General features: G+C 49.3%; 55 protein-coding genes (1 of these 55 cut by a window edge). 22 read left to right on the forward strand and 33 right to left on the reverse strand.

The window, feature by feature from the left end; genetic code table 11:
• Positions 1–3, forward strand: partial view of a trimeric intracellular cation channel family protein gene (locus IE055_RS16395; protein WP_189402768.1) — the end only. It extends 615 nt beyond the left edge of the window; the window shows 3 of its 618 coding nt (coding positions 616–618); the start codon falls outside the window, past its left edge; the stop codon is at positions 1–3.
• A 152-nt stretch (positions 4–155) separates the two neighbouring features.
• A complete protein-coding gene (locus IE055_RS16400) occupies positions 156–536 on the forward strand; it encodes a protein tyrosine phosphatase family protein (RefSeq protein ID WP_189402769.1) in 381 nt (126 codons plus the stop codon).
• Between the two features lie 22 nt (positions 537–558).
• Here IE055_RS16400 and IE055_RS16405 read toward each other — a convergent pair whose 3' ends face one another.
• Positions 559–2,691: a prolyl oligopeptidase family serine peptidase gene (locus IE055_RS16405; protein WP_189402770.1), complete on the reverse strand. Its 2,133-nt coding sequence runs from the start codon at positions 2,689–2,691 to the stop codon at positions 559–561.
• Positions 2,692–2,932: 241 nt separating this feature from the next.
• Between IE055_RS16405 and IE055_RS16410 the strand changes: the two genes are divergently transcribed.
• Both IE055_RS16410 and IE055_RS16415 read left to right on the forward strand, forming a co-directional pair.
• Positions 2,933–4,576 carry a LuxR C-terminal-related transcriptional regulator gene (locus tag IE055_RS16410; RefSeq protein ID WP_189402771.1) on the forward strand — a complete coding sequence of 548 codons (1,644 nt, stop codon included), beginning with the start codon at positions 2,933–2,935 and terminating at the stop codon, positions 4,574–4,576.
• A 72-nt stretch (positions 4,577–4,648) separates the two neighbouring features.
• The gene (locus IE055_RS16415; RefSeq protein WP_189402772.1) at positions 4,649–5,701 is read left to right on the forward strand and encodes a 3-deoxy-7-phosphoheptulonate synthase; all 1,053 of its coding nucleotides are present in this window, start codon (positions 4,649–4,651) and stop codon (positions 5,699–5,701) included.
• 1 nt (position 5,702) lies between these two features.
• On the opposite strand, the gene IE055_RS16420 is transcribed toward IE055_RS16415, so the two are convergent.
• Entirely contained in the window at positions 5,703–6,212 is a 510-nt protein-coding gene (locus IE055_RS16420; protein ID WP_189402773.1) for a hypothetical protein, read from the reverse strand.
• Between the two features lie 143 nt (positions 6,213–6,355).
• On the opposite strand from IE055_RS16420, the gene IE055_RS16425 reads away from it, so the two are divergent.
• Positions 6,356–7,642 (forward strand): MFS transporter, encoded by a 1,287-nt coding sequence (locus IE055_RS16425; RefSeq protein ID WP_189402774.1) that lies wholly within the window; start codon positions 6,356–6,358, stop codon positions 7,640–7,642.
• A 7-nt stretch (positions 7,643–7,649) separates the two neighbouring features.
• Here IE055_RS16425 and IE055_RS16430 read toward each other — a convergent pair whose 3' ends face one another.
• The 3 genes from IE055_RS16430 to IE055_RS16440 form a co-directional block, all read right to left on the reverse strand.
• Complete coding sequence (locus IE055_RS16430) at positions 7,650–9,050, reverse strand: hypothetical protein (protein WP_189402775.1); 1,401 nt, start codon at positions 9,048–9,050, stop codon at positions 7,650–7,652.
• 48 nt (positions 9,051–9,098) lie between these two features.
• Complete coding sequence (locus IE055_RS16435; RefSeq protein ID WP_189402776.1) at positions 9,099–10,868, reverse strand: C13 family peptidase; 1,770 nt, start codon at positions 10,866–10,868, stop codon at positions 9,099–9,101.
• A 173-nt stretch (positions 10,869–11,041) separates the two neighbouring features.
• Positions 11,042–12,361, reverse strand: a complete 1,320-nt coding sequence (locus tag IE055_RS16440; RefSeq protein ID WP_189402777.1) for an acyltransferase family protein — start codon at positions 12,359–12,361, stop codon at positions 11,042–11,044.
• Positions 12,362–12,663: 302 nt separating this feature from the next.
• Between IE055_RS16440 and IE055_RS16445 the strand changes: the two genes are divergently transcribed.
• The 9 genes from IE055_RS16445 (at position 12,664) to IE055_RS16485 (ending at position 22,449) form a co-directional block, all read left to right on the forward strand.
• On the forward strand, positions 12,664–13,326 hold the full coding sequence (locus IE055_RS16445) for a PspA/IM30 family protein (protein ID WP_189402778.1): 663 nt from the start codon (positions 12,664–12,666) through the stop codon (positions 13,324–13,326).
• Positions 13,319–14,641, forward strand: coding sequence for a hypothetical protein (locus tag IE055_RS16450; RefSeq protein WP_189402779.1), 1,323 nt, complete (start codon positions 13,319–13,321; stop codon positions 14,639–14,641). Before IE055_RS16445 ends, IE055_RS16450 begins: the two co-directional genes overlap by 8 nt.
• Positions 14,642–14,891: 250 nt before the next feature.
• Complete coding sequence (gene pulA / locus IE055_RS16455) at positions 14,892–18,236, forward strand: pullulanase-type alpha-1,6-glucosidase (RefSeq protein ID WP_189402780.1); 3,345 nt, start codon at positions 14,892–14,894, stop codon at positions 18,234–18,236.
• A gap of 134 nt (positions 18,237–18,370) precedes the next feature.
• Positions 18,371–18,901: an RNA polymerase sigma factor gene (locus IE055_RS16460; RefSeq protein ID WP_189402781.1), complete on the forward strand. Its 531-nt coding sequence runs from the start codon at positions 18,371–18,373 to the stop codon at positions 18,899–18,901.
• A gap of 4 nt (positions 18,902–18,905) precedes the next feature.
• Entirely contained in the window at positions 18,906–19,511 is a 606-nt protein-coding gene (locus IE055_RS16465) for a hypothetical protein (RefSeq protein WP_189402782.1), read from the forward strand.
• Complete coding sequence (locus IE055_RS16470; protein ID WP_189402783.1) at positions 19,508–20,389, forward strand: DUF4097 family beta strand repeat-containing protein; 882 nt, start codon at positions 19,508–19,510, stop codon at positions 20,387–20,389. The genes IE055_RS16465 and IE055_RS16470 overlap by 4 nt, the downstream gene beginning before the upstream one ends.
• Before the next feature lie 164 nt (positions 20,390–20,553).
• Complete coding sequence (locus IE055_RS16475) at positions 20,554–20,772, forward strand: (2Fe-2S)-binding protein (RefSeq protein ID WP_189402784.1); 219 nt, start codon at positions 20,554–20,556, stop codon at positions 20,770–20,772.
• 136 nt (positions 20,773–20,908) lie between these two features.
• A complete protein-coding gene (bfr, locus tag IE055_RS16480; RefSeq protein WP_189402785.1) occupies positions 20,909–21,373 on the forward strand; it encodes a bacterioferritin in 465 nt (154 codons plus the stop codon).
• A gap of 98 nt (positions 21,374–21,471) precedes the next feature.
• Entirely contained in the window at positions 21,472–22,449 is a 978-nt protein-coding gene (locus IE055_RS16485; RefSeq protein ID WP_189402786.1) for a DMT family transporter, read from the forward strand.
• Between the two features lie 6 nt (positions 22,450–22,455).
• On the opposite strand, the gene IE055_RS16490 is transcribed toward IE055_RS16485, so the two are convergent.
• Together IE055_RS16490 and IE055_RS16495 are read right to left on the reverse strand one after the other, a co-directional pair.
• The gene (locus IE055_RS16490) at positions 22,456–22,872 is read right to left on the reverse strand and encodes a hypothetical protein (RefSeq protein WP_189402787.1); all 417 of its coding nucleotides are present in this window, start codon (positions 22,870–22,872) and stop codon (positions 22,456–22,458) included.
• A gap of 229 nt (positions 22,873–23,101) precedes the next feature.
• On the reverse strand, positions 23,102–23,275 hold the full coding sequence (locus IE055_RS16495) for a hypothetical protein (protein WP_189402788.1): 174 nt from the start codon (positions 23,273–23,275) through the stop codon (positions 23,102–23,104).
• Positions 23,276–23,681: 406 nt separating this feature from the next.
• On the opposite strand from IE055_RS16495, the gene IE055_RS16500 reads away from it, so the two are divergent.
• Genes IE055_RS16500 through IE055_RS16510 form a run of 3 tightly spaced genes read left to right on the forward strand, consistent with a single transcriptional unit; the run spans position 23,682 to position 26,820 of the window.
• Complete coding sequence (locus IE055_RS16500; protein WP_189402789.1) at positions 23,682–25,400, forward strand: sensor histidine kinase; 1,719 nt, start codon at positions 23,682–23,684, stop codon at positions 25,398–25,400.
• A 6-nt stretch (positions 25,401–25,406) separates the two neighbouring features.
• The gene (locus IE055_RS16505) at positions 25,407–26,363 is read left to right on the forward strand and encodes a response regulator (RefSeq protein WP_189402790.1); all 957 of its coding nucleotides are present in this window, start codon (positions 25,407–25,409) and stop codon (positions 26,361–26,363) included.
• A gap of 10 nt (positions 26,364–26,373) precedes the next feature.
• A complete protein-coding gene (locus IE055_RS16510; RefSeq protein ID WP_189402791.1) occupies positions 26,374–26,820 on the forward strand; it encodes a YHS domain-containing (seleno)protein in 447 nt (148 codons plus the stop codon).
• A gap of 15 nt (positions 26,821–26,835) precedes the next feature.
• On the opposite strand, the gene IE055_RS16515 is transcribed toward IE055_RS16510, so the two are convergent.
• The 9 genes from IE055_RS16515 to IE055_RS16555 all read right to left on the reverse strand — a co-directional run bounded on the left by IE055_RS16515 (position 26,836) and on the right by IE055_RS16555 (position 31,623).
• Positions 26,836–27,678, reverse strand: coding sequence for a DMT family transporter (locus tag IE055_RS16515; protein ID WP_189402792.1), 843 nt, complete (start codon positions 27,676–27,678; stop codon positions 26,836–26,838).
• A 76-nt stretch (positions 27,679–27,754) separates the two neighbouring features.
• Positions 27,755–28,099 (reverse strand): hypothetical protein, encoded by a 345-nt coding sequence (locus IE055_RS16520; RefSeq protein WP_229794336.1) that lies wholly within the window; start codon positions 28,097–28,099, stop codon positions 27,755–27,757.
• A gap of 88 nt (positions 28,100–28,187) precedes the next feature.
• Complete coding sequence (locus IE055_RS16525; RefSeq protein WP_189402794.1) at positions 28,188–28,592, reverse strand: GFA family protein; 405 nt, start codon at positions 28,590–28,592, stop codon at positions 28,188–28,190.
• A 36-nt stretch (positions 28,593–28,628) separates the two neighbouring features.
• Positions 28,629–29,159, reverse strand: a complete 531-nt coding sequence (locus IE055_RS16530; RefSeq protein ID WP_189402795.1) for a GNAT family N-acetyltransferase — start codon at positions 29,157–29,159, stop codon at positions 28,629–28,631.
• Positions 29,160–29,162: 3 nt separating this feature from the next.
• Positions 29,163–29,414, reverse strand: a complete 252-nt coding sequence (locus tag IE055_RS16535; RefSeq protein WP_189402796.1) for a hypothetical protein — start codon at positions 29,412–29,414, stop codon at positions 29,163–29,165.
• A gap of 26 nt (positions 29,415–29,440) precedes the next feature.
• The gene (locus IE055_RS16540) at positions 29,441–29,842 is read right to left on the reverse strand and encodes a GFA family protein (protein WP_229794337.1); all 402 of its coding nucleotides are present in this window, start codon (positions 29,840–29,842) and stop codon (positions 29,441–29,443) included.
• Between the two features lie 41 nt (positions 29,843–29,883).
• Positions 29,884–30,531 (reverse strand): YajG family lipoprotein, encoded by a 648-nt coding sequence (locus IE055_RS16545; protein ID WP_189402797.1) that lies wholly within the window; start codon positions 30,529–30,531, stop codon positions 29,884–29,886.
• Positions 30,532–30,637: 106 nt separating this feature from the next.
• Positions 30,638–30,964 carry a hypothetical protein gene (locus IE055_RS16550; protein ID WP_189402798.1) on the reverse strand — a complete coding sequence of 109 codons (327 nt, stop codon included), beginning with the start codon at positions 30,962–30,964 and terminating at the stop codon, positions 30,638–30,640.
• Positions 30,965–30,996: 32 nt separating this feature from the next.
• Positions 30,997–31,623 (reverse strand): TetR/AcrR family transcriptional regulator, encoded by a 627-nt coding sequence (locus IE055_RS16555; protein WP_189402799.1) that lies wholly within the window; start codon positions 31,621–31,623, stop codon positions 30,997–30,999.
• Positions 31,624–31,917: 294 nt separating this feature from the next.
• Between IE055_RS16555 and IE055_RS16560 the strand changes: the two genes are divergently transcribed.
• The 3 genes from IE055_RS16560 to IE055_RS16570 all read left to right on the forward strand — a co-directional run bounded on the left by IE055_RS16560 (position 31,918) and on the right by IE055_RS16570 (position 37,831).
• Positions 31,918–33,078 carry an efflux RND transporter periplasmic adaptor subunit gene (locus IE055_RS16560; protein WP_229794338.1) on the forward strand — a complete coding sequence of 387 codons (1,161 nt, stop codon included), beginning with the start codon at positions 31,918–31,920 and terminating at the stop codon, positions 33,076–33,078.
• Between the two features lie 92 nt (positions 33,079–33,170).
• The gene (locus IE055_RS16565) at positions 33,171–36,380 is read left to right on the forward strand and encodes an efflux RND transporter permease subunit (RefSeq protein WP_189402800.1); all 3,210 of its coding nucleotides are present in this window, start codon (positions 33,171–33,173) and stop codon (positions 36,378–36,380) included.
• The gene (locus IE055_RS16570; RefSeq protein WP_189402801.1) at positions 36,380–37,831 is read left to right on the forward strand and encodes an efflux transporter outer membrane subunit; all 1,452 of its coding nucleotides are present in this window, start codon (positions 36,380–36,382) and stop codon (positions 37,829–37,831) included. The genes IE055_RS16565 and IE055_RS16570 overlap by 1 nt, the downstream gene beginning before the upstream one ends.
• A gap of 99 nt (positions 37,832–37,930) precedes the next feature.
• Here the strand turns inward: IE055_RS16570 and IE055_RS16575 are convergent, their stop codons facing one another.
• From IE055_RS16575 to IE055_RS16610, 8 genes are all read right to left on the reverse strand, one after another.
• Complete coding sequence (locus IE055_RS16575; RefSeq protein WP_189402802.1) at positions 37,931–38,296, reverse strand: cupin domain-containing protein; 366 nt, start codon at positions 38,294–38,296, stop codon at positions 37,931–37,933.
• Positions 38,297–38,351: 55 nt separating this feature from the next.
• Positions 38,352–38,741 (reverse strand): hypothetical protein, encoded by a 390-nt coding sequence (locus IE055_RS16580; RefSeq protein WP_189402803.1) that lies wholly within the window; start codon positions 38,739–38,741, stop codon positions 38,352–38,354.
• Complete coding sequence (locus IE055_RS16585; protein WP_189402804.1) at positions 38,734–39,429, reverse strand: alpha/beta hydrolase; 696 nt, start codon at positions 39,427–39,429, stop codon at positions 38,734–38,736. The genes IE055_RS16580 and IE055_RS16585 overlap by 8 nt, the downstream gene beginning before the upstream one ends.
• 19 nt (positions 39,430–39,448) lie before the next feature.
• Positions 39,449–39,772: a low molecular weight protein tyrosine phosphatase family protein gene (locus IE055_RS16590; RefSeq protein WP_189402805.1), complete on the reverse strand. Its 324-nt coding sequence runs from the start codon at positions 39,770–39,772 to the stop codon at positions 39,449–39,451.
• Between the two features lie 18 nt (positions 39,773–39,790).
• Entirely contained in the window at positions 39,791–40,108 is a 318-nt protein-coding gene (locus tag IE055_RS16595) for an antibiotic biosynthesis monooxygenase family protein (RefSeq protein WP_189402806.1), read from the reverse strand.
• Between the two features lie 37 nt (positions 40,109–40,145).
• On the reverse strand, positions 40,146–40,787 hold the full coding sequence (locus tag IE055_RS16600; protein ID WP_189402807.1) for a LysE family translocator: 642 nt from the start codon (positions 40,785–40,787) through the stop codon (positions 40,146–40,148).
• 644 nt (positions 40,788–41,431) lie between these two features.
• Positions 41,432–42,091: a YoaK family protein gene (locus IE055_RS16605; protein ID WP_189402808.1), complete on the reverse strand. Its 660-nt coding sequence runs from the start codon at positions 42,089–42,091 to the stop codon at positions 41,432–41,434.
• Between the two features lie 182 nt (positions 42,092–42,273).
• Positions 42,274–42,924 carry a putative quinol monooxygenase gene (locus IE055_RS16610; RefSeq protein ID WP_189402809.1) on the reverse strand — a complete coding sequence of 217 codons (651 nt, stop codon included), beginning with the start codon at positions 42,922–42,924 and terminating at the stop codon, positions 42,274–42,276.
• 229 nt (positions 42,925–43,153) lie between these two features.
• On the opposite strand from IE055_RS16610, the gene IE055_RS16615 reads away from it, so the two are divergent.
• On the forward strand, positions 43,154–44,149 hold the full coding sequence (locus IE055_RS16615; RefSeq protein ID WP_189402810.1) for a GlxA family transcriptional regulator: 996 nt from the start codon (positions 43,154–43,156) through the stop codon (positions 44,147–44,149).
• Positions 44,150–44,193: 44 nt separating this feature from the next.
• Here IE055_RS16615 and IE055_RS16620 read toward each other — a convergent pair whose 3' ends face one another.
• The 8 genes from IE055_RS16620 to IE055_RS17905 form a co-directional block, all read right to left on the reverse strand.
• Complete coding sequence (locus IE055_RS16620) at positions 44,194–44,970, reverse strand: hypothetical protein (protein WP_189402811.1); 777 nt, start codon at positions 44,968–44,970, stop codon at positions 44,194–44,196.
• A 35-nt stretch (positions 44,971–45,005) separates the two neighbouring features.
• Entirely contained in the window at positions 45,006–45,182 is a 177-nt protein-coding gene (locus IE055_RS16625; protein ID WP_189402812.1) for a hypothetical protein, read from the reverse strand.
• Between the two features lie 180 nt (positions 45,183–45,362).
• Positions 45,363–46,328 carry a hypothetical protein gene (locus tag IE055_RS16630; protein WP_189402813.1) on the reverse strand — a complete coding sequence of 322 codons (966 nt, stop codon included), beginning with the start codon at positions 46,326–46,328 and terminating at the stop codon, positions 45,363–45,365.
• Positions 46,329–47,061: 733 nt separating this feature from the next.
• Positions 47,062–47,517, reverse strand: coding sequence for a methyltransferase family protein (locus tag IE055_RS16635; protein ID WP_189402814.1), 456 nt, complete (start codon positions 47,515–47,517; stop codon positions 47,062–47,064).
• A 111-nt stretch (positions 47,518–47,628) separates the two neighbouring features.
• Positions 47,629–48,027, reverse strand: coding sequence for an MAPEG family protein (locus tag IE055_RS16640; protein WP_189402815.1), 399 nt, complete (start codon positions 48,025–48,027; stop codon positions 47,629–47,631).
• A 110-nt stretch (positions 48,028–48,137) separates the two neighbouring features.
• Positions 48,138–48,599 carry a hypothetical protein gene (locus IE055_RS16645; RefSeq protein WP_189402816.1) on the reverse strand — a complete coding sequence of 154 codons (462 nt, stop codon included), beginning with the start codon at positions 48,597–48,599 and terminating at the stop codon, positions 48,138–48,140.
• Positions 48,600–48,681: 82 nt separating this feature from the next.
• Positions 48,682–49,407 (reverse strand): GIY-YIG nuclease family protein, encoded by a 726-nt coding sequence (locus IE055_RS17900; protein WP_229794341.1) that lies wholly within the window; start codon positions 49,405–49,407, stop codon positions 48,682–48,684.
• A complete protein-coding gene (locus IE055_RS17905) occupies positions 49,374–50,366 on the reverse strand; it encodes a DUF723 domain-containing protein (RefSeq protein WP_229794339.1) in 993 nt (330 codons plus the stop codon). The genes IE055_RS17900 and IE055_RS17905 overlap by 34 nt, the downstream gene beginning before the upstream one ends.
• Before the next feature lie 812 nt (positions 50,367–51,178).
• Between IE055_RS17905 and IE055_RS16655 the strand changes: the two genes are divergently transcribed.
• Positions 51,179–51,532 carry an IS110 family transposase gene (locus tag IE055_RS16655; RefSeq protein ID WP_189402817.1) on the forward strand — a complete coding sequence of 118 codons (354 nt, stop codon included), beginning with the start codon at positions 51,179–51,181 and terminating at the stop codon, positions 51,530–51,532.
• Positions 51,533–51,774: 242 nt separating this feature from the next.
• Here the strand turns inward: IE055_RS16655 and IE055_RS16660 are convergent, their stop codons facing one another.
• Positions 51,775–52,395, reverse strand: a complete 621-nt coding sequence (locus IE055_RS16660; protein ID WP_189402818.1) for a CPBP family intramembrane glutamic endopeptidase — start codon at positions 52,393–52,395, stop codon at positions 51,775–51,777.
• Between the last annotated feature and the right edge of the window lie 437 nt (positions 52,396–52,832).

Raw genomic sequence — 52,832 nt, forward strand, 5'->3', positions numbered from 1 at the left:
TAGCCCCAACACGCCCCACCGTCCAACTGTTTCCAACGCTGTCGTTTCCCTGCGACTCTGGTATGCTGATAAAGTACTTGGTTTTGACCAAAGTGCGCGCAGTCGTCACACACGACTGAAGTCACGATTCAACGATGAGGAGGAGGATTCTACTGATGCACATAGAGCACCTGACAACCCAGGTTTCGGCTTCTGATCAACTAAGCGTAGAAGATGTTCAACAAATTGCCAACATGGGTGTGGAACTGCTGGTTTGCAATCGACCTGATGGAGAAGACGAAGGGCAGACACCGTATGCTGACATCGCTGCGGAAGCGAAACGGCTGGGCATGGAACCGGTTCTAATGCCATTTTCGTCCTATCAAATCACCGAGTCTGATCGGGATAAATTTATCACGCTCATCGAAACGCGCAAACGCATACACACCTATTGCCGATCTGGCGCTCGCTGTAAACGTTTATGGCGTCAGGCCAACTCGGTGGTCGGCGGCGAGGAAGAGTACAATCGATGCCACACCACAGAATCTAACGCCTGACGCAATCAGCAAGCTGCACGCATTACTTTAAGTGCTGCCAAAGATGGGTGTAAGCTAGGGCTATACGCTTGGCCAATTGATCGCTGGTGGCGCTACCTTTGTGCCCACCTTCGGTGTTTTCGTAATAATCCACTTCGTAACCATAGGCCATCATCTTCGCTGCCATCTTTCGCGCATGACCCGGGTGTACGCGGTCGTCCAGCGTTGAAGTGAAGAAGAACACAGGTGGATAATCCATTTTTGCGCGCAAATTTTGATATGGACTGTACGCACGTATAAATTCCCAATCCGCGGTATCTGGGTCCCCGTATTCAGCCATCCAACTCGCGCCGGCTAACAAGGTGTGATACCGCTTCATATCAAGCAGAGGCACACCGCAAATAACCGCACCATACAGATCTGGCCGACGCAGCATGGTCGCACCGACTAACAATCCACCATTGGAGCGGCCCTCAATTCCCAAGTGCTTGGCACGCGTGATGCCACGTTTGATCAAATCTTCCGCCACCGCTTCAAAATCTTCATACGAACGCAGCTTATTCTCTTGCAACGCAGCAGCATGCCAAGCCGGCCCGTATTCGCCGCCACCTCGAATATTTGCCAGCACAAACACGCCGCCGCGCTCGAGCCAAGCTTTACCGTACACTCCGTTCAGCGCTTCATACGAGCCGGAGTAGGAAGGTGTTAATGACACCCTGAAACCACCATAAGAGAACATCAACGTTGGGTTTGTACCATTGAGCTTGGTGTCTTTGCGCATCACCACAAAATAGGGCACCTTGGTACCGTCAGCCGATTCAGCGAAATACTGTGTAACCTTCATTGCCTCACTGTTGAATGTAGCGGACTGCTGTCGCACTGTGGACACCGTGAGTTTGTCGTCAATAAAGAGTAATGTTGGTGGCGTAATAAATCCTTCGTAGCGTACAAAAAACTCCCCGGAGGTTTTATCACCAGCGGCAAAGGTAATCGTACCAGAGGCTGGCAAGTCGATTTTTTGCTGGCGCCATGATGCCCCATCTCGACTAAAACGGTAAATCTGCGATTGAACATTCTGTAAGGTCGTGATCAAGATGGTTTTATCCATTACCACCACCATGTCAATCACCGTAGTCGCATCCGGTTCCATTAACACCGTGATCTTAGCTTTGGTAACCGCGCTGTCTGAACGAACACTGTGCGGCGGAACGAGCAACACTGTCCCAAGCTTATAGTGCTGGCCCGCATAGACCCAGTCCCGCTTCAGCGATACCACCAACTCACCATCAACGACTCCCTCAACGGCGGCTAAATCCGGAAGCTCGAGCGGAATTGCTTTACCGCCTTCATGCAGGTAGTAGCGACGGGACCAAAACGACAGGCTCTCTGTAATCAGCATGAGCGGGGTAGTGTCATGTTTAAAGTATTGCGCTGCCACCGAAACCGAACTCGCCGGTGTGGTGAACAATGGCATGGCGGACGTCAGAGGCGTCCCACGTTTCCATAGTTTGACCGTGCGAGGATAGCCGGATTCAGTCATCGAATCGGCGCCGAAATTTGTCGCCACAATGATCTCGTCGGCATTGACCCAACTCGCGCTCATTTTTGCCGTCGGCAAAGTAAAACCATCTTTCACAAAACGCATGGATTCGAGGTCGAACTCACGTAGTTCACTGGCATCGGTTCCGCCAGGAGACAAGCTAACCAGACAACGTTTGTTATCTGGTGCATGACAAACCATTTCCTGCAACACCCAGTTCTGGTTCTCCTTTGCTGAGAGCGCATCAATATCCAACACCGTCTGCCATTGTGGTGACCCCTGTTTGAAATCCGCTAGAGGACTACGCTGTAACACACCCCTAGGGTGTTCAGTCGACTTACTTAGATAGTAAATCCAATCACCGCGCTGTGTGATCTCCGGTAATTTGTCTGTACGCGTTAAAGCATCGAGTGCATCCGCATAGATTTGATCGTACAACGGATGCTTACCAAGCTTAACCTGAGATGTTTTGTTTTGTGCTTGAACCCAATCAAGCGCTTTATCACCCTGAATTTCTTCGAGCCACACATACGGGTCCGCCTCGTTGGCTGAAACCGAGGAGGCGGTGTAAACGACCAGTAACGCACTGGCAACAACGGCGCGCACAAGCGCGGAAATCGGTAAGGGTATGCTCATAAACTGTGCTCTATTCATTCAATCTGCTAAGTGATCCCCTGATGTCTTTCGCGGTAGACTTTTCCATTGTCATGCGGCAACAGGGCGCATTCTACTCACAACGATAACACACCTTTAAAGTGAGCATAATAGGCCACTAGTTTGCGTTCACCAAACGGAAGGCCTATGATGTTTTCATCGATAAGTCATCGCCCCATGATCGACTGACGATACTCATTCTCGGTTCACGACTCGACAACCTATGAGCAACTCAAGTTTCAGTAGCTTGATCTACCGAATCATCGGCAAACCAGAGCGTTGGCACGATGAGTATATTGTTGACATGATGCAACAGTATTTGAATGAAGCAGACGACTTCGACGACCCAGACAACATCATGGAACTCGCTGCTGGTGACCAGATACTCTCGCGCCTACAGCAAGGCAATGTTGCCCTCGCAGCGTTCAACACGCTGCTGGACAAAAGCCGTTTCAAAATGATTATTCTGGACGACGAATTACGGCCGATCTACCACAACAGTCGAGCAGACCGATTACTCAACTATCTGCAAGCCGGCAGCGAAACCCTTCGTGAAGACCTGTTGACACTGATCAACCAGCTACCGAGCCCGGGTTCTCTGGAAAACCAACTCATCGCGCTGGATTTCTTCGATCAGAACGGCGAGCAGTTGTACTTGCGGCGGATTCGAAGTCAAGTGCGTGACCACAACAGTCCAACACATTTTCATATTCTGATGGTGCTCGACAAAGAGCAGGTCAACCAACGGCTGAACCCCGAACTGGTGGCTCGTTACGGCTTGACCGAAAAAGAACAGCAGGTGTTGCTTAGATTGGTGCACGGCAGCACCATAAATCAGATCGCGGACGCCATTTTTGTGAGCGAGAATACGGTTAAATCCCACCTCAAATCCATATTTCGCAAAACCAGCAGCAATTCTCAGGCCGGCGTAGTTAGCCTAATATTAACGCACGAATCGCAAGTACTGGATTCGTACTTTGACTCTGACATCACCACCGTCAGCCCGCAAAACGATCACGCGAACGATCGAGAAGTGACACTCGCAAACGGTCAAAGAATTGCTTACTGCGAATACGGCCCAGCGGAAGGACGTCCACTGCTCGTATTCCACAGCGGCTTCGGCTCTCGGCTTGCGATTCCGCCCGACTACGAAACCATCTGCGCGCGAACCAATCGACGTGTCATCATTCCTGATCGGCCAGGTATCGGTAAAACACGCTTTATCGCCGGACACCCAGCACAGTGGAACACCCAACTCACCGAATTCATCGATCTCCTCAATATCGGCGACTATGATCTGTTAGGTAGCGTGATTGCCTGTCAAATGGCAATGAGTTTCGCGGCACAAGCTGACAATCGCTTACAGCGCGTTATACTAACGTCGCCGGTGGTACTGAATACTGCTGCGGATGCCCGGTATCTGACCGAGATTCTGGCACCTGCTGCTCGTTATGTGAAGGTATCGCCACAATTCGCCAAAGAGATCTACGAATTGTGGCTAAAGAGCGTCACTCTCAATTTGGATGCACATTATCCAAGCATGCTGCGAGCCAGCGTCGGTAGTGCCGAGCGTTCTCAATTCGAGCAACAAGGCATTATTCAGCTACTGACCGATGTGTTCAAAGAAGGTGCGCGCCATACCCTTAATGGCATATTGCATGAGATGGTGTTTTGTATGACCCCACTAAATCTCGATCCAAACCAATTCAACAAGCCCATTGAGCTTTGGTACGGCACCGAAGATAAGCGCATCACCGAAGCCGGGGTTCATGCACTTAGCAAACAATTCAATAACTGCACATTGCACGTGCGTGAAGGTTACAGCGAGCACCTGTACTATGCCTTGTTTGAAGAAATCATCCAGTAACCGATAAAATTCGCGCCCAAACCTAAAGTGGCCTGTTACACTCGCCACAGCATAACCTGACGCCCTATTGGTATGACCATCACCACTAATCGACGCATTCTGGCTATTGATCCGATCTGTTCACCCAGTGAGCTGGTCGAACGTTTTCCCTCTTCTGACGCCGTTGCCGAACTCGTCCAAGCTACGCGCAATCGTATCAGCGATATTCTGCATAAGCGTGATGACCGATTACTGGTCATCACGGGTCCCTGCTCGGTGCATGACCCTAAGTCAGCACTCGAATACGCCGAGCGACTCGCACCCCTGCGAGCCCAGTACGCGAACAGCCTTGAACTGGTGATGCGTGTGTATTTTGAGAAACCACGTACCACAATAGGTTGGAAAGGCCTGATCAATGATCCCGACCTGAATCAAAGCTACAACGTCGATAAAGGCTTGGCGGTGGCTCGAAAAGTATTGTTAGACATCAACTCACTCGGGATTCCGGCCGCGTGTGAATTTCTGGATGCCGTGACTGGCCAGTATTACGCTGATCTGGTGAGTTGGGGCGCAATTGGAGCCCGTACAACCGAAAGTCAGGTGCACCGCGAACTGGCGTCCGGCCTATCTTGCCCAATCGGTTTCAAAAACGGCACCAAAGGTGATGTGGATATTGCCGCCGATGCAGTAATCGCTGCACGTGCTCAACATATTTTCTTAAGCCCAACCGAGCTGGGAACCACGGCACAATTCACCACGGCTGGCAACGATGACGGACATATTATTCTGCGTGGCGGCAGTCAGCCAAATTACGATGAGCAGAGTGTGGCTGATGCCGTGACAATGTTGCAAGACCGTGGCATTGATACTGGCATCATGATCGACTTCAGTCATGCCAACAGCCAGAAACAATATCAAAATCAACTGCGTGTTGGGACTGATGTAGCGAACCAGATTGCGGACGGTAACACCAACATAGTGAGCTGCATGATCGAAAGCCACCTGATCGAAGGCAAACAACCCATCGCGCCGGCAGACCAACTGGTCTACGGCCAGAGTATTACTGATGCCTGCATTGGGTTTGCACAAACCGAAACGCTGCTGCAAACCTTGTCGGAAGCCGTACTCGAGCGACGCAGAAAATAGCCTACTTATCTGCGATGGTTACCAAGCGCTTGATTGCTTCGGTTTTGACGTAATCAACCGCCTTCGCCAGTTCGTCCAGCCCGCTTGCATTGGTGCCGTTTGCCACCTCTTCGAAAATCACGAGAGATCCCGTCTCATGCGCTTGAATCGAAATGGTCCACACAACATCGACCGCCCGTTCCTGCAAAGGCCCAAAGGGCGCATCCAAGCGCAACATAGTTCCGGCAGCGACATTGACTACGGTGCCGTGGATGACGGAGTTCCCCTCCCAGCGCTCGGCCCAAACACCGCCCGCGACGGGATCCAAACTCAAATTTCCTGCGTTTCCCGAGTAAGTATGCTCCGGGTGCCACCACAACTGCGGTTGAATTAACCGTTGCCAAAGCTGTGGCGGCGGTAACACAGAGCTGGCCTCTTGGCGCAAGGTGAAATGGTCTGCACTGGCTTGAATCACGTCAGCCCGCACAGAAGGACACAACATCAACAAAAGAAGTAGTCCAACGCATCGCATTTGCCGTTCTCCAGATCAGTTTCAATTCAGTAAAACATACCATAGGCTTAACAGCGTCGATTTATATTTGACACCTATCTCTAGCCTTGACCCCATTTTTACACTATCGTTTCAGTCTTCCCCTTAGCTGTATCGAACGCGCCATGCCCCAATCATCACTGCCACCGGCCACCAAAATACTCATCTTAAGCGGTTGTTTACTGCTGATGATGTCATTCGGTTTTCGCTCTTCGTTTGGACTATTTGTCAAACCGATGTCCGAGTTTCATGGCTGGGGCCGCGACACCATCGCGACCGCCCTCGCGATTCAGAATTTGAGCTGGGGCATTGTCGCTGTGTTCGCGGGCGGGTTGGCGGACCGGTTCGGTAACCTACGCATCATTTTAGCGGCAGTGGCCATGTATGCAGCTGGGATTCTATGGATGGCCTTCGCTTCTGACAGCGTCGCCCTCAATGCCTCGGCTGGTGTGTTAGTCGGCGCTGGCGTAGCTGGCACCTCGTTTGGAATCGTTATACCCGCGCTGATGCGCGCCGTGCCCAAAGAGCGGCAACCCTGGGTAGCTGGCGTGGCCACCGCCGCTGGCTCGATGGGGCAGTTTTTATTGGTTCCGTTTTCACAGACCCTAATCGATGTGTTCGGTTGGTTCTCGTCGCTGCAGATTCTCAGCGGTGTCACCTTACTCATGGTGGTGTTGGCAATTCCGCTGGCACCCTACTCAGGCTCGAATGAAGTCCACACTGGGCAAGCCGATCAACCAGTCATGGATGCCGTGCGTGAAGCATTCCAGCACAAGCATTACGTATTGCTGGTATTGGGCTTTTACGTTTGCGGGTTTCATCTGGCGTTTATCACTGTGCACTTACCGGCTTATCTGAGTGATCTTGGTTTCACAGCCAAGATTGGTGCGATGAGTCTGGCCGCCATTGGCGTGTCTAATATGATCGGCTCATATATGTCTGGAGTCTGGTCAGGTCGCTGGCCGAAGCAATCGATGCTGGCTTGGATATATCTATTGCGTGCGGTGGTGATAGCAATTTTCGTGGTCCTCCCGCCGAGCCTCGGCTCTATTCTATTTTTCAGCGTCGGCATCGGCTTGCTATGGCTGGCCACGGTTCCGCCTACCTCGGGCTTAGTGGCCGTGATGTTCGGTACGCGCTACATGGCCCTGCTGTATGGCATCGTCTTCCTGTCACATCAACTCGGCAGCTTTACCGGCGTCTATCTCGGTGGTTTCCTATATGAGCAATCCGACGCATTTGTCGCCGTCAGTGCATTTTGTGGACAATATCTCGGATTCGCAAGCTTCGGAGACGCGTCGCGCTACGATCTGGTGTGGTTGATCAACATCCTGCTCGGCGTACTGGCAGCGGTCATCCATTTACCAATTCGTGAACGCGCTGTCGGGCGCTTTGCACAGGCAAGCGCCTGATGGTCTGCTATTCATCGAGCAGAAGGTCCAGCCAAGGCATCGCCAGCAATAGCCCAAGGGTAATCTCCACCGGTTGAAGCTCTGAGCTTAACGTAAAATACCCTCCCGTGGCAGATTCACTCAATGTCAGACGCGCGGACTTACTAAAGTATCGCCGCCCTGGTTGCAAGAGTCCGCAGCCCGAGTCGCAGATAATTGCGATTGTCTGCGTATCTGCATTTGAAGGCGACTGATTCAGAACCGCTGTTGACTGATTCAATGGTTCCACGAGGACTCCGAGCGTCGTCGACGCCTGTCCGGGTGGAACCGCAAAGTCGGTGCTTGATATCAGTACTGGCTCGCTCTGCAATCCGTCTGGCACCAAGAACGATAGGTTATCTAGCTCACAGTTTTCCTGCGCACCAGTCCAAACACCATAGTTCTGATCAAGACCGCAATGCACCCTATGTTGTTCTTTGTACACCAACACTTGGCCACGCACCGGAGAGGTTAGTTTCTGAGCGGGCCCTCGCAACAAATTAAGTTGAACTTCGCGGCGTTTAACCAGAGTTAGGTTTGTCGGCAACCGAAATTCATAATTGTCTTGATCCAGGGCGACCAAACCGTTTAACGCTGTTTCCAGTATGGGGTCGGGAACAGTAAATTTATAGGCCGAACTGACTGCGGTTGTCATCTCGTAAGGAGCATTGTCATGCGCCTGTTTGACCATCCAAGCTTGTGCAGTCAGGCCGTGAGCGCGACAGGTGGCCGAGGCGCACTGATAGCCTACCATCAGAGTGTAAGTATGCCCCGACCCATATGGCGTCAAGGTTATTGGCACTCGGAACGACGCACTCGCTTGCCCACGCTCGATTTGCACCGTTTGCGTAAAGCGAGAAAGGAACCAGATATCAGAGAAGCCCCAGCGCCGGTCGACGAACACTGCGAGCTCGATCGCATCCGTAGCTTGTTGGGCCATCGGTAAAGACACTTCACCACGCAGATAAGAATACATGTGAATGAGCGTGAAGTTCGCGATGTAGGATGACCGTCGGTCATGTTCACCGAACCGCTCCTGGTTCCCATGCGCGTCTCGAAAGTGAACTGTGCCAGTACGGGCATTTCCTTGGTCACACCCGTTCATGCACCGCAGATCCAACACAAAATAACCAAGCCCCTTATCCGCATCTGTCCAAGGAACAGACACCGAGTAACTCGTGCTTGATCTGCCAGCGGGAATTGTGATCGGTACGATCCTGCTGCTCGCAGGGTTATAAGGGTCAGCAATGATCTCGAGTTCGACTGATAAAGGGTACTCTGCTGAATCGCCGGGTGCGCGATTCACCGCACCACTGAAATTCACCATTTGCGCCCAAATCGCGGGACTGATCAAGTAAACAACAACACCTAACAAGAATCGATTTTTCATTCTTCCTCGGGGCTTATTGGCCTCAAAAAAGATGTCAGTCTGACCCTGTTAGGGTCCTTCCATTTCACGCAGTTTGTCCACTATTTCTTTAGGGGCAGACAACTGGGGGTTAGACGGTTTAAGCTCCTCATCGTCCTCCCATTCTGCAATAAGTTTAGCCGCTTTTGGATAGGCATCCACCAAAGATAACGAGGCATTCTTAGCTAGCACTTCTTGGAACAAAGCACGACCAAAATAGGTCATCTCTGAATCCTCCGAACACCCAAACGATTTACTCTTGCTGTCAGCGGCCGTGATCAACATCGTTGTCTCGTTCTTTAGCACTGGCACAAAACCACCCGAATAGCAGGCGGATACCATGAGCACTCGCCATTTAATACCCGCCAGATCAAGCATCGCCTTTAACTCAGATGGCGAAAGATTCGGCAGTTTAATGCTGTCGTGATTCAGGTAAAAATCATGTTCCGAAGATCCGTGACTGGTCATATACAAGAACAGCACATCCTGCTCAACATTCATCTTTTGACCTAACGCCTTCAAGGCATCAGCGATCGACTGCCGCGTCGCGAGCGGCCAGGCTTCAGCCGTCTCATGGTGATTCACCAGTAATACGCTGTGATCTGCCGTGTCGTATCGCTGTGATAGTTGTTGTTGCACAAACTCAATCTCACGCCGGAATACGCTTTGAGAGCCATCACCAGCGATGCCAAGAAAGTAGGCCTGCGCTGTGTCAGATTCTGAATCGGGCAATCTGCTTAGCGCTTCGGATAATAATCTTTGGTGATGGGTTAGCGCCAGTTCGGCCTGTACGTGTTGACGAAAACCGGACTCGGTATCATGCACCAACTTACCGCGTGACCACCTTCCACGTTGAATTTTTGCTTGTCCTGCTTCGGGCTCAGCCAAGGTCAATGTGCCTTGACCGTGATACTCACCGAAACTGAACTCGCCTTGATAGACATCCCCATTAGCCGCTGTGTAGGTACCATTGCCATCGAACTGGTTGTAGTCGAACTCGCCGACATAAGTACTACCATCTGACCCGAACCAACGGCCTTCACCGACCATCATGCCAGACTCAAACATGCCTTCAAGCCGGTTTCCATCTTCGCTGGTCAAACTACCTTTACCTTGGGGTTGCCACGCTTCGACTTCGCCTTTGTAAATGCTGCCATCGTACATCGAGAGCTCGGCTTGTCCGGTCAGGACACCATCGACGAACGTGCCGCGATAGAACATATCGCCCTGTTTGAATTCACCGTCACCGTGATAATTTCCGCCCTGAAACTCACCACTGTAACTGCTGCCGTTTTCGTAGCTTACGCTGCCTTGACCATGATACAAGTTGGCTTTGAACCCGCCGGTATAGGATTCACCATCGGTTTTTGTATAAACACCTTCGCCTTCAAAGCTACCCATAACAAAGTCACCATTGTAGACATAGTCATCGGTTGTTAACTCACCTTTGCCGTGCATGTACCCATTTTGTAAACTGCCAACATACCGCGTAGACGTATCCTGGCTAATGACGGTGAATTCTCCGGTGGCCTGACCCTCGCGAAAATCTCCTTCCCAACGATCGCCATTAACAAACACCATCACTCCTGGACCGTGGAACACGCCATCAACAAAGCTTCCTTGGTAGTACCCGCCAGCCGAAAACACCAGTTTACCCTGCCCAGAGAAACGACCATCAACCACGTCGCCGGAATACCGACTCCCATCCGGCAAGACCGCATCAGGGCTCAAAATCAACGGCTCGCTACACGCAGATAGCAGCAATGCTGTACACAATACGCACCAAACTTTGAACGTCATATCAGTCATCTCAACTTTATTTAATCTCAGTCCAGGCATGCCTTTGCGAATTGACTGGGCTATTTAGTTCGAAAAGACTATCGCAGAACTTTTGGAATAACCACCATTTGTCAGTCAACTGGCGCAAATTTTTGTGACGATGGGCAGCCGATTTGATAATGAGGTGGTTAGAATTACTCAGCCTTTAAGGATGTACCGAACGCGGTCAGTAACAACGCCCCAACTACCGGTGCAGAAACTGCGAACCAATGGATCCCTAGCGGGCCGGAACCCGCAACCCCACCTGCGGCCAACATGGCCAATCCGCCACAAATCAACAGCGCACTCACTATCACTATCGCAATATGATTTTTGCGCTGCGTGCTGCCACCGACGGTCTTCTCTAGCCACATAAACAGTGGTAAACCAACGAACATCAGAATCAAAAACACCGCAACCCATACGGGTCTGAAAGCCCACCAATATCCTGTGCCGGGTGCAAAAACAAACACCTCAGGAATAAGCCAGAAGCACGCCCCGATCACCAACATCATAACGGTACTGTGCCATAAAAAAATCGGCATGATTAACCCGTTCACCAAGACCGTTGCAGTCCAAACTCGAGCATGACTCAGCCAGCGTCGCATCGGCGCCTCAAACGCCAACAACAGCCCTATTTGGGTCAATCCAAGCGCGATCAACGGCAACTTTGGTGGGGTTGTATTACTCATCGCTTCGCCAGGCACGCCAACCAGGCTAGTCGGATAAGGTCCAAATTGTGTCAGCAAAATAAGTGCCGTTAAACCAAATACCGCCATAGACCAAGAGCGCAGTTGGCCGCCAAGCTTGCCTTGCTGCCATGCGTAGCCCAATTGATGAACACCGCTCCACACAAAGAGATAGTTAAACCATGCCAGCGCTTGATACGGTGTATTAAAGAATACCCAGTCGCCGACCACGGCCAACAACATGGGTACCACGGCACTCCACATCCCAAAACGGTGCCAAGCGGCTCGTGTCAACGGCACCAGCATGACAATCACAAAATAGATTGCCAGAAACCAGACTGGCACCAGCGACACCTGCGAACCAATCTGTACAAAGGCTGGATGCACCTGCAGTAAATAGCCCGTAACCCCCAGCACTGCCCACAGCACAACCAATGGGATCACTGGTCCAAGTAGACGTCTCATACGCGACTCTAGCCACGCAGCGTAACTAAGCTGTTTAGCCCGAGCGCCATCCCAGGAAACACCATTTGAATAGCCACCGACAAAGAAAAACACCGGCATCACCTGAAACAACCAGGTCAACCATCGCGACCACGGCTGAATTTCCAATAGATGGTCCATGCTGGGCACACCGTTTAAGAAATAAGGCGCTGCCATAATCCAATGCCCCAGTACCACTGCCCCAATTGACAGTGCGCGCAATAGATCAACATAGCGATTTCGATCCGCAGGCGTTTGTTCCGCCATGGCGGCGGCACGTTTCCACATAGCAGTTTGCTGCATTATTTACCTCGTTGACTAGGGGGGCTTATCGGTAGTCTAGCGTGGATTCACTAGCAGAGCTTTAGATTTAAGCCTGAAGCTCTGCCTGCATACCGAGTACCGCCCGAATTTTGCAATACCCACACCTTGCTTAGCACGACGCCGCAAAACCAGCTCAATGCGAATAGTCTAATATATTTATACTTTCAGTGAAAAATACGCCACCTATGACCAAACAGTTGCCATTAACAATACCTAAACTCACGATGAACACAAGCGAGTCTCTGACTCTGATTAACGTATTGCCGAAATAGGAGGCACCCATGAAATTGATCAAACGTTTATCAACCACGCTCTCTGCGACGCTGGATTCCGCAGTGGGGCAACTCGAAAATCACGATGCGATCGTGGAAGCCACGATCAAACAAACGCGACAGTCAGTGGCCAAAACCAAAGCGCGGATCAATACGCTCAAGCAACAACTTAATGCTTACGAACAACAACTGACCGATGCACGTGAACAATATCAGCTGTGGACTGATCGAGCCGCCAAGCTAGCCGAATCAGATCAGTCGAAAGCACTACGATGTGTCGCCAGACGCAATCAATACGAAGCCGAAGTAGGGCGACTCAATCATGCGGCCTTGCAACAACGTGACCTGATTCGCGATGTTTCGCACAACCTAGAGAAACTGCAAGACAGGCTAGAGGAAATGACACACAAACACACTCTGATGCGGTCGCGACAAACCGTGGCCGATGTGAATCGCGCCGTGGCATCCATTGATCGCGATGAAAGCATCAACGATACCTTCGAACGCTGGGAGTCCATGGTGTTAGAACACGAGTTCGCCGTTAGCGACGCGTGTGCGAGAGACCCACTGGATCTGGAATTAACCCGCATCGAAGATGAGGCCGATCTCTTAGCTCAGCTTAAATTGATTCAGGCCGAACACACCCCACAACAGGAGCAGTCCCATGAATAACACACTCAACGAATCGACTTCTCCGCTACCGACAGAGGCGTCACCGAGCATGTTAGAAAAGTTCAAGCAACTTTGCACAGTGACGCAATTAATGCGCATCGGTGGCGCTTGCGCAGTCATGCTTTCAATGTCCTTGTTCATGCTCAAGGGTTGGAGTGAGGGAAATGACCTTTCTCGCTACCTTAAACTGTTGGCACAAACTGGCTTATTGACCGGCGTTGGTCTCGCACTGACTTTCATCGTTAAAGAAACCAAAGGGGCGCGCGTATTTTTTGGCTTAAGTCTATTTTCAGTCGTGGCCAACTTTACCATTTTAGGTGCGTTAACTTACTCCATGACGCAATGGGATGGCGGTTTAGTTGACTATCCATCAATGATGAAATGGGTGGTTATTGATCCGGTCACGTTCACACCGGTGTTCTTTGGCGCATTTGCCTTACTCGCCATGGTGACACGCTTTAGTTTCGCGATCTTCGCACGCCGGATCGCAGGCCCGTTAACGGTTGGCTTCTTACTGAGTTGCAGTATTTTATTGATCCCCGTGCGCAGTTCGCTCGCTGTCTGCCTGATTGCTACTGCTACCGTATTCGCTGCGTTGTGGTTGATCAAACGCTTCTCACGCGTAACAAATTTTGTACTCACACGTGAATCTAAAGCGGCATTGGGCTTGTTGTTACTTCCACCGTCCATCATGCTGATTCGCGCGCTAAGTCTGTATCAAATCGATGCCGTTATGGTGAGTTGTTTAACCGGCTTGGTGTATCTGTCACTGCGTTTATGGATTCGCCAACTGGAAGCCCCGAACACGCTTAGCAAAACCCTTCAGATTACTCAATACGTGACTAGCCTGGCCTTTACCGCCGCGCTGATAGAGCTGATTCCATACGCTGGGTTTGCACTGGAGTCGCTAGCGTTTGCGGCCGTGCTCTATTTGTTGGTCTACGACCAAATTAAGGGTTCCCACGACGCCAGTGCAAATGCCTGGATATTAAACGTCAGTGTGTTTCTGCTGGTGTTCAGCTGTTTATGGTCGGCATTAATTCATCCGAGCCTGTTACCAAAATTCACCAGTTTGTTTGCGGCGATTGGCGGTTTCGTGTTGACGCAGGCCACACGCAATTGCGTGGCAATGAATCAGATTGCTAACTTATCAGTTAGAGCCGGTTTAATCGGCAGCACGGTGTTGCTGGTGACACGCCTGCTGGCGGTAGTTAACTTGAGCAACTGGATGCTAATCGGTTTACTTGGTGTCACCTTAATCATTGCGGCATCACTGTATGAACGCTTTGGTTTGCGATTAAGTCGACACAGTTGATTCAATCGATATAAGCACGCAATTCGCGCGCGATGTCTTCGTATGACATCGCGCTTTTTTTCGGTGCAATGGGGTTAGCTGCATACGTATTCAATTCAAATTTGCCTCAAACTGGACCACAATGTTCGTGCTACGGCAATTGAGAGCGCTGCTTAACAGCGTCGCGGCCCAGCAAAGGGAGTTCCTTTAACCAGAATGATCGCTGCCAACAGAGCAATGACATTCGACCCTACTGATTGAGGATACTCTGATGGAGAGAAAACCTATACTACACCTGTGCAGAGCCTGGTGTGCAACCTTGCGCATCACCCTGCTAGGGCTGGCCTGTGGCCTAGCGCAAGCGCAAACCGACAACACACCCGCGCCCAGCACCGTCACCATCCCCGGCACCTTACAAGCATCACAGGGTTGTCCCGGCAACTGGCAACCGGAGTGTGCCGCAACGTATCTACAGTACGATGCAGCGGCCGACGTATGGAGTGCAAGCTTTGCGTTACCAGCCGGCAGTTATGAATACAAAGCCGCCCTGAATAACAGTTGGGACGAGAACTATGGCGCGAATGCCGAACGAAATGGACCCAACATCGGCCTGACGCTCGACAGCAGTCGCGACGTGCGGTTTTACTACGACCACAAAACGCACTGGGTGACCGACAATGTCACAGCCCGCATTGCTATCGCTGCCGGGAACTTTCAAGCGCACCTTGGTTGCGCTGGTGATTGGCAGCCAGACTGTCTGAATAGCTGGTTGCAAGACCCCGATGGCGACGGCATCTACAGCTTTACTACCGATGCCTTGCCTGCAGGCGACTATGAAGCCAAAGTCACGATCAATCAAAGCTGGGATGAAAACTACGGTGTCGACGGTGTTCCTGGCGGTGCGAATATCGTCTTTACCGTTCCGTCTGCTGGCACGGACATGCTGTTTCAATTTAATGCGGCCAACAACACCTTACAAATTGGTGTCGGTGACGCACCCAATGGTGACCTGCGTCAAGCGAAGGCATTTTGGCTAGATGCCAACACACTGGCTTGGAACACCGTCATCGACAGCACAGATCAACTCACCTTACACGCGAGCGCAACTGCGGAACTCGGCCTTGATCTGGATAGCGTCACAGGTGGCACAGATTACCCACTTGTCTTACTTGGCGGTCTGCCGGATCCCCTGAAGGCTCAATTTCGTCACCTGTCAGACTACACCGCGATATCATTGCCAAACCTGGATCCACAGACCAAACGCCAGCTACTCAAGACACAACTCGCGATTTCAATTCGCGATCAGGACGGCAAGCTAAAAGACGCCACGGCGATTCAAACCCCGGGCGCGATTGACGATTTGTTTGTGTTCGACGGGGAACTGGGACCGGTTTATCAAGACGACACGTTGTCGACGCACGTATGGGCACCAACAGCACAACAGGTCGATTTATTGTTGTACGAAGACAGCTCGCAAACCGAACCCAGTGCGGTCTTCCCGATGCAGGAAGACCCGGCAACCGGCGTGTGGTCGGCCAGCAATCTGGCTGACTGGGACCGCATGTACTATCGCTACCGCGTTACGGTGTACACAAAGGTCACACGGCAGGTCGAAGTTAACGAAGTAACCGACCCATACTCAGTTAGTTTGTCGATGAACAGCCGTCTGAGTCAGTTTGTCGATTTAGCGGACCGAGACCTCAAACCACGCGGCTGGGATTACCTGCGTAAACCGCGCCTGCGTGCCGCGGAAGACATCTCGATCTACGAGCTGCATGTGCGTGACTTTAGCATTCTTGATACCACGGTTCCGGAGCATGAACGTGGTACGTTCAACGCTTTCACACGCAATCATAGTCGGGGCATGCGGCACTTGCGGCGGCTATCGGCCGCAGGTTTAAGTCACATCCACTTATTGCCTGCGTTTGATATCGCATCGGTTAATGAAGACCGCAGTCAACAAGTCAGTATTGACGCCGACCTCAGCGTTCTGGCGCCGGACTCAGTGGAGCAACAAGCCGCAGTCGCAGCTGTTCAAAATCAGGATGGCTTTAACTGGGGGTACGACCCACTCCATTTCAATGTGCCGGAAGGCAGCTACAGCACCGACCCGGATGGCAGCAAGCGCGTTAGAGAATTTCGCGCGATGGTTAAAAACCTAAACCGTAACGGTCTACGCGTGGTGATGGACGTGGTCTACAATCACACCTCGTCGTTCGGTCAGTACGATCAGTCGGTACTTGATAAAATAGTGCCACAGTATTATCACCGCTATAACACCAACGGCGGTCTAGAAACCAGCACCTGTTGCGCCAATACCGCCAGCGAACATCGCATGATGGAAAAGCTCATGATCGACTCGCTATTGCTATGGGCCAAGGCGTATAAGGTAGACGGTTTTCGCTTCGATCTCATGGGCCATCATAGTAAACAAAACATACTGCGTGTACGTGAAGCATTGGATGCGCTGACATTGCGCGAGGATGGCATCGACGGAAAAAATGTCTACTTGTATGGCGAAGGCTGGAACTTTGGCGAGGTCGTCAACGACGCCCGCTTCGACCAAGCCACGCAATTGAACATGGCCGGCACCGGCGTTGGTTCGTTTGATGATCGCGGACGTGATGCGATTCGCGGTGGCAATCCATTCGGCGGCTATCGCGATCAGGGTTTTGGCACTGGGTTACACACCAATCCCAATGGCTACGGCGACGATCGATTGAGTGAACTATTGGTACTCAGTGACCGGACACGCAGCAGCCTGGCGGCAGGCCTTAAAGAATTCGCCTTTGAAACGCATACCGGTGAAATACGCAAAGCAGTCAATATTGACTACTTCGGTTTGCCTACTGGGTACACCGACGACCCTCAGGAGCAGATCGCGTACATCGCTGCGCATGATAACGAAACACTGTTGGATGGCATTCAAGCCAAGGCCCCGGACACGATGTCGATCGCCGACCGTGCACGCATGCAGAATTTCGGCAACGCGCTGGTCATGCTCGGCCAAGGAATTCCCTTTATTCACGCAGGTCAAGACTTTCTGCGCTCCAAATCCATGGACCGCGACAGTTACAACTCGGGTGACTGGTTTAATGCCATCGACTGGACGCTTCGCGAGTCAGGCTGGGGGAAAGGCTTACCGATTGCTGAGAAAAATGAAGAGAAGTGGTCGATCATCGCGCCGCTGTTGGCGAATCCTGACCTGAAGCCCGATCGCTGGCTGCAATTCAAATCCAGCTTGTACTTCCGTGAATTGCTGCGCATTCGATACAGCTCACCATTATTCCGTCTACGTGACCAACAAAGCGTCATCGATCAGGTGCATTTTTTGAATACTGGGCCTGCACAAACGCCCGGCTTGATTGTGATGCAACTCAACGGCGAGGGCCGCCATGCGAAGGACTTGGTGGTGCTGTTCAACGGCAGTAATCAGACCGTTAGCTTCGAACACGATGCGCTTGACGCGCCGCACTACTCATTGCACCCAGTACAGCGCTGGTCGATTGATCGCAGTACACGGCGGGCGTTTTACTCAAATCAACAATTCCATATCCCTGCCATGACGACGTCTGTGTTTATCGCGCATCGTGGTCATCATTCTATAAAGCGATAACTGCAACACGCAGATTCCCCTCAGTTTAAGGCGGTGTGTAACAACACCGCCTTTTTTTTGTGAATTTTGGTAGCCTGTGTAAACCTTTTTCACACCAGCCTCGTCTTACTTCTAAACAATCAGAGATTCACACAGTGCAAGCAAACGAGAACCAATTGGTTCTTCGTAGTAAGAACGGAGACCAAACAGCCTTTGAGAAGCTATACCGCGAGCACGTGGGGCGCATTTACGCCTTGTGTTTGCGGATGTGTGGACAAAAAGAACTGGCCGAAGACCTGACTCAAGAAGCTTTTGTTAGAGCTTGGCAGAAACTGGGTAGTTTTCGTGGCGACAGCGCCTTTGGCAGCTGGCTTTATCGCCTAACCAGCAACGTCGTTATCGGGCATTTACGTAAGCATGCCAAATGGCAGGAAGAACAATTTGTTGATCACACACACGAAAAGTTATTGGGTTCGCACACTGAAGAAGCACATCAGAGTGACATCAACAAAGCACTTCTGGGCTTGTCGCAGCAAGCCAGAGTGGTCCTGATTATGTACGAATATCTAGGGTATCAACACAACGAAATATCCGCGATAACGGGTATGGCCATCGGTACGTCAAAGACACACTTACACCGTGCCAAAGCCTACCTGGCGCAACGCGCCCAAGCACAAGCGAGTTAAAACTATGAATGACAAACAAAACAATCTGCACAGCAAGCAAGCGCTAGAGTCACTTGACTGGGACATCCAGCCAGAGCGCGATTTGTGGCCTGACATTCACTCACGAATCCGCTTCGCAGGCAAACCCGAATTAAGTTCAGATGACGAGACTACGATCGCCAGCACGGGCAACAACCAACGATCCGGTACCGTGGTACCGTGGACACCCATGGGGATAGCCGCGTGCTTGATGCTCGCCTTTGGTGCCTTTGTCATGTCGACCTTGTCCTACCAGCGTTCACAGGCCACCTACGAACTACAAGCCAGCTTTATTGACTATCAGAAAAGTCAGATCAGCTTGATCGAGCAGCAACACGCCCATGTTCGCGCTCAGTTTGTTGACATGCTGGCGGGCGTGCATGGCCCGGTAGATCCAGTGCTGGCCGCCGAAGTACGGTCCGTTTTGCTAACCATCGACAAAGCATCGCTGGAGCTAAAACAAGCGATTCTAGCGGAACCACTGAACAAGAATTACGCCACCATGCTGGCACGAACCTATCAAGAGGAGCTAAAACTCCTAAACCGATTCAAAACACGCGATGGCATTACATCGAATGAGGTATCACTATGAAAACGTTATTAACCCTAGTTCTGCTTGCGACGACATCCGTCGCACAAGCCGAACGAATTGATAGAACACTGGATGTGGACCCGACTGGTCTGATCCGCACCGAGATCATCGATGGCAAAGTGCTGGTTGAAGGCTGGAATAAACCGCAGATCCGTGTCACTGGCGATGTCGATAACGCACGGGACTTTGTGTTCAAAACCGATGGCGATGAAACGCTGATCGAGACCGAATCCAAAGGTGGCTTCTGGGGCGGCAATAATAGAGGAGGACATGCAAAACTGACCATCTATGTACCACGTCAGAGCGCGCTGTTACTGGAAGGTGTCTCCACCTCATTTGCCATCATCAAAGTGGATGGCCCAGTGAATACCAGTACCATGAGCGGTGATATCAGCCTCGACGGTGGCAAGGGTAAAGTCAAACTCGAATCTGTCAGCGGTGACATCGATATTGTGAACGCAACCGGCGATGTCAGTGTGTCTTCCGTCAGCGGCGATATCAAAGCACGAGTTGATGCAAGTGATTTTGAAGCACAGACTGTCAGCGGTGACATCGAAGGCGAGATTGGAAAATCTGAACATGTCGAACTTAACTCAGTGTCGGGCGATATCGAGGTGAGTTTGGCTCTGATTAACGGTGGCGAACTGGATGCCGACACAGTCAGCGGTGACATCGACATCACATTTGCCAACCAAGGCGATCTCCACGCCAGTTTTGAAATAGAAACCGGCCCTGGTGGTCAGGTCAAGAATCGCATTACAGACGACAAAACCACCAGTTTTATGTCGCTCTCAGGCTCATTGCAATTCAAACTCGGCCGCGGCGAAAGCGAAATCGATTTGGAAACCATGAGCGGCACGATCACCATCGACCGCTAACAGTATCCCCAGGCACTGAGCGCGGTACCCGTTCAGTGCCTGTTTCCCGCCAAAACCTATACTCCGTTAACATTAATAAGACTGATTCTCATTTACACTTCTACAAATTACTGCTAATCTAGCCTTGTAATTAGCAAAGTAGCTTTATTTCGAGCTTTAATCTTATGTTCGTCTGTTTATGTAAATCGGTCACCGACCACCAAATCAGAGACGCCGTCGATCAAGGTGTCACGTCATTCGACGACATGCAGTCACACTTAGAAGTGAGCACGGTTTGTGGCGCCTGTAGCTGTGAAGTAAAGCAGGTCATGGAGAAGAAACTAAAAACCGAATTACACACGCGCTCTACCGAAGTCTATCTCAGCACACCGGCGTTCAGCTAAGCGCCTATTTCCGCGAATTCAGCATTGTGGACTGCCTCGGTCCACGACAAAATTACCATTCCCTCACAACACGGTAGGCACGGTTTTGTGCTAAGCTTGGCGTCAGTATTTCCACTCAAGACAGGATCTTTTTGTCATGCAAGGCGACGCAAAAGTTATCGAATATTTAAACCGAGCCCTTAAAAATGAGTTAAGCGCGATTAACCAATATTTTCTACATGCACGCATGTACAAAAATTGGGGTCTGGAAAAACTTAACGAGAAAGAATACGAAGAGTCTATCGACGAAATGAAACACGCCGACATGTTGATTGAGCGTATTCTCATGATCGACGGCCTACCGAACCTGCAGGATATCGGCAAATTGTATATCGGTCAGAATGTACTCGAAATGCTGCAATGTGATTTGCGCCTCGAAGCGGAGGCTATTCCATTGCTAAAGGAGGCAATCGCGCATTGTGAGTCTGTGTCGGATTATGTCTCTCGCGACATTTTTTCTTCCATTCTGGAAAGCGAAGAAGAGCATTACGATTGGCTGGAAACTCAGATTGACCTGTTCAATAAAATTGGCGAGCAGAATTATCTGCAATCGATGATTTAATCTCGCGTTCACTCGCGTTAGAGTGAACTTTTATTCGACGGCGGCACCGAAGATGTTCCGCGTGCCGCTTATCTGACCGAGCTCTCGGTATACGACTTATGGCACAAAACACTCACGCTAATAAACCAGAGGGCGCCACCCTGGGTCTGGGCTTGGCTTTCGCCCTGTTTGGATTTGCCGTCTATTCAACACACGACGCGGTCGTCAAGCACCTGAAGGATTACCACGTTTTTCAGATCGTGTTTTTTGCCATGCTATTCAGTTACGTGCCATTTTCAATCGCACGGATTATTGGCGCGAAACCGCTTTCGTTGTCGCCTGCCAACCCCTTATTGCTGACTACGCGCGCGCTATTGCATGTCGGCGCTTTGTGCTTATCTTTCGTCGCCTTCTCCCTGCTCCCCATGGTGGAAGCTTATGTGCTGCTGTTTTGCACACCACTCATTATTTCTGTACTGGCAATTTTCTTCTTGGGTGAGAAAATCGCGCTGTACCGCTGGGCCGCCATTTTACTTGGGCTGATCGGCGTGATCGTTGTCCTTCGGCCTTCGCTCGACACAATTCAACTTGGACACGTTGCCGCGCTCGCTGCGGCATTTTGCAGTGCGTGCACGTCGGTCATCTCACGCAAGATTGGTGCCACAGAAAACATGGCGACAATGATCATGTTCCCATTACTGGCTACCATCATTGTATCCGGCATCGCGCTCGGATTCGTTTACAAACCAATGCCAATCACCGATCTAGGCTTGATGTTTCTGGTCGGGGCGCTCGGGTTACTTGGACAGTATGCGGTACTCACCGGCTACCGCAACGCACCCGCGGCATTCGTCGCACCCATGCAATATAGCCAAATCGTCTGGGCAATCGTGTTCGGCTACTTTTTCTTTGGCGAGACCATTGATCGCTGGGTGATTGTTGGTTCGGTCATTACCGTACTGTCTGGGATTGCGATTATTCTGCGTGAGCGCTATGTGTCGAAAGTGCAGGCAAACCTGAAAACACGCAACGGTCGAATGGTCGGTGCCCCAATGATGAAAAACAGTGAACAAAAAGAAGACGAGGACTGGCTGTAAGGTACCCTAGTTAAACTCTTCATCGTCGGCCAACTTCCACGTCATGCGCAAGCGTGGGCCACTGACTTCACGGACCTTAAATTCCGAGTTCCTGCGACGCAATTTTAATTGGACCTCTATGCGTCCATCATTGTCCAGAGAGTTCGCAACACCAAGCCAGGCTTTTTTATCTGCGTCGTAGTTCAGTGCTTCGAACATCGTGTGCCCGACCAAACCAGGTGACCAATCCGAGCGAATCACACTGGCCTCCAAACCTTGCTCAGCCTCAACAAACTGGATAAATATGGAGTCTTCGTCCAAACGCCAATAGTCGAGCAGATCCTGCACGTCAGCTTGTGCTGTCGCAACCGGTGGCAACAAAAGAATAAATAGACTGAATACGACTGCATGGTGCGCAACCGGTAGAACTCGATCATCAAACATAAAATCAACCTCGAATTTGCACATTGCGTGCGAGCAACGACTAAAATCAATACCGCAGTCCCAACACTCCTTTGTGTTTGACCCATACCCAGCGATGCGATCCACCTCTGGCTAGTGAAAACTTTGCTACCTAGCTTTGCTACTGTCAAGTCGGAGTACAAAGATCGACCTTCTAATGACGTTTTTCGGCAGCTATCACCCTATGATACAGGCTACCATCTCCACACGGTCAGTAGGTGAACCATTTAATTTCATACGAACTCTTAGTGGAATACAAACCAATATGCTGGGTATACGGTTTTAGCTCAATCTCGCCACTATCCCGGTTTGGACGCTGACCCTGAATACCATTTATCTGCGCATAAACGTGGCCACGGAGGACCGAGAGAAAACCACTATCCATCGGGTGCTCTACAAATCCCAAATTCATATACAAACGGATTGGTCGCCCCTCTCGAACCGCTTGAGTTACCTGTTCAAATACACCCGCCAGTACTTAGCCGTCAGCACTCTGATGGAACAGCAACTGCGGCGAACTGAGCGCCGCTCCGTGTGCTTGGCGCGCGCAACCTAGCAACGCTAAACATAACCATATTCTTTTCGCTCTAACCGCTCCTCGAATTTATCAACACAATGACTCTTAGACCGGTCAGCAAGCTCATCACTTACGCCCCACGTCAATTTACCACGCAAAACCGAGTCGCTCCGGAAATTAGCAATGAATTGGCACGTACTCGGGTCTTCTCAAACTAACATGTGCAATGCAGGGCTCAGCACCATATCAATTTGTCATCACACGAGAATATTCTGTGAAGTTATACGCCTCAATTTTACTACTCATGGCTCTGATCGGCATTGGCCTGACAGCATACTTGATCAATACTGAAAGCCGACTTGATCAAACCGTGTTTCAACAAACCACCAAGTCGATCCGCAATCTACAAGCCCTCGATAAGACCCTGCAACAATTGCTAACCAAGTCACAGTTTGTCGGCATCGCCGATCATCAGCAATTGGATGAACTGAACTATCAATTGTCCGAAGAATTCGACAATCTGCGCTACGATGCTTTGTTCGAAGAAATTGAGAGAAGTCCGATTCTGAGTATCGCCGTACAGGAAGCAGACCAACTGTTTAAGCGCCGAGATCAGTCTTTGAAAATCTACCTAGGTCTGAATCTAAACTTCGCGGACGCGCTCAAACAACTCCGCGACGACAACCTGCGGTTACTTCAACCAGGCGATCCAACGGCGCTGGTGGCGGACGCGCAAACACTCTATTGGATTAATTTATTATTAATGGATCTGGCCACAGGCATGCCTAATAATCTGGAATCCGTTTACCCTCAGCCTCCGACAAGCACCTTGGTTCAACATGCTCAACAGATCGCGATACTCTACCCGAAAACACAGAAGGCATTAAACGACGTGAGTCAGGTCCCAATAGCCGAACAATTAGACCGTATCGAAGAAGCATATACGGACTTTCATAACCTCGCTATCGCTAAAGCCAACCGCTTTCGAAATGCCTTGATGGTGTACGGCTTAGCCTTACTGATTGCACTGTTATTCTTTGCCGTGCAAATACGACGCAATTATTTGTACCTCGAACAACAAGTGGCGATACGCACACGAGAAATCGAACAGGCGTTTGAACAGCTCAGAGAGTCCCAAGAACAGCTGATTCAGTCTGAAAAAATGGCGTCCTTAGGCCAGATGGTGGCTGGTGTAGCACACGAAATCAACACGCCACTTGGCTATGTTAGCAGCAACTTAGACGCGCTAAAGCTGAACTTTTCTGACCTTGACTTGGTGGTCCAGCAACTTGGTTCGGTACTGACGGAAGCGCGGCGCAAGCCACAGAGCCGCCCACAGCTGACGACCGAACTCGTTAAAACCTTAAAGGCCTACGAACAAGCCGATACCGCCGCCCTGATGCAGGAAAGCACGCAACTCATGAATGATGGCGAGTATGGCCTGTCAGAGATTTCCAAACTGGTTCACAGCTTAAAAGACTTTGCGCGACTCGACCGCCAAAGCCTAGATCAGGTCTGTGTGCAAAACTGCATTGAAAGTTCGCTCACCATCGCCAGCAACCATCTGCGCGAGAATCAGGTAAAGGTCATTAAACAGTTCAGTCCAACGCCAAAAATCTCCTGCTACCCATCTAAGCTTAATCAGGTTTTTCTTAACATTATCACTAACGCTTGCCAGTCCATGGCTGAACGTGGCGGCGCGCTTACGATCACCTTAGACCAACACGACCACGGCGTGGTGGTTCGGTTTCAGGATCAGGGCACTGGCATGGATGAGCAAACCAAGCAAAAAATGTTCGACCCATTTTTTACTTCCAAACCGATTGGACAAGGCACTGGTCTGGGAATGTCCATCGCCTATAAAATTATCGCCGCTCACCAGGGTCAAATAGACGTTGGTTCTACGCTCGGTGAAGGCACTGTGATTACCATCTCACTGCCGACCCAACAAGCGACGAGCATCTCCGACACCATCATCACTGACGCCGCCTAACACCTTATGCAAGACCAAAATAGACAATATCGAGTTTTATTCGTAGACGATGAGCCGCGCGTTACCAATGCGCTCAAGGCCATGTTTCGCCGCGATTATGAGGTGTACACGGCGAATAGCGGGGATGCCGCATTGGCATTACTGGCAGATACGCGCATTGATGTACTGGTGAGCGATCAACGTATGCCTGGCATGCTCGGGAGTGAACTGCTGGCCAGCGTTAGTCAGCGCTATCCTCGCACAATGCGAATACTGCTGACCGGTTTTATGGACAAAAAGGCCATCGTTGACTCCATCAATCATGGCGAAGTGTACCGTTTCATCAACAAGCCATGGCGCAAGGAAGCCATGCAGCACGTTTTGTCCGAAGCCGCACAGGCCTCAGACCTTCCGGTTGACCTTTACGCGTCCAAAAAAGCCGCTGACGATACTCGTGGCGACGCAAGTACCCGCGCAAACACAACGGAGTCCAGACTAGGTCGCGCCTTGCTCATGATTGAACAAGATCAAACTGTAAGGCACCAGATCCGTCGGTTCTGTGCGCAACACCAGATTCAAATCTATGGCACACAAAACCCCCAACAAGCATTGGCAGCAGCGACTTCTCGCCAAAACATAGGCGTCGCTCTCATAGAACTCAGCAGTGACACAACCGCCGCCATACAAACCATTAATTTGCTGCGGCAAGCACGACCTGAACTAATCGCCATCGTTCTGACCGAGGAATACGACGCCAACACCGCAGTTGACTTAATCAATCAAGGTCAGGTTTTTAGATATCTGGCGAAACCGATTGAAGCCACCGGCTTACACTCTGCGCTGAAGAATGCCTTCCGGCGACACGCTTTTCTGCGAGAAAACACATCGTCAACAAACCGCTATCGCGTCGAAAAACCGGTCGGACTCTCAGCCAGTTTGCAGGCCTGGATCAACCGAATTGTCCAACCTAAACTTCAAAAGTAGACACACTCTCATGCGACGATATTTTTTGGTTTCACTGTTACTGGCGATCTTGCTGAGCAACCAAGTACTGGCCATAGAACCAGTCTACTCAGGCGGCCGAGAACGCGCTGCAATCCGCGGTTTCGATGCGGTCGCTTATTTCACTGAGCACAAAGCGATCAAAGGCAACAAGGCGTACGCGTTTGACTATCTTGGGGCCACTTGGTTGTTCTCCAGTCAAGAGAATCGAGATCGCTTTGCCGCCAACCCTGCGTCCTACGCGCCGCAATATGGCGGCTACTGTGCGTACGCGGTTTCACGTAACACCACGGCATCAATTAAACCAGAATACTTCACAATCTATGACGGCAAATTGTACTTGAACTACAGTCGATCGGTGATGAAAAAGTGGACCAAACACAAACAACGCTATATTGAAGAAGCGAATTTGAACTGGCCAAACTTGGCTGAAAAATAACGGGTTTACTGCACATCAAACTGTCTTTTTCTTCGCTAAGAGCACCATGCAAACGCCCCCCAGAACCAATGAAGAAGCGACGACAAGTGGCCAGGCAATGGCTTCTCCAACAAACACAACGCCACCAAAAGCAGCGATCACTGGCACCAAAAGTTGGACCACACCGGCTTGAATTGCCGTTAATGACCTAAGCGCTTGATACCAGAGCGTATACCCGAGCGCCGATGCCACTCCACCCGAGGCGACAGCAAGCAATACGCCATTGGTCGACAGCTCCGCAGAAGTGATCGTCAACACAAGAATTAGGACCGCAAAGGGAGTCGTACGGAAAAAATTAAAGCTCGTAGCACGCAGCGGATTAGATGACCCGGCGCCGACTAATGTATAAATCGCCCAGGCGATACCGGAAACCACCATCAGCACGAAACCCATTAAGGACGGCGTACTCAGCTCAGGTGAAACAAGGTAGATTAGTCCCGAAAACGCGAGCCCGAGGCCGAACCATTCGAGAACTATCGGACGATGTCCGCGTAAAAACCCCGCCAAAATCATGGTCAATTGTACTGAACCAAAGAGAACTAACGCGCCGACCCCGGTGTCCAGGGTGATGTAAGCGTATGAAAACGTAAGCGCGTAAACAAATAAGGCGGCGGCACCACACCAACTCCCACCATCCGATGAGGTAGTCTGTGATCGTGTGCCTATGAGTATAAAAGCCAATACAATAATGCCCGAGAGCAAACGAATCCAGGTAAAGCTAGCCGCATCGATTTGCCCGGCACCCAGAGCCAGCCTGCAAAGCACTGAATTACCGGCAAAAGCGATTAATGCCAATCCGGTATACACAAATGGTTTCATATCCGTCAGCGCTCCTAAAACGCAGAAAGGTCGACACTGTTCTTCAGACCGACGGCACAGTGAAAAACGCACATCATTAACTCGCAGTCATACTTGATCCGATCAACAACACCAATACAATTAACGCGATGACCAGCGCAACGCCAAACCCTATCGCCTTATTCAAGGCGCCAAAAGTGGCGCGCTGTAATCGCCGGTTTAACTGTTCAAACTCATTTTGATTGAGACCAGAAGTAACCGAATGTCGATGATTCTCCAAATAAGCCGCCGCGTCATGGACCTGCGATGCCAAAGGCGTATACAGATGCACTGTCGTATCACCCAAGCCTATGAATAATGGTTGCCCATTGCGACGCACAAACGACACAATTCGCACTGCGCTTAACGCACGTTGTGCTTGCTCGGCTTGATTTAAATCCACAAAACTCTTTATTAGATACACGGAGACCTCGACGTTTTCGATAGCCCGAATTGCTGCGTGGTGCTCACGTCAAAACAGCCAAGCAAAACTAACGATCAGCCGGGTGATTAACCCCGTCGTAAGTGGGAATCCCAACTATTTTGAGCGGGTTGATGCCATCAAGACACGCCACATTGAATCCATACTGGTTTGGATTAGATCGACGCTGATGGTGTGTGTAAATGCCGCATTTGGAACAAAAGTAATGTTTTGCTGTTCGCGTGTTAAATTGATATTCGGTTAACGATTCAGCTCCGCAAACCAGCTCAATCCCGTCTAGTGGCACTGAGGCAACAATGGCACCTCGGCGGCGACACATCGAACAATCACATCGACGCACATCGACCAACCCGTCCGGTAAACTTAAGCGCATCGCCACTGTGCCACAATGACAACGCGCCGTGTGAGACGCTTGAATTGCGACACCATCAACGTGCTTCAGGTTGATTGTCATTTGCTTGGCACCATTGATTTATTCGCACCGTCCAACTCAAACAGTGCGCTGCATAATTAAGTCGGTCTGAGGGTCGCTCCCCACCACAAAGGTGTGTGCGCCAACCTCGGCGAATCCGAATTTGGAATAAAATGCGATCGCTTTGGGGTTATTCTCCCAGACTCCGAGCCAAACGGTTTTCGTGCCTTGCGCCTGGGCCGTATCAAGGCACGCCTGCATTAACCTTGGTGCAATGCCTTTACCATGCCAAATTGCGTCTACGTAAAAGCGCTGAATTTCTATCGGAAAGTCGCGGCTGACACACACTGGGGCAGCACCGGTCCGCAACTGCGCGTACGCAATCAAGCGCCCCTGATTTTCCATCACAAAAGTGCGATAGTCATCCCGGGCAATCTCCGCACCTTGCAGCGCTTCACTGTAGTTGGCAGCGCAATGTGATGCCATGTCTTCTTCGGTGTTCTGTGCCGCAAACGCGGCGCGAAAAGTCGCTTCCGCCAACTCAGCAAGCGCATACGCGTCGTTTGGAACGGCCTCGCGCAAGAATACGCTATCTTGATCAACCGCCACTTATCAAGCACCAAAGATAATCATCCCAAGCGCCACAAGACCTATAGGAATGAGTGCCAAAAGGATAAGTTTCGCCGTACGCTGAATTGCTGCCGCTCGGTCCTGAATTTGTTCAGCTCGGTCATTAATCCGCTCCGCACGTAGAAACTGCTTTTCGCTCATGGCGAACAAGGCCTTCTGCAGCTCAAGCGCTTCCTGCTGAATCGCAAGTTGTTTACGCTGATTTTCCAGCACATCTTTGAGTTCGGTTTCCATAATCAAATCAATCCTATTAAATTGACCTACTCCCGACCTTCCGGGAATGCGGGGACACGATCGATTAACTCACACCAGTTGGCTTTGTGACGCGTGTAAATTTGCGCATCAATGACCACCGGCAGCGCGTCGTCGAATGCGGCGATAGCCAACTCTATCTGGTCCAAATCAGCCCCCTTGGATCGAAAGCCCAAACTCGAACCACAACGCACACAAAATGAGCGTACCGTACCATTGGCGGCTTCGAAATCTTGCAGTGATTCACGGCCTGTCAACCAGCTCAAGCCTTGCACCGCCACCAGTGTACCAAACGCAGCCCCATGGAATTTTCGGCACATTGAGCAATGACAATTCGCCACACGGTCACTAAACCCAGTGACCGTGAAGGTGATGGCGTTACACAAACAGGAACCTGAATACTCAGTCACGGTGCGCTCCGAATCAACAATTTTGCTCGATTGGACTCAACCTACAAACCACTTTCATCCAACAACGTATCCAAATTCTCGAGAAAGTTCTGAAATCCGCGCTTGAACGCCAGTTCCCAGTTTGCATCACTGGCAACCTGTCCCTTGTTGAGGCCGTACCCAGATACCGAGATGGCTTTCTTGCCATTCGCACTTTCAACGCTGAGGTCCGATTGCAGTTTGGATTCAAAACTCACAGACACGAAACCGGGTGAAAACCAAGCCCAGAACTCATTGATATCCACCGCCACACGAGTCTCAGCGTTGGCATCGTCAACCACCGTGTAACCTCGACTCTCCAAACCAGTTTTTAACAACGCATGCATTTTATCCTGCACCGTCACGCCAACGGGTAATGCCACATCGCCCATCGCTTTACCATAGCCATTACGCTGTCGACCAATCAAGGTGGCGCGTGTTTCAGCACTGACGCTGCTCAAATCACCCTTGACCGAGGGCGTAGATGGATCTTTTGGCTTTTGCTCGAAACCACGCTTGTCGACAATTGGGCCAATAAACACCAAGCCAGCACCACTTTTGTCACTGGTGTATTCGGGAATTTCAAGGTTCTGAAGATTGCGCGTACCGGTGACACAGGCTGTGGAAGACAACAGCGCCAAGAGCACGATGGTGAGTTTGAATGCGTTCATGAATTTTCCTATTCAATGGTGGTGGTGTCCGAAAGTGCCTTATGGCACCTCCCTGATGATACAAGATTCACTACCAGGTGACGAATCGCACGCCGTTGGCAACTCGCTATTTAAATGACAGTGCAAATCGGAGGAAGCCGATACCACCAACACATTGCAACAAAGCACTTACGAACGGCAGATACCACAACAACACGGTTTTTGCATCCGATGCGGGTTCTGCTACGAAAGCCGGAAGGTAATTCAATCCGATACCGATCAAGCCAACAAACATGAGTCCACGACCCGGGCGATTGCTGGCGGTGAGTAACACCATTACACCAACCACGATTAACAAGCTGGTCAGTCCATGTAGCAGTCCAGCACTAAAATCCAGATAGGCTGGAATATTAAACCAGGATTCAATTTCGTTGTTGACTACCTGCTCATCCATCCTTTCACCTCATGAGGTGGTTGTACTCCGATTTAGGAGGCTGCTTTTTGCCGAGAGTACCAATACTCTTTTTTGAGACCAAGCAAACGATAAAACGCTTCAGGAATGTCCTCTTGTACCTGTTTTGGACACCGATGAACCTTGGCAAAAATCAATGCGCCCTGCACCAGTTGATGCAAACTTCGAGCCGCTTTTTCAACGTCGACATCATCCTCCAGATACCCGCCATCGGCGAGCGATCGCGCTAATGCCGTGTTGTAGCAAATTCCAGTGTGTGCCATCGACTGTAAGGCATCATTAATCTGATCCATACTTTTTTCGCATTGGGTACCTGCACTCAGAAACGCACAACCCGGTATGTCATCAAGGTCTTTACCGAACTTGTTCTCCATTATAAACGCAATGGTCTGCTCCAACTGTTCCAACGGGGGATTTGTCGGTGACATGATCGCGTCCATTTGCGGCTTCATCGATGTTATGTAGTAGCTAGTTGCTTCAGCGAATAGCTCGCCCTTGGATTCGAAATGATGATAAAAGCTGCCTTTCGTTACACCGGCACGCTTACAAATCTCGTTCACCCCAACGCTGTTGTAATTGCTTTGCCAAATTAAATTCAGCGCAACGTCCAGCAAGCGCTCCCTCGTGTCTAGCACAGTCATTTATATCAATCTCCAGTCTGCTATTATTTAGATTTATACAAACCAGTCGGTATGTTCATGTTGTTTCAAAGTCAGAATAGCTTATTTCGTGTCAAAGTTAAAGCAAGCCCATTCTATAAGCCATTGATCAAGCAAAATAGGTAGCATTCAGTAGAAAAATACCGATTTGGTGGAATGCGTATCCACCAATCTCAAAATAATACCCTTGACATACATACCGACCGGTATGTATGCTCCAGCCAAGATTAACATTCGTTTACAAATTCGTACTGCTTGACCTAGGGAGCCTTAACCATGCAAGCCTTTTCAACTCGCAACGCACGCCATATTTCATTGGTCACTCTCATTGCCGCATTCATTGGTGGTGCGCTCGTGATGACCAGCAATGCTAGCGCCGACAAAACCAGCGACGCCCAGCTGCCACCACCACCTCTGGTGACGGTATCCGTTCTCCAGTCACAGGATATCCGCACCTGGGAGAGTTTTTCCGGACGTCTCGCTCCGGTCGCTAGTGTCGAACTAAGACCGCTGGTTGGCGGTACTGTACAACAAGTATTGTTTAACGACGGCGAATACGTAACCGCCAAACAACCACTGTTCGTGATTGACCCGCGGCCCCATCAAGCTGCCCAAAACCGAGCTAACGCGCAACTACAAGCCGCTCGCGCACAGGCCAAACTTCTGGAAGACGAATTCAAACGGGCGGTCCAACTTAAATCCGAAAACCTCATCTCTCAGAGCCAATTCGAAACAACCGCATCACAAAGACAAAGCGCTATCGCCTCGGTGGCCGAAGCTGACGCGTTGCTGGAACAAGCCAAACTCAATCTTGAGTACGCCAATATCACGGCACCGGTCAGCGGCCGAATCAGCCGCGCTGAAGTAACGCAAGGTAACGTTGTCGAGGCAGGCCCAAGTGCACCTGTGCTGGCCAGAATCGTGGCCAACGACAAATTCTATGTCGAGTTCAACGTAGACGAACAAACCTACATCAAGCTCTCGCGTTCGCTCAGTGATGCCGACAGCATGCCAATTGAACTAACACTAGACGGCGACGATGTCGTTTACCATGGCCTCTTCCATGCATTCGATAATCAACTGGACCCTGCAAGCGGCACGATACGTGCACGCGCTGTGGTTGAAAACACGGATCGACTCCTTACGGCAGGAATGTACACGCAAGTCCGCCTCGGGTCGCCGCAAAAAGCGTCGGTTCTGCTGGTGCCGGAAAGTGCGATCGGCACAAACCAGAGCAAGAAGTTTGTGCTGGTAGTCGATGAACAGCAAACCGCGCGCTACCGAGAAGTCACACTCGGCGCACAATGGCAGGGGCAACGCGTTATCAGTAGCGGATTAAACGAGGGCGATCGCGTCATTGTGAACGGTTTGTCTCACGTGCAACCAGATACACCGGTTGCAATCTCGGACACCGCAGCCTTGGCACTCGCGAACTAATTTATTCCCACCCCTATTGTCGGGGGCACGCCATCTGGCAATTGACGATGTCTGTTCGTCGTCAAGCCCCCCTTTTTTTTCAAAATCAGACTATGAATATATCCAAATTTTTTGTGGATCGGCCGATCTTCGCCGGCGTGATCTCACTGTTGATATTTATTGCTGGCTTATTGGCCATGTTTGAGTTGCCGGTATCCGAATATCCAGAAGTCGCGCCACCGTCAGTGGTGGTCAATGCGTCGTATCCCGGCGCCAATCCGCGAGTCATTGCTGAAACAGTCGCGACACCGTTAGAAGAGCAGTTAAGCGGCGTGGAGAACATGCTGTACATGCACTCCCAAGCGACCGCAGACGGCCGCCTCACGTTGACCGTCACGTTCGCCATTGGCACCGATGCGGATCTGGCTCAACAACAAGTACAGAACCGCATTTCGCAAGCCATGCCACGCCTGCCAGATGTCACTCGACAACTTGGTGTGACCGTCGTGAAAAGCTCACCGGACCTGACCATGGTGGTGCACTTGCAATCGCCCGACAACAGCTATGACGAGCTGTATCTGCGTAATTTCAGCCTGATGAACGTGAAGGACGAACTTGCCAAAATCACCGGCGTCGGTCAGGTACAGATTTTTGGTTCTGGTGACTACGCCATGCGGCTGTGGCTGAACCCAGAAAAAATCGCTGAACGCGGCCTTTCGGCCAGTGACGTCATCAATACCGTACGCGAACAAAACGTCCAAGTCGCGGCGGGCATTATCGGCGGCGCACCGATTAGTACCGCCGTCGAGGTACAGCTGCCAATCAACGCCAAAGGGCGATTGGAAACGCCGGAAGAATTCGGCAACATCATCATTCGTGCGGGCCAGGACGGACAAGTAACGCGCCTTAAAGACGTCGCCCGCGTTGAGCTCTCGGCGGCAGAATACAGCCTAAACTCCATGCTGGACAACAAACCTGCGGTGGCGATGGCGTTGTTCCAGGCCCCTGGTGCGAATGCGATCGACATTTCCAACAATGTTCGCAACAAGATGGCCGAGCTGTCGAAAAACTTTCCCGACGGTGTGGCATTCCAGATTGTGTACGACCCCACTATTTTCGTAAAAGGGTCGATCAAAGCCGTGATCAAGACCTTGCTCGAAGCCTTAGCCTTGGTCGTCATTGTCGTGGTTTTGTTTCTGCAAACCTGGCGTGCCTCGATCATCCCACTTCTGGCGGTGCCGGTGTCGATCATTGGCACGTTTGCGCTGATGTATGCCTTTGGCTTTTCGATCAACACCTTGTCTCTATTTGGGCTGGTGCTGTCAATCGGAATTGTGGTGGATGATGCCATCGTGGTGGTTGAGAATGTCGAGCGCAACATTCAAGACGGACTCAAGCCATTGCAGGCCACCTATGTGGCCATGCAAGAAGTGAGCGGCCCCATTATTGCGATTTCACTGACCTTGGTCGCGGTGTTTGTTCCCATTGCGTTTGTTAGCGGCCTCACCGGGCAGTTCTACAAACAGTTCGCGCTCACCATTGCGATCTCCACGGTCATCTCCGCGGTTAACTCGCTGACCCTAAGCCCAGCATTGTCAGCCTTGTTATTGAAAGATCATGCGGCGCCCAAAGATCGACTCACGCGCCTTATGGACACCTTGTTTGGACGCTTTTTTAACGGCTTTAATCGTGTGTTCCAACGTGGATCAGAACAGTATTCAGGCAGCGTCAGTCGATTGCTGGGGCGCAAAACAATCATGGTTGGCCTGTATGCCGTATTAATCGGTCTAACCGGAACAGGCCTGTTTAATTTGCCAAGTGGATTTGTTCCAGCACAGGACAAGCAGTATCTAGTTGGCTTTGCCCAGCTACCGGACGGCGCTACTTTGCAACGCACCGAATCCGTGATTAAAGAAATGGGGGCTATTGCCTTGGAGGAACCGGGTGTTGCGCACGTGGTGCAATTCCCCGGATTGTCAGTGAATGGCTTCACACGCAGCGCCAGCGCTGGGATTGTATTTGTGACGCTCGACGACTTCGATCAACGTGGCGACGATGCCTTGTCCGCACAGGCCATTGCGGAAAAACTGCAAATGAAATTTGCTGGTGTGGAAGAGGCGTTTATTGCTATTTTTCCACCACCGCCGGTGCAAGGACTTGGAACGACAGGCGGTTTCAAATTGCAAATCGAGGACCGCGCCAATCTTGGGTATGAAACCATGGCCAATGTGACTGCACAGGTCCAGCAAGCCGCATGGCAACGTCCTGAACTGGCCAATGTGTACTCCAACTACAAGATCAACGTGCCGCAACTGTACGCCGACCTCGATCGTACTAAAGCCAAGCAACTCGGCCTCAATATTCGTGATGTGTTCGACACTATGCAGATTTATCTTGGGTCTTTGTACATCAACGACTTCAACCAGTTTGGTCGCACCTATCAGGTGATCGCGCAAGCGGATGGCAAGTTTCGAGCATCGACACAAGATGCCTTAAACTTGAAGATTCGCAACAACCAGAACGAGATGGTGCCTCTGGGGTCAGTCGTACACATTTCGGAGAGTTACGGACCCGAGAGCGCCTCGCATTACAACGGCTACTTGGCAGCAGATATCAACGGCAATGCTGCGCCTGGTTATTCAAGCGGCCAAGCACAGGACGCAATCAGCGAGGTGCTCAGCGAGACGCTGCCACAAGGCATCGATTACGAATGGACTGAACTGACATATCAGCAAGTCCTTGCTGGCAATACGGCTATCTACATCTTCCCGTTGTGCCTATTACTGGTATTTCTAGTGCTTGCCGCACAGTACGAAAGTTTAGCGTTACCGCTTGCGGTCATTGCAATCGTACCGTTGTCGGTTCTGGCTGCGGTCACCGGCATCTGGTTAACCGGTGGTGACAACAATATTTTTACGCAAGTCAGTCTGTTTGTGCTCGCCGGTCTAGCCAGTAAAAACGCCATTTTAATCGTCGAGTTCGCGCGCGATTTGGAAGCGCAAGGGATGGCGACACTCAAGGCCGCCATCACCGCGTCACGCTTACGTTTGCGGCCCATTCTTATGACCTCCTTCGCGTTCATCATGGGCGTCGTGCCTTTGGTGCTGTCCAGTGGCGCGGGCGCTGAAATGCGATCCGTCATGGGTATTGCCGTGTTCTCCGGCATGCTTGGCGTCACCATTTTTGGGTTGTTTTTTACCCCCATTTTCTACGTCTTGGTGCGCAAGCTCGAGGCGCAAGACAAATACGTTAAACGTGCTTCCAACCAGAGCGAATCAACCACTCACAACTCGTTACCACCAGTGCCATTGGAGGTGAACTAATGATGAAATCTCAAATCAACCGATCCCGTGTGCTGCTCGCCGCCAGCTTGATACTGCTGCTAACAGGGTGCGCGAATTTAAAATCGACACACGACACAGAGAACGTGCTTAATTCGATTGCTGTTCCAACGTCTTACTCGACACCAGGCTTAAGCACGCTGTCGACGTTAGACGACGATCAAAACCAAGCGTTCACGCAATGGTGGACCAAGCTGAATGATCCGCAGTTGACGCAGCTCATTGAGCAAGCCCTGGCGTTGAACTACTCTCTAGCTGCGGCGCGCGCGTCACTGGAAGAAGCGTATGCCTTACTGGGTTTTGAGCGGCTCGGCCACTATCCACAAGTCCAAAGTAACGCGAGTGCAACACGCGAGAAATCCAGTCAGGATGTACGCTTAGCCGGTGCGCCAGCGATCAGCGAAACCTACAGCGCTGGCTTTGACGCGTCTTGGGAACTGGACGTGTTTGGCAGTGTACGTAACCGAGTAAAAGCCGCTAAGGCCAGCCTGGCAGAGCGTGAAGCGAATCTTCGTGCTTTACAAATCAGTATCGCGGCCGAAACCGCCAAAGCGTATATAGACTTGCGTGGCGCACAGCACCAACTCGCAGTGGGGCAGGCGAATGCCGCTAACCTGCGCGAAACGCTTGCGCTCACAAACCGCTTAATGGAAATCGGTCGCGGCGACCAGCTTGACGTAAGCCGCGCGCAGGCACAGTTGTCCTTGGTCGAGGCTAGCTTGCCTGGGCAGACAGCCAACATCACCTTGGCACTTAATCGACTCAGCGTATTAACTGGCGAGCATAACGGGGACCTACGCACGCTCTTAGCAGAACCAAAACCATTGCCGACCGTACAACCCATTCATGAGGTCGTCGCGCCAGAAACACTGATTCGTCATCGACCGGATATTCAACAAGCCGAGCAAGCCTTAGCCGCTGCGATCGCGCGTTACAATGTCCGCGTGGCCGATTTGTATCCACGCATCACGTTTAACGGGGGACTCGGCTATCTGTCTACCGAACTGGATCGCTTGGGCGAGGTGGAAACCGAAACGTATCGCTTTGGGCCATCAATCCATTGGGCTGCCCTGGATCTAGGTCGAGTACAAGCACAGATTCGCGCCGCCGATGCCAGAACGCAAGCTGAGCTAGCGAATTTCAAACGTCAGGTACTACGTGCACTGGAAGACACCGACAATGCGTTGCAACTTTTCACACAAGAAGAAATTCGTCGCACAAAACTGATTGATGCGCTCAACGCCAGTCAGCGGTCGGCAGACATCGCGCGCAAAAAGTACCAACTTGGCGCGGAAAACTTTTTAAGTGTGCTAGTGGCTGAACGCGAACGACTCAACGTGTCCGCCCAGCTCGCCGCCAGCGATACTAAAGTTTTACAAGACCTAATCGTGGTGTATAAAAACTTGAGCGGCGGTTGGATTGCTATGAATTAGCCTTTTAATTTCAGCGGGCAATCATTTTCACTTGGACGTCGAGATTCCTAGCCTGGAAATGATTGCTGCTGAATACTCAAGCCCCGTAGGTTAAATGACTTACACCCAAACATCACTTTCCGCCGTTAGCTCACCGCCGGCATCCCCGGTGTTGACCACGCCGCGCGTTTCCACAAACATAATCTGGCATTCCTCTTCCGCGTAGGGTTTATGCTCGACGCCTTTTGGCACCACGAACATTTCCCCCTGCTGGAGTTCGACGCTGCCATCTCTAAAATCGATTCGCATTGCACCGTCGATCACGATAAAAACTTCGTCAGTTTCTTGATGATCGTGCCAAACAAATTCGCCTTTGATTTTAGCGAGTTTAAACTGATAGTTGTTCATCTCCGCCACCACGCGTGGTGACCAGTGCTCTGAGAACTTAGCAAATTTTTCAGCTAGATTAATTGCGTTTCTTTGCATTCCTATCCCTCTTCATCGCCAGTACAACTGGATTCAAAATAGCTTAATTTCAGCATTACGCTTTCGATGCCCCCATAAATCCGACAGTGTACCCAGCTTCTCTCAACGCTTTAGTAGCGCGACTATTAATGCTTAATAGCACCAGAATATTGATCAGTGGCACAAACAACAGCACAAAAAGAATGATCTTGACCACAATATGACTTTGCCGCGCAGCCAACACTTTATACAAACCAACCAGCGACATAATTAGCGACACCAGCACCGGCAGTACGGCCAAGGGGCCAATGTATAAACGAAGTCCAGCGGAGACAAAATACAACAACACGGCATAGATCACGAGCTTCTGACCCGTCGCCATTTTCTCCATACGTTCATCGGTCGTCCGATTTTGAGGCGCACTTACGTCGGATTTCGGGGTTGCGTATGGGTTGGGTTCAGTCATTGATTGTGTCTCCATCTTGTGAGTTGTTTACATTGCGAGCATCACGCTTAATCCAGCTCTTAACTGGGGCGGTCCACTCGGGTAAGGGTTGATAAAACGCAGCGTGCTCTTTGCCAGTGTCGATCACCCGTTCAGAAAACTGGGTCACACCGGGACTACGGTCGACGAGAGCTTGGCACGACCCCACCAAATCGTCGGATGCTTCACGCACCGAATATACCGCACCATGCAGCTTAAGTTCAGAATTGCTATCTAGATACTTACCGCACCCGGCTAAAATCACGAAGTTTATGTCGTCTCGAGTCAACTGGTTAGAAACCAGGATCGTAATTGCACCGCCGCGTGAAAACCCGACTAAGGTGATTTTGCTCGGCGTGACGCCGGCACTCAATAGCGCATTTACATCCGACGCCAGCTTGCCAGCAAACACGTCTGGGTCCGTGTCTTTGGTGCGATGATAAGCGATCAAATGGTAATCAGAATCTGAGAGTCCAAGCACGACTTTAGGAAAGTCATACACGCCCCAGCGGGGATGTTCCGGCCTTGGATTGTCGCCCTCCACAATAAACCCATGCGAATAAAAGACGTAGCTTGCATTGGGATCAATACGCTCTGGAAAGATGGAATAGATTTCACCAGCACCACACACTGTAGTCCAAAGCGAAGCCACCAATAGATAAAAACGCATTAACATACAACCTTGTGTCTTAAAGCGGCACGTATTTAGGAACCTTAGATTTTAAAACTCTAATCAGCACCGGGTCCATAAACTCATAATTATCTGGTATCGCCAACACCGCGAGTTTTTTACCGTGCAATAAGTCTTTAAACTTATTGGTAATTTTACTTTTATGCGACTTTTCCATCACCAGAATCGCGTCTGCCCATTCGATTAAGTCCCCTGACACCGTGGTTTCTGCGTCGTGATTGGTGCCCGCACTGATGGCATTCACATTAGGGTATTCGGAGAATACGGCTTCCGCTGTTGGGCTGCGCAACCGGTTCTCGCTGCAAATAAATAGTAAGTTCATCATATTCAACTTTGATGGCTACATGCCGTAATCACGCTCGACCTTACAAATCCGGGTTTTAAACGTTGAATACCATTTCTCATGCCCCAACTTCTGTGCCTTAAGATGCTCGGCGTTCGCTTTCCAGAGTTTAATCGACTCTAGATCCGCCCAATACGACACAGTGATACCGACATCATCACGCGCTGACTCAATACCCAGAAACCCAGGTTGTTGCGCAGCCAACTCGACCATTTTATCCGCCATCTCGGCATACCCATGATCGCCATCAGTACGATGCGACGTAAAAACCACCGCGTAGTATGGCGGCGCTGGGGTCTCTGCAATATGTGACATACTCACTCCTCCAATCTTCGATCAAACCAGCCAAACTTCAGCCAAGGTCGGTGGTCGCGACTCTTACGCCTAAACCAATTAAGAGGCCACCGATCACTTTTTCGATTGCGCTTTTCCAATCATGGAATCGTTTTAACAACGCAGGTTGGCTCAAAAATATCGACACACAACTAAACCACACCAAGTGACACAGTGAAATAATGCCACCGTAAATCATCTGTACCCAAATTGGTGTGTGTGGATTCACGACTTGGGTAAAAATACTCAGAAAGAAAATAGTCGTCTTGGGGTTAAGTGCGTTGGTGATAAACCCAATCTTAAACGCGGCTAAGTTCGACAAGGCTGCATGATCAGCTTCGAGTTCAACCTCAAGGGTCGAGCTCGATCTAAACGTCTTCCACCCGATGTATATCAGGTAAGCCGCACCAAGATATTTTAGTAACGAGAATAAAACGATGGATTGCGAGATTATCAACGCTAAGCCTGCGATCGAATAGGCCACATGTATCCAAATAGCCAAACTGATTCCCAAAGATGAATACAACCCTGAAGTCCGACCAAAGAACACACTATTGCGTGTGACCATCACAAAGTCAGCGCCAGGGCTGATTGCCATAAACACAGCGACAATACTGACTGAAATCAGCTCTGGCAGAAAAGGCGAAATCTCAAAACTCATTCTGACTCCAAAAAAGGTAAGTTTTAGCAGTAAGTTTGGTGCGGCGAATCCAGCGCATGCAATAGTGCGTGATTAGGAATAATCTAATCAGTGAACGTCATTATTCACCGCAATGAAGTCGTATTGATCCGATATGACGGATTTGCTCGCACGTGAGCTGTTGCAATTCGATAATATCAGACTCTGAAAACAACTCTATCTGATCCTCACTACTCTTTACGCTAACACGATTCTTATCAAACAGATCGGGTAGTTTCTCCAGCGTTAACGCCACGTGACTTTTTTCAAGATTGACCTCCATTCGAAGCAAATTATTTGCTTACAAACCAGACCAACAGCGCCTTAACGCTCTCACTCTTCGATAACACATCTGTTAACGCCTTCACCGCCGCTACGAATGAATCATGAAACCCCGAATAAATGCTCGTTTCAACCAAACGTAGTTTTCGGTAGATAGACAATGTGGTCGAACTCTCCTTCTATATTTCAGGGTCACACAAATAATCAATATCGAAGTACTTTTCTAGATTGAGCGTCTTTCGTTCCCTAGTAAGGAATGCCTCAGCATCCGCTAAGGGTTTCCTGCGCTCGGAAGTCAGTCTCAATAATTTTGCTTCAAATTCCAACGACTTTATCAGTTATATCTAACCACGCTTACTCGTATAAAACCGATACAGCGTCGCCGTTAAGAAGCACACGCAAGCGGGCATTAGTAATGCTTTAAAATCATACATGGCGTACATTACCGCACCAGCCGTGCCGCCCAAAATGAAGCCAATGATGATAAAAAGGAACAATTTCGCTTTACGTTTATCCAATGGCTCGCGCCTAAAAACGCCGCCCAGCATTATTCCCAGATCGGTAAAGATGCCGGTAATGTGTGTGGTTCGAATGATCGCGCCACTGTAGGTTGTTGCCATCGCATTTTGCAACCCGCAGGCGGCGGAAGCAAAAAAATGTCCATAGAAAGAGCCAGAGATTAATAGCCCGGCAGAAATAAATAATAACACCGACTCAAAAAACAAAGCGGTATCGTAATGTCGGCCAAGCTTGAGCGTTGCGCCGTGCAACAGGAATCCTGAAATCGATGCGCCAAGTAGGAATGACAATAACACGCCCAACAAATGCAAACTATGTTGCGCCGTGGAATTCAGAAAGCCGGTACCGAGCAAGGTCGCGGTACCGGACATATGTGACACGGATTGATGCTCAAATCCAAGCAATCCTACGGCATTCACATAACCAGCAATCAAGGACAACACAAACGCGCCAAACTCAACCCATCGCGGTAACTGTGAGATCAATTAAGCGTGCTCCTGTTCAAGTTAACATCAATCATCTACCGTTATTCTAGCCGCTAACTCCATCGCCAACCACGAATCAGCGACTGACTTAGGCCGCGGAAGTATCGTAGTCACCCATATTAACAAATTAATCGACTTGCTCGATATACGATATTCAATCGAGCAAGTTGGATCGAAGCCGGTTATCTCGCAGCTTGCGCAATGACATCAAAATTATGGATATTGCTCAGCACGCCGTTTTCCCAACCACCCGCAATCAATACCTCTGCATTGGCGTGTAGCGCACCGGCCACTTTTCCAGCGAAGTGAGCATCTCGGCCGCGCTCATCCACAAAGGTATCAAATATTGCGAAGGTAGTTTCATTTAACTTAAGTGCAGTCCACAACAAGGTTTCCGGTTCAGTTTGGTCGATGATCTGGGCAGCGCCTGTCAACAACTTCTCGAGCGCTTGCTCTTTGCCCGCTTGCGCAGTCAGCACGATATACGTCGCCTTAGTCGCCCGTGTATCATCTGACGCTGGGACCTTAAACGACAATACCGACGGATTAACGATGTTGGCGACAATGCCAGTATCCCAGCCGTCGAGGACCAATGTGCCAGCGTTCTGATTTAGTGCGGCTGCGACCTGTCCGGCAAAATGCGCATCCCGACCTCGAGCGTTGGGAAAGAAATCGAAGATACCGAAACTCCCGTCGTCCTTCTGTAATGCATACCAATACAGTGTGTCGGGCTCGGTTTGCGCAACGAGCTTGGCACCGTCGATGAGAAACTGGGCAAGGCTTTGTTCCTGCCCTTGACTGGCCTTAAATGGAATATAGCTGGCTTCTTTCATGACAATCTCCGAAGGTGTGATATTAGTTTGAGATAGAGCAGCATTGGCAAAAGTGAATGTCCCTACGAATAGGCATGCGCAGATGCTGTAACTTGTTTTAAAAAATTTCATTTCTCGACCTGATTTAATTGAAGAGAATCCATTCTATGTGCAGACACGACTTGACCATGAGTGACAAAAATGACTATATACGTGCAATATCTGCCAATATCTCGCTGCGACCTGCGTTATGAACACAATCGTCATTCTCTGCTTAAACAATGCACTCCCATCAGGTTTGATGGGCATAAACGATTTGCTCGCTTTAAGCGGCCTCCACTTCGTGCAACAAGGTACGCGTCGCACACCCAACCAGTCCACATGGGAGCCTAAGGTAATCCTAGCTAATCAGGATGGTGACTCTGTTATTGACGGTCACGGGCGATCCTTTAGCGTTGATTCTGACCTCGATGCCATACGTCAGTGTGATGCGGTGCTGGTACCGGGATTTATTCCAAGTGCAGAAGGGTGTCCGCCATCGGCAATTACGGATTCGTTCACGCAGTCCTGGTTGGCGGCGCGTTACAAACAAGGCGCATTGATTTGCGGGTCCTGCAGTGGCGTGTTTGCTCTGGGCGAGGCGGGCATACTCAACAATAAACGTTGCACCACAACCTGGTGGTTACACGACGAGTTAAAACAGCGTTTCCCTAACGCCAATGCGGTTTGGGCAAGTGCTCTGGTTAATGACGCTAGAGTAGTTACTGCCGGTGGACCACTCTCCTGGGTGGACATCACCTTGCACATCGTGGAGAAACTCGCTGGCGCGGAGACCGCCAAAATCACTGCCGACTTTGCGGTCGTCGACACCGCACCGAAATCACAAGCCCTGTATGTACCAGAAGGATATCAAACTTCCAGGAATACATTTTTATCCAATGCAGAATACGCAATTCGTAAAGCACACTACAAACCCATGAGTGCGGGCGATTTGGCAAGCATCATGTCGGTGTCTGAACGAACGCTCAATCGCAAACTCAAAGAACTCACTGGCCAAACGCCAAAGTCCTTCATCGACGGAATACGCATACGGCACGCCTGCACGCTATTGATCACAAGCAAACAATCCGTAAAGGAAATCGCCTATTCATTAGGCTACTCTGATGACAGTGTTTTTCGCAGGCTATTTAAGCGCGAGATGAAAATGACACCATCGAACTATCAATCTCTAAAACGGGTTTCTTAACTCAATGACCCGCTTAGTTGCCAATACCCGGCGTTAGCATGCCCTCAAACTCCTATTTTTTTAAACTCTGAAATTTGTCTATAGAGTTTGGTGTCCCAAGTATTCGCAGCATCAAAATACGCGACGAACTCTGCCGAAGGTTTTTGTTTTGGGTACTTTAGCCTAAGGTAACTCAGCTTGAGTTTGCCTCTAATCAATAGTTTTGCAAGATTGCTGAAACTGGTAGACGTTCGATTACTGTGTACACTCTTGTGACTCCAGGATAACGAATGGCTTAATTCATCTAAGCCATCTTCAAGCCGACTACACACATCAAACTTAGTTAAAAGAGACGCAGCGATCTCGAATTCTGCAGCGCTTATTTTGATCGAACAATCTTTAATATCTGCCAAAACTCTGCAGTAGTAATTCGATGCCGTGAACGCTCGATTCCGAGTCGCTTCATAGTCGTATAAAGTTCGTGCCGCGGTATACCCATTGTGCAAGTCGTAATAAAAATTGGACACATACCTTTCCAGAGGCGCGCGGATGCAAGTCACTAAAACAACTCGGTTATCAGAGGCAAGATATTCGATATCGGGTGCCCCCCACTCGGTTGCCACAAACGTCACGCCTTTCTGCTCGCATAAATCAACGAAACTGGCCAATTCTTGATTCGAATATTCCCACAACTCAAGTTCGTTGCCACTATCGTCAAGCGGGTTCCCATTATTATGATTCGGCCAGAACTGTTCGCCATTCATCTTGGCCAACTCCACGATTGACGAACCGGCAGCCTTATGAAAATGTTGAAACCAAACCAGTCTATATGCAGTCGACATATCTGTAATAACCCCAGGAGACTAACGCCCCGCCTTTACCCGATGGTATTTTCGAGATGGCGCAAATGAATCCAAACAACCACCCAGAATAGTAAAAATAGCCCTATAAAGTAGCACATTGCCCCGCCCGAACCATGCGGTATAAGTACATGCTGATAGCCGTTCAACACATCGACTTTTATGGCACTGCCTGGTGCTGGTGTATTGCTCATAATAGTTTTCTATGTCGCAAAACCTAGCTCAATGTCAGTATGCCAACAAAGTCGACCAGATAACACCTCAGTGCCGACCCGAAATGACCATACGATTCGTCTCCCCATCTTGCTTTCAAATCATGTCCCCAATGGATCGGTCGCTATAGTGAACGCAATCGACATCAGGATAGTAACACGCTATTTTTCGCTGCGATTTTTATACAAGCCGAGTATTGTTCGCATGAAATCGCCGCCTAAAAAGCGGGACGCAGGGACCGCATAAAAATTGATGGCGGAGTTAATCCGATAGCTCGCGTGAATAGTGAGTTCAGTCTTATTTGTCGTGATTGGCGTCAGTGTGAATTCAGTATCGTGTAAGTCGAAGTATTTACCGCCGATGGCCACGTGGTCATCCATGGAACCTTTCGGAAACGAATTCTCATTGAACACGTATTGCCACTTAATACGTTGATACGGTTCACGTTCCAGCACGATTGCTTCAAAGTTAACGCCTTTCTCCCAAATCGAATATCGAATTTCAGCGCCGTCTGTGTGTCGGTTAATGCCTTCAAGCGGTTTCGGCACGCCAATTAAATGACTCAAGCTAACTGGCAATTCATCCGGTTTGATCTCTTTCGCTGAGACGATTTCATTCCAGATTCGCTCCGCACTTGCCTCAACAACGACCGACTCAGTGAGCTGCATTTGGTGCTCGGTTAACGGTATGCTGCCCTCAGCAAACAGGATCACGAATGGCAACAACGTCACCGATAGTAAGGGCTTGGTGTTGCGTCGACGAATATAAAGACACCCTCCCATCATTAGTCCGCCCAGACTGGCAAGAAACAAAAACAACGGAGACATGATGGCAATACAAATCGCGCCTTCCAGCAACGCGATTGCCGTACCAAGTAGCAGCAACAAGGTTGTAACCCATGGCAACACAATCATTCGCGTGACTTTCATCGCTTGGTCGCGATGCCCATATATTGTCAGCGCACCTGCTATTAACGGCGTGCCTATCAAGAACGCAGCCGACATCGGCCCTTCAACTGATGACGGGATTACATCAAAAATGAACCGTAAGAAGACACCGTAAATAGCGCCTCCGACAAACCAAGGCCATTTGAGTTTAAGTGATTGCTTTTTATCGTTGTTTGACATGACCTTTAAATAGCCTGTTGGTGTTTTCTTACGTAAGAGAAGCGGGCAATCGTCTAAGCGGATGTCCATACGTGCTGGTTGGTGGTACTTCTTATATAAACTTTAATGCGTGAGCATCGTTAGTAAGAAAAAAACTGACACGACTCCGACTGAAAGCGCCGAATGGTAGCTGTTGTTCTGGTTAATTTTTTATGACGTCTTTCGTGTTTTTCAGTCAAACATAGAGTCTGACATGAGTGCTAACGCGACACCTATCACCAAAATTCCACCCAAAATAGAGAAACCCAAAGGAAGATTGTAATACCAACAAACAACTGCGCCACCCCCAGTCCCAACAGCGAAGGCTATTACAAATTTTAAGATTGCACTTAAACCTACTTTTAAAAGTTCTTTAAAAAAATCGAGCACATTGCGCCTATTATCTAATTATCTTGATAGCGATTTAAAACAAACATGATGCCTTTTCATAAGACGTGATCTACGATCACATTTGTAGACACGCTTCCTACGCACAGCTTCTCATAGTTCACGAGGGATTGGTACCGCAACGGTGATGACCCTCTCATCAGAATTTAGCCAGTAAACTCCGAATAACAACGATGGCCAAAACAGCCGCAAACAATAATGCTCTCAAATATCCGAACGCTTCAATCACGGTAAAGCTAACGTTTTTGCAAGTGGCGCAGCGTAGCGACATCCCGCTGAACCACAGGCGTCGCCCTTTTTGGGTTTGTTAGGCTAGGCCAAGCCACCGCGGGGTTTGCTTACAGTATCGTCTGTATTCATCTCCGAATTTTTTAAGCATCTCTTTTTCCTCATATCTTATATACCAGCGATCAGTAATAAACCAAAAAATCGCCACCAAGAGGAATGAAGAAAGTGCAGCTTGATACAGAAAAGCGGCACCCAAAAGCGCTAAAACAAAACCAAGGTACATAGGATTTCTCGAATACTTAAATAGACCCGACGTTACGATCTTCGTGGGCACTCCGAAAGTCATGATATTAGCTTTTTCCTTCTTGAATAATCGGCTGTGATAAATTGATACCCCAAGCCCCATACACAAAAAGACAGCGCCAATCAAATTGTATGGTAATTGTATTGTGTGTGGTGAACCCAGCGCCCAACATACAACGGCCATTCCAATCAGAAAAATCAAAAACATTATCGGTGGTAGTAGCTTCTTCACTTGAGCCTCCTTTTCGTTGGTTGTATAGATTTTGAGCCTGAACGCCAAAGTAAATGGTGGAGCACCGCGACGTCTAGCTCTCGCTTTTCGTGGTCGAGCTTAACGGTCTTGTTATATTTGTGATAGAACTGCAAACCAAAGCAAGACCAAGAATACTAAAGAAATAGCAAAAACTGCTGACCGCGCGAGATAGTAATTTACTGTGATATGAACAAAACTATGAGCATACCTAGCCGTTACAAACCCCCACGCACTGATAAGTGCCAGGTTACTTTCTATGCCCTTAGAGAGAGCCAATATGATAGCTGCGTAAAAAATTGGAGGAACTTGAAAAAGATTGTTTAGATTATTACATGCTTTAAGAACATATTTTGGTGGTGGATTTCCTTCAAACAATTGATAGTGCTCAAAGGTAACGTGGCCAGTTTTAACCGAGCTTAAACGTGCTACGAAAGCAACACCAAACATTATCAAAACTAATGCCAGCATTGCTGCAAGTGGATAAATCATTTCTTTTTCAACCTCTATAACTTAAATAAATTCATAACGCCGTGAACACGGGCGCGTGAAACGCGTCCCGCGCAGTGAGTGAAACGAACGAAGTGCACTTGGCAAACTTGCTAGGCATAATTCTCTTCAATCATTCTTCTTAGTTCTTTGTTCCCAGGCTCTTCACCCCATTCTTGCAATAGGTACCTATTGCAAGAATCCCAATCATTTTGGACTGCCTTAAATTCAAATTTTTCTCCCTGATAAGTTGCCACTCCATTAAATTTAATAATAATTTTTTCTATAGTTTTTAACGCTAAAGTTTGATCTGAACTAGGTCGGGTTGCTAGTAAATAAGAAACCTCTATTTCATCAAAGTCATCTTGTGCGTCAACCTCAAGACCGTTTCTCCTTAACTGCAAATACAGTAACGATTGGCTTTGCCAGTTTTCATACTCTTTAGCTTCAAAAGAATAAACATCATAGTGCAATGTCATGCCCAATTCTTTTAGCATGCGATTTGCAGCACCTGAAGATATAACTTCAGGCAACTCTATATTTATAGTCTTTGACTCATGCAACTCACCCCACATGCGACATCCTATGTTTGCCTAACGCCTAAAATCACCCGACCGAAAAACGCACAGCGGTTTTTGGGTCGGGTGGATTTTTTTGTTAGGCATTTTCTCTACTCTTTCTTTTGAATTTACCCGTCTTCTTCATATATTCAGCATTGATTTTACTTGCTTCACTTTTCGTCATCCAAACGCAGTTATCAGGAAAAAAGCCCTTTTCTTTATCAAGCCTTGAAAAAGCTATCTTTGGATCAATTGGTTCTCCAACATCTCTATAGAAATTTTCAAACTGCCTCCACTGCTCATAGATAGATATTTCAGGAATATATTCCCTAGATTTCTTGTTTAGCACTCCGTGTAAAATCCTACTCCACACTTTATATGTTCTGGTTTTTACGAGGCTTTCTCCCGGTTTTGCGGGTGTCTTTACATCTATTCGTCCTTTTAATATTCTTCTTTTTGCGGCTGCTATTGAAATTTTTCTTGTCTCGGCGACATACTCAGCAGCTTTACCAGCACTTTCAAATCTAATGCCGCCGATAACTGTGGATTTCTTATTTGAGCCTCCACTAACACCACCAGTTGATATGTTGTACCCATTGGGTATCAGTGTATTCAGCTTTTTAATCCACTTCCTCTCTTTGGCTTCTAAATCTTTCTTTGTGGTTCCTTTATCAATCTCTTCAACAGAAAACTGATCAGCACCGTACTCCCTGATGGCAGCATGCAAAGACTCTTTACTTTTTATGTGCCCGGCCTTGGCTTGCTCGATATGATATTCCCATCTACGCTCTAATGTTTGTACCGTAAGTCCGACATACTCAATTGTGTTGGTATGTTTTTTATCAAATAAATTATTCCATCGGCATAACCAGGGTTTGGAATTCTTTCGAAGGCCTCTTCTGGTGAAATACCATCTTCAATCCATCGAGAAATTGTTGCGCTACTAGCAGGTGGTTTTAATTGCCTAACTGCCTCTTCAATATTTGGGTAAACTTCATTGAAAACTTTGATTTTATTTATTGCTCTTCCGTTGCGGATATAATCTTTATTAAAGATTTGCTCTTCAGACATACCCGCTTGTCGCCGCTTTAAAGCACGATAATAGTCAACACCTATTTCTTTGCACTGTCTCTTAAATGTTTGCTCTTTCTTTTTTTCGATTGAACAGTCAGGGCATTGAGTTCCTTTTAGATGATTGCTGGGTGATTGATAAAACTCGCCATGAATACTGCATATTATTTTTCCGGGCTTACTGCTGCTCTCATAAAAATATTCACTATAGTCATATGTATTCCCGTGCACTTTTTTCGCTTTTTCGATAAAAGCATCATTTAGATCCAATTGACTCGTAAACTTTCCAACTTGACTACCACCGCCACTTAAGATGTTCGAACGGCATTTTGGACAGCCAGCATGTCCTTGCATGTGATTTCGTGGTTCTTGCAGAAACACTTCATCATGCTCTAAACATCTAATTTTAGTTTTCTCGCCAAATGGTGGCATTTCTTCAAAGAGAGAATAATCATATCTACTCCCAAATTTATCGCGTGACCTTTTAACAAATTCCTTCTTACTTGTTCTCTGTGAGTCAAAATAGCATTTACTACACCCTACGCCGGTCTTGTGATGGCCCGGTGCTATCTGGAATTCACCGTGTACAGGGCATATGACTTTTACTTTAGTAGTTGAGTTTATGTATACAACTTCAGAATAATCGTAATAGTCTCCGTGAGCGTCAAAAAACTCGGCAATTATTTCAGAATGAGTTTTCCTCTTCGGCACTTTTCCTCAACCTTTACTGCCTAACGCCAATAACATGGGCGGATGCGTAGCAGACGTCCGAGCGCTGAAGGCGTTTTTGTGTTTATTCTTGCTATATGTTTTTCTCATTTCTATCTATGCAAGTATTATTTTTACAGATGGGAATGGGTACTGTTTTACGCCCACTTATGCATTCCCATAAAGATCTTTGATTTTCAATTTTATATGCACGGTCCAAAATTATTTTTTCTTTAAGAATTTTTACGTTCTCTTTACCTATTTTAGTTGAGTAGATTATATGCCGATGGTAATCGCCAATGTTACTTACACAACCATCGTATCCAGAAAGAATAGTTTTGCATTGATAGTCAAAATCACAATTGGAGGCCTTTTCGAATTCATCCAAGGAATACGAACTCATATCTATAACAGACCTACTGTGCGAACAGCCCGATAAAATTACGCCTATAATAACTGCTAGTAATTTGGACATATAACGCTTTGCTAAGGGGCGTGCGAAACAAAGTGTAGCACGTCCCGCGGAGGTTGCGTTTTTTGCATCCGGAGTGTACTTGAGCAACTTGTATGGTTGATTCCGACACATAAATATCCTTTCTCCATGTTCGTCTTACGGGTAAATTGAGACCCACCTTCGGTAACGGCCGAAGGCCATTGTTAGTAGCTCGATTTGCGACGGGTTCTAAAAACCGATAACAAGAAGGAGCGCTAGCAATCTCTCAAGTTTAACTTCGAATAGTCTTTTGGGATGTGGCCCTGGTGGCGTCGCGGTGCGCAGCACTCAAGCCCGTATAACAAGCAAGAGGTAGCTTAGCATGAACCAAACTGAAATCAATGTCGGCATCGACACTTCCAAAGATCGACTGGACATCGCCATCCGACCTACTGGCGACTTTTTCTCAGTCGATAACAACCCGCATGGCATCAAAATCGCCATCGAACGCATTGCGCTCGTTCAGCCAGATCGTATCCTGATTGAGGCGACAGGGCGACTCGAACTGCCCTTCGCCTGTGCCGCTTTCAAGTCTGGGTTACCCATCGTTATCTGCAATGCATGGCACGTCCACAGCTCTGCTAAAGCCACCGGGCAACTTGCCAAGACCGACAAGCTCGATGCTTTCATCATCGCTCATCTTGATTGTACTTCTATTTTTTTGAACCAATCGTAGATCTCTTTTTCAATTTCTTGCTCATGTTCATCAAGAGATCCATTTTCAAGAAATATGTCCTTTGCTACGATAAACCCAATAACGCCGGAACTCATGACCTTTTCAATCGGCTACTAATGCGCTGGGCAGCACCAACTCGAGTATCAACAGCAGAGAGACCGAAGTACTTCAAAACGATCAAGCTTGTACGTCTTCAGCTGGCGTCGCCCATACCCTCTCAGTGCTATCAAAACGCTAACGAATTAAATAACACGATCATCGGGCTCGGTACGTTCCTTTAGATACCCCAGTTTATTTAACACCGCGGATTTAATTAAGCCTGGCTCGATCAACCCGGTGACGAGTGTATGGGCAATAATACAGATCGCTAGATTCCTGCCGCTTACTATGTATATCACCGCCAAGCCACAACCAAGAAAAAACGTATAAAACGTTGCGTTAACTGCAGCCGACACGGCCTTCCCGCCCCATACTAAATGGGCCACACCAAAGGCGACTCCTGAAACAACTATCTGCGTAAACGTGCCTGCGCCCAACTCATGCAGGTAATCCATCAAGATTTTTCGAAATAAAATTTCCTCAAAAAAGCCAGAGACCAATGCCCCGAACAGAGCCAAGCACTTAAGCGGATCCAACTTAAACATGTGCTCGCGCACGTTCGAGATTCCAGCTGCGCCCCAAACATAACCAACAACCAATAATGCGGCCAACCCCCAAGACAACAATCCGATACTTGATAACGCGCCGAAACCCATGGAATCGAAGAAGTTATCGGAAGTAAAAAACCAGTACAGTAGAATTGCACCCTGGACTAAAATAATAGACGAAATAATCTTACCGGTTTGTTTATCAGCAGGTTGCATTTTGCCCTCTCGTGGAACACATTTTTATCACGCTGAGCACGTTGAAAACGCGTCCTGTATCGCGAATGAACAGGCCGAAGTGTACTTACCAAACTAATGGTATGTCAAAGTGAGCCAAAGCCACGTAGAGCACACCGACAGTGTTCTACTTTACCTCTAAGTACACTTTCCTTCTGAATACTCCAGACACAAGGCAACGTTCATTGAAAGCAATCGATCAAAGTATGGAGTAGCTAACATAGCTACAACCTGCTGTCTTTCTACGATACAGATTCTTATAAACATCGAGAGTCGGCGTTGCACCGATCACTCACGACAGCGGAAAACCCAAGAATGTAGCACTAATAGCCTATGCCAGAAAGCAGCGGATTGGTAAGGCCTGAGTTTCCTAGACACTTTCCTGCTTCAAAAAATATCGCTCTTCGTACACCGTCGGC

The organism is Arenicella chitinivorans, from assembly GCF_014651515.1.
Taxonomy (GTDB): Bacteria; Pseudomonadota; Gammaproteobacteria; order Arenicellales; family Arenicellaceae; genus Arenicella; species Arenicella chitinivorans.

What these genes read in the sequence shown, in the direction of transcription:
- IE055_RS16400 (WP_189402769.1), top strand. Translation starts at nt 156, where the DNA reads ATGCACATAGAGCACCTGACAACCCAGGTTTCGGCTTCTGATCAACTA.
- IE055_RS16405 (WP_189402770.1), bottom strand. Translation starts at nt 2,691, where the DNA reads ATGAGCATACCCTTACCGATTTCCGCGCTTGTGCGCGCCGTTGTTGCC.
- IE055_RS16410 (WP_189402771.1), top strand. Translation starts at nt 2,933, where the DNA reads ATGAGCAACTCAAGTTTCAGTAGCTTGATCTACCGAATCATCGGCAAA.
- IE055_RS16415 (WP_189402772.1), top strand. Translation starts at nt 4,649, where the DNA reads ATGACCATCACCACTAATCGACGCATTCTGGCTATTGATCCGATCTGT.
- IE055_RS16420 (WP_189402773.1), bottom strand. Translation starts at nt 6,212, where the DNA reads ATGCGATGCGTTGGACTACTTCTTTTGTTGATGTTGTGTCCTTCTGTG.
- IE055_RS16425 (WP_189402774.1), top strand. Translation starts at nt 6,356, where the DNA reads ATGCCCCAATCATCACTGCCACCGGCCACCAAAATACTCATCTTAAGC.
- IE055_RS16430 (WP_189402775.1), bottom strand. Translation starts at nt 9,050, where the DNA reads ATGAAAAATCGATTCTTGTTAGGTGTTGTTGTTTACTTGATCAGTCCC.
- IE055_RS16435 (WP_189402776.1), bottom strand. Translation starts at nt 10,868, where the DNA reads ATGACGTTCAAAGTTTGGTGCGTATTGTGTACAGCATTGCTGCTATCT.
- IE055_RS16440 (WP_189402777.1), bottom strand. Translation starts at nt 12,361, where the DNA reads ATGCAGCAAACTGCTATGTGGAAACGTGCCGCCGCCATGGCGGAACAA.
- IE055_RS16445 (WP_189402778.1), top strand. Translation starts at nt 12,664, where the DNA reads ATGAAATTGATCAAACGTTTATCAACCACGCTCTCTGCGACGCTGGAT.
- IE055_RS16450 (WP_189402779.1), top strand. Translation starts at nt 13,319, where the DNA reads ATGAATAACACACTCAACGAATCGACTTCTCCGCTACCGACAGAGGCG.
- pulA (WP_189402780.1), top strand. Translation starts at nt 14,892, where the DNA reads ATGGAGAGAAAACCTATACTACACCTGTGCAGAGCCTGGTGTGCAACC.
- IE055_RS16465 (WP_189402782.1), top strand. Translation starts at nt 18,906, where the DNA reads ATGAATGACAAACAAAACAATCTGCACAGCAAGCAAGCGCTAGAGTCA.
- IE055_RS16470 (WP_189402783.1), top strand. Translation starts at nt 19,508, where the DNA reads ATGAAAACGTTATTAACCCTAGTTCTGCTTGCGACGACATCCGTCGCA.
- IE055_RS16475 (WP_189402784.1), top strand. Translation starts at nt 20,554, where the DNA reads ATGTTCGTCTGTTTATGTAAATCGGTCACCGACCACCAAATCAGAGAC.
- bfr (WP_189402785.1), top strand. Translation starts at nt 20,909, where the DNA reads ATGCAAGGCGACGCAAAAGTTATCGAATATTTAAACCGAGCCCTTAAA.
- IE055_RS16485 (WP_189402786.1), top strand. Translation starts at nt 21,472, where the DNA reads ATGGCACAAAACACTCACGCTAATAAACCAGAGGGCGCCACCCTGGGT.
- IE055_RS16490 (WP_189402787.1), bottom strand. Translation starts at nt 22,872, where the DNA reads ATGTTTGATGATCGAGTTCTACCGGTTGCGCACCATGCAGTCGTATTC.
- IE055_RS16495 (WP_189402788.1), bottom strand. Translation starts at nt 23,275, where the DNA reads ATGGATAGTGGTTTTCTCTCGGTCCTCCGTGGCCACGTTTATGCGCAG.
- IE055_RS16505 (WP_189402790.1), top strand. Translation starts at nt 25,407, where the DNA reads ATGCAAGACCAAAATAGACAATATCGAGTTTTATTCGTAGACGATGAG.
- IE055_RS16510 (WP_189402791.1), top strand. Translation starts at nt 26,374, where the DNA reads ATGCGACGATATTTTTTGGTTTCACTGTTACTGGCGATCTTGCTGAGC.
- IE055_RS16515 (WP_189402792.1), bottom strand. Translation starts at nt 27,678, where the DNA reads ATGAAACCATTTGTGTATACCGGATTGGCATTAATCGCTTTTGCCGGT.
- IE055_RS16525 (WP_189402794.1), bottom strand. Translation starts at nt 28,592, where the DNA reads ATGACAATCAACCTGAAGCACGTTGATGGTGTCGCAATTCAAGCGTCT.
- IE055_RS16535 (WP_189402796.1), bottom strand. Translation starts at nt 29,414, where the DNA reads ATGGAAACCGAACTCAAAGATGTGCTGGAAAATCAGCGTAAACAACTT.
- IE055_RS16545 (WP_189402797.1), bottom strand. Translation starts at nt 30,531, where the DNA reads ATGAACGCATTCAAACTCACCATCGTGCTCTTGGCGCTGTTGTCTTCC.
- IE055_RS16550 (WP_189402798.1), bottom strand. Translation starts at nt 30,964, where the DNA reads ATGGATGAGCAGGTAGTCAACAACGAAATTGAATCCTGGTTTAATATT.
- IE055_RS16555 (WP_189402799.1), bottom strand. Translation starts at nt 31,623, where the DNA reads ATGACTGTGCTAGACACGAGGGAGCGCTTGCTGGACGTTGCGCTGAAT.
- IE055_RS16560 (WP_229794338.1), top strand. Translation starts at nt 31,918, where the DNA reads ATGCAAGCCTTTTCAACTCGCAACGCACGCCATATTTCATTGGTCACT.
- IE055_RS16565 (WP_189402800.1), top strand. Translation starts at nt 33,171, where the DNA reads ATGAATATATCCAAATTTTTTGTGGATCGGCCGATCTTCGCCGGCGTG.
- IE055_RS16570 (WP_189402801.1), top strand. Translation starts at nt 36,380, where the DNA reads ATGATGAAATCTCAAATCAACCGATCCCGTGTGCTGCTCGCCGCCAGC.
- IE055_RS16575 (WP_189402802.1), bottom strand. Translation starts at nt 38,296, where the DNA reads ATGCAAAGAAACGCAATTAATCTAGCTGAAAAATTTGCTAAGTTCTCA.
- IE055_RS16580 (WP_189402803.1), bottom strand. Translation starts at nt 38,741, where the DNA reads ATGACTGAACCCAACCCATACGCAACCCCGAAATCCGACGTAAGTGCG.
- IE055_RS16585 (WP_189402804.1), bottom strand. Translation starts at nt 39,429, where the DNA reads ATGCGTTTTTATCTATTGGTGGCTTCGCTTTGGACTACAGTGTGTGGT.
- IE055_RS16590 (WP_189402805.1), bottom strand. Translation starts at nt 39,772, where the DNA reads ATGAACTTACTATTTATTTGCAGCGAGAACCGGTTGCGCAGCCCAACA.
- IE055_RS16595 (WP_189402806.1), bottom strand. Translation starts at nt 40,108, where the DNA reads ATGTCACATATTGCAGAGACCCCAGCGCCGCCATACTACGCGGTGGTT.
- IE055_RS16600 (WP_189402807.1), bottom strand. Translation starts at nt 40,787, where the DNA reads ATGAGTTTTGAGATTTCGCCTTTTCTGCCAGAGCTGATTTCAGTCAGT.
- IE055_RS16610 (WP_189402809.1), bottom strand. Translation starts at nt 42,924, where the DNA reads ATGAAAGAAGCCAGCTATATTCCATTTAAGGCCAGTCAAGGGCAGGAA.
- IE055_RS16615 (WP_189402810.1), top strand. Translation starts at nt 43,154, where the DNA reads ATGAACACAATCGTCATTCTCTGCTTAAACAATGCACTCCCATCAGGT.
- IE055_RS16620 (WP_189402811.1), bottom strand. Translation starts at nt 44,970, where the DNA reads ATGTCGACTGCATATAGACTGGTTTGGTTTCAACATTTTCATAAGGCT.
- IE055_RS16625 (WP_189402812.1), bottom strand. Translation starts at nt 45,182, where the DNA reads ATGAGCAATACACCAGCACCAGGCAGTGCCATAAAAGTCGATGTGTTG.
- IE055_RS16630 (WP_189402813.1), bottom strand. Translation starts at nt 46,328, where the DNA reads ATGTCAAACAACGATAAAAAGCAATCACTTAAACTCAAATGGCCTTGG.
- IE055_RS16640 (WP_189402815.1), bottom strand. Translation starts at nt 48,027, where the DNA reads ATGATTTATCCACTTGCAGCAATGCTGGCATTAGTTTTGATAATGTTT.
- IE055_RS16645 (WP_189402816.1), bottom strand. Translation starts at nt 48,599, where the DNA reads ATGTGGGGTGAGTTGCATGAGTCAAAGACTATAAATATAGAGTTGCCT.
- IE055_RS16655 (WP_189402817.1), top strand. Translation starts at nt 51,179, where the DNA reads ATGAACCAAACTGAAATCAATGTCGGCATCGACACTTCCAAAGATCGA.
- IE055_RS16660 (WP_189402818.1), bottom strand. Translation starts at nt 52,395, where the DNA reads ATGCAACCTGCTGATAAACAAACCGGTAAGATTATTTCGTCTATTATT.